Origin of the sequence: Companilactobacillus halodurans, from assembly GCF_009600985.1 — a bacterium.
Taxonomy (GTDB): domain Bacteria; phylum Bacillota; class Bacilli; order Lactobacillales; family Lactobacillaceae; genus Companilactobacillus; species Companilactobacillus halodurans.
This window is the reverse complement of record NZ_VDFP01000004.1, coordinates 1-57,671: the sequence shown is the minus strand read 5'-3', so window position 1 is coordinate 57,671 and position 57,671 is coordinate 1. Positions and strand designations below refer to the sequence as shown.

Annotated in this window: 59 protein-coding genes and 1 pseudogene (1 of these 60 running past the window's edge); 49 read left to right on the top strand and 11 right to left on the bottom strand. The window is 35.0% G+C overall.

Features of this window, described 5'->3' with window-relative positions; translation table 11 throughout:
- Both FHL06_RS03225 and FHL06_RS03220 read left to right on the top strand, forming a co-directional pair.
- Nucleotides 1-38, top strand: partial view of an iron-sulfur cluster biosynthesis family protein gene (locus FHL06_RS03225; protein WP_153384805.1) — the 3' portion only. 322 nt of this gene lie to the left of the window's left edge; 38 of the gene's 360 nt are visible here — the last part of the coding sequence; the start codon falls outside the window, past its left edge; its stop codon occupies nucleotides 36-38.
- A gap of 251 nt (nucleotides 39-289) precedes the next feature.
- Nucleotides 290-1,993, top strand: coding sequence for a glycosyltransferase family protein (locus FHL06_RS03220; protein WP_153384804.1), 1,704 nt, complete (start codon nucleotides 290-292; stop codon nucleotides 1,991-1,993).
- A gap of 59 nt (nucleotides 1,994-2,052) precedes the next feature.
- Here FHL06_RS03220 and FHL06_RS03215 read toward each other — a convergent pair whose 3' ends face one another.
- Nucleotides 2,053-3,438, bottom strand: coding sequence for a hemolysin family protein (locus FHL06_RS03215; RefSeq protein ID WP_153384803.1), 1,386 nt, complete (start codon nucleotides 3,436-3,438; stop codon nucleotides 2,053-2,055).
- A gap of 225 nt (nucleotides 3,439-3,663) precedes the next feature.
- Between FHL06_RS03215 and FHL06_RS03210 the strand changes: the two genes are divergently transcribed.
- The 10 genes from FHL06_RS03210 (at nucleotide 3,664) to FHL06_RS03165 (ending at nucleotide 9,936) form a co-directional block, all read left to right on the top strand.
- Nucleotides 3,664-4,227, top strand: a complete 564-nt coding sequence (locus FHL06_RS03210; RefSeq protein WP_153384802.1) for a MerR family transcriptional regulator — start codon at nucleotides 3,664-3,666, stop codon at nucleotides 4,225-4,227.
- Nucleotides 4,228-4,349: 122 nt separating this feature from the next.
- Nucleotides 4,350-5,252 carry a phosphogluconate dehydrogenase (NAD(+)-dependent, decarboxylating) gene (gene gnd, locus FHL06_RS03205; RefSeq protein ID WP_153384801.1) on the top strand — a complete coding sequence of 301 codons (903 nt, stop codon included), beginning with the start codon at nucleotides 4,350-4,352 and terminating at the stop codon, nucleotides 5,250-5,252.
- 56 nt (nucleotides 5,253-5,308) lie between these two features.
- Nucleotides 5,309-5,731 (top strand): fluoride efflux transporter CrcB, encoded by a 423-nt coding sequence (crcB, locus tag FHL06_RS03200; protein ID WP_153384800.1) that lies wholly within the window; start codon nucleotides 5,309-5,311, stop codon nucleotides 5,729-5,731.
- The gene (locus FHL06_RS03195) at nucleotides 5,728-6,072 is read left to right on the top strand and encodes a fluoride efflux transporter FluC (protein ID WP_153384799.1); all 345 of its coding nucleotides are present in this window, start codon (nucleotides 5,728-5,730) and stop codon (nucleotides 6,070-6,072) included. Before crcB ends, FHL06_RS03195 begins: the two co-directional genes overlap by 4 nt.
- Before the next feature lie 12 nt (nucleotides 6,073-6,084).
- On the top strand, nucleotides 6,085-6,507 hold the full coding sequence (locus tag FHL06_RS03190; RefSeq protein ID WP_153384798.1) for a DUF805 domain-containing protein: 423 nt from the start codon (nucleotides 6,085-6,087) through the stop codon (nucleotides 6,505-6,507).
- Between the two features lie 76 nt (nucleotides 6,508-6,583).
- A complete protein-coding gene (locus FHL06_RS03185) occupies nucleotides 6,584-7,150 on the top strand; it encodes an SOS response-associated peptidase (RefSeq protein ID WP_153384797.1) in 567 nt (188 codons plus the stop codon).
- Nucleotides 7,151-7,160: 10 nt separating this feature from the next.
- Nucleotides 7,161-7,988 (top strand): putative RNA methyltransferase, encoded by an 828-nt coding sequence (locus FHL06_RS03180; protein WP_153384796.1) that lies wholly within the window; start codon nucleotides 7,161-7,163, stop codon nucleotides 7,986-7,988.
- 76 nt (nucleotides 7,989-8,064) lie between these two features.
- Nucleotides 8,065-8,568 (top strand): SRPBCC family protein, encoded by a 504-nt coding sequence (locus tag FHL06_RS03175; protein ID WP_153384795.1) that lies wholly within the window; start codon nucleotides 8,065-8,067, stop codon nucleotides 8,566-8,568.
- A 10-nt stretch (nucleotides 8,569-8,578) separates the two neighbouring features.
- A complete protein-coding gene (locus tag FHL06_RS03170; RefSeq protein WP_162000225.1) occupies nucleotides 8,579-9,412 on the top strand; it encodes an SDR family NAD(P)-dependent oxidoreductase in 834 nt (277 codons plus the stop codon).
- Nucleotides 9,413-9,429: 17 nt separating this feature from the next.
- Nucleotides 9,430-9,936, top strand: a complete 507-nt coding sequence (locus tag FHL06_RS03165; RefSeq protein WP_153384794.1) for a MerR family transcriptional regulator — start codon at nucleotides 9,430-9,432, stop codon at nucleotides 9,934-9,936.
- A 107-nt stretch (nucleotides 9,937-10,043) separates the two neighbouring features.
- On the opposite strand, the gene FHL06_RS03160 is transcribed toward FHL06_RS03165, so the two are convergent.
- Complete coding sequence (locus tag FHL06_RS03160) at nucleotides 10,044-10,595, bottom strand: TetR/AcrR family transcriptional regulator (protein ID WP_153384793.1); 552 nt, start codon at nucleotides 10,593-10,595, stop codon at nucleotides 10,044-10,046.
- Between the two features lie 135 nt (nucleotides 10,596-10,730).
- Between FHL06_RS03160 and FHL06_RS03155 the strand changes: the two genes are divergently transcribed.
- The 3 genes from FHL06_RS03155 to FHL06_RS03145 are packed head-to-tail and all read left to right on the top strand — an operon-like array spanning nucleotide 10,731 to nucleotide 14,723.
- Nucleotides 10,731-13,103, top strand: a complete 2,373-nt coding sequence (locus tag FHL06_RS03155; RefSeq protein WP_153384792.1) for an ATP-dependent DNA helicase — start codon at nucleotides 10,731-10,733, stop codon at nucleotides 13,101-13,103.
- A complete protein-coding gene (locus tag FHL06_RS03150; RefSeq protein ID WP_153384791.1) occupies nucleotides 13,093-13,809 on the top strand; it encodes a hypothetical protein in 717 nt (238 codons plus the stop codon). The genes FHL06_RS03155 and FHL06_RS03150 overlap by 11 nt, the downstream gene beginning before the upstream one ends.
- Nucleotides 13,806-14,723, top strand: a complete 918-nt coding sequence (locus FHL06_RS03145) for a sce7725 family protein (protein ID WP_153384790.1) — start codon at nucleotides 13,806-13,808, stop codon at nucleotides 14,721-14,723. The genes FHL06_RS03150 and FHL06_RS03145 overlap by 4 nt, the downstream gene beginning before the upstream one ends.
- 180 nt (nucleotides 14,724-14,903) lie before the next feature.
- Here the strand turns inward: FHL06_RS03145 and FHL06_RS03140 are convergent, their stop codons facing one another.
- The gene (locus FHL06_RS03140; RefSeq protein ID WP_153384789.1) at nucleotides 14,904-15,767 is read right to left on the bottom strand and encodes an NAD(P)-dependent oxidoreductase; all 864 of its coding nucleotides are present in this window, start codon (nucleotides 15,765-15,767) and stop codon (nucleotides 14,904-14,906) included.
- A gap of 148 nt (nucleotides 15,768-15,915) precedes the next feature.
- On the opposite strand from FHL06_RS03140, the gene FHL06_RS03135 reads away from it, so the two are divergent.
- The 16 genes from FHL06_RS03135 to FHL06_RS03065 all read left to right on the top strand — a co-directional run bounded on the left by FHL06_RS03135 (nucleotide 15,916) and on the right by FHL06_RS03065 (nucleotide 32,256).
- Complete coding sequence (locus tag FHL06_RS03135) at nucleotides 15,916-16,767, top strand: YitT family protein (RefSeq protein WP_153384788.1); 852 nt, start codon at nucleotides 15,916-15,918, stop codon at nucleotides 16,765-16,767.
- A gap of 100 nt (nucleotides 16,768-16,867) precedes the next feature.
- Entirely contained in the window at nucleotides 16,868-17,449 is a 582-nt protein-coding gene (locus FHL06_RS03130; protein ID WP_153384787.1) for an NAD(P)H-dependent oxidoreductase, read from the top strand.
- Nucleotides 17,450-17,878: 429 nt separating this feature from the next.
- Nucleotides 17,879-19,603, top strand: coding sequence for an LTA synthase family protein (locus FHL06_RS03125; protein ID WP_192917942.1), 1,725 nt, complete (start codon nucleotides 17,879-17,881; stop codon nucleotides 19,601-19,603).
- Nucleotides 19,604-19,740: 137 nt separating this feature from the next.
- A complete protein-coding gene (locus FHL06_RS03120) occupies nucleotides 19,741-20,850 on the top strand; it encodes a DMT family transporter (protein WP_153384785.1) in 1,110 nt (369 codons plus the stop codon).
- A gap of 112 nt (nucleotides 20,851-20,962) precedes the next feature.
- Complete coding sequence (locus FHL06_RS03115; protein ID WP_153384784.1) at nucleotides 20,963-21,877, top strand: aldo/keto reductase; 915 nt, start codon at nucleotides 20,963-20,965, stop codon at nucleotides 21,875-21,877.
- Between the two features lie 34 nt (nucleotides 21,878-21,911).
- Entirely contained in the window at nucleotides 21,912-22,505 is a 594-nt protein-coding gene (locus FHL06_RS03110) for an NAD-dependent epimerase/dehydratase family protein (protein ID WP_153384783.1), read from the top strand.
- Between the two features lie 207 nt (nucleotides 22,506-22,712).
- Nucleotides 22,713-23,777, top strand: coding sequence for an extracellular solute-binding protein (locus tag FHL06_RS03105; RefSeq protein WP_238333951.1), 1,065 nt, complete (start codon nucleotides 22,713-22,715; stop codon nucleotides 23,775-23,777).
- 36 nt (nucleotides 23,778-23,813) lie between these two features.
- Nucleotides 23,814-23,990: a hypothetical protein gene (locus FHL06_RS14645; RefSeq protein ID WP_238333950.1), complete on the top strand. Its 177-nt coding sequence runs from the start codon at nucleotides 23,814-23,816 to the stop codon at nucleotides 23,988-23,990.
- Nucleotides 23,974-24,858: a carbohydrate ABC transporter permease gene (locus tag FHL06_RS03100; protein ID WP_153384782.1), complete on the top strand. Its 885-nt coding sequence runs from the start codon at nucleotides 23,974-23,976 to the stop codon at nucleotides 24,856-24,858. The genes FHL06_RS14645 and FHL06_RS03100 overlap by 17 nt, the downstream gene beginning before the upstream one ends.
- On the top strand, nucleotides 24,851-25,669 hold the full coding sequence (locus FHL06_RS03095) for a carbohydrate ABC transporter permease (RefSeq protein WP_153384781.1): 819 nt from the start codon (nucleotides 24,851-24,853) through the stop codon (nucleotides 25,667-25,669). Before FHL06_RS03100 ends, FHL06_RS03095 begins: the two co-directional genes overlap by 8 nt.
- Nucleotides 25,670-25,677: 8 nt before the next feature.
- Nucleotides 25,678-26,769 (top strand): ABC transporter ATP-binding protein, encoded by a 1,092-nt coding sequence (locus tag FHL06_RS03090; protein ID WP_153384780.1) that lies wholly within the window; start codon nucleotides 25,678-25,680, stop codon nucleotides 26,767-26,769.
- The gene (locus tag FHL06_RS03085; RefSeq protein WP_153384779.1) at nucleotides 26,762-27,601 is read left to right on the top strand and encodes a metallophosphoesterase family protein; all 840 of its coding nucleotides are present in this window, start codon (nucleotides 26,762-26,764) and stop codon (nucleotides 27,599-27,601) included. Before FHL06_RS03090 ends, FHL06_RS03085 begins: the two co-directional genes overlap by 8 nt.
- A 136-nt stretch (nucleotides 27,602-27,737) precedes the next feature.
- Entirely contained in the window at nucleotides 27,738-28,775 is a 1,038-nt protein-coding gene (locus FHL06_RS03080; protein ID WP_153384778.1) for a zinc-dependent alcohol dehydrogenase, read from the top strand.
- Between the two features lie 345 nt (nucleotides 28,776-29,120).
- Complete coding sequence (locus tag FHL06_RS03075) at nucleotides 29,121-30,749, top strand: APC family permease (RefSeq protein ID WP_192917941.1); 1,629 nt, start codon at nucleotides 29,121-29,123, stop codon at nucleotides 30,747-30,749.
- A 115-nt stretch (nucleotides 30,750-30,864) separates the two neighbouring features.
- Nucleotides 30,865-31,404: a DUF1836 domain-containing protein gene (locus FHL06_RS03070; protein WP_153384777.1), complete on the top strand. Its 540-nt coding sequence runs from the start codon at nucleotides 30,865-30,867 to the stop codon at nucleotides 31,402-31,404.
- A 3-nt stretch (nucleotides 31,405-31,407) separates the two neighbouring features.
- The gene (locus FHL06_RS03065) at nucleotides 31,408-32,256 is read left to right on the top strand and encodes a DegV family protein (RefSeq protein WP_153384776.1); all 849 of its coding nucleotides are present in this window, start codon (nucleotides 31,408-31,410) and stop codon (nucleotides 32,254-32,256) included.
- A gap of 358 nt (nucleotides 32,257-32,614) precedes the next feature.
- Here FHL06_RS03065 and FHL06_RS03060 read toward each other — a convergent pair whose 3' ends face one another.
- A complete protein-coding gene (locus tag FHL06_RS03060) occupies nucleotides 32,615-34,939 on the bottom strand; it encodes an ABC transporter ATP-binding protein/permease (protein ID WP_153384775.1) in 2,325 nt (774 codons plus the stop codon).
- Between the two features lie 187 nt (nucleotides 34,940-35,126).
- Between FHL06_RS03060 and FHL06_RS03055 the strand changes: the two genes are divergently transcribed.
- The 3 genes from FHL06_RS03055 (at nucleotide 35,127) to FHL06_RS03045 (ending at nucleotide 37,915) form a co-directional block, all read left to right on the top strand.
- Nucleotides 35,127-35,678 carry a TetR/AcrR family transcriptional regulator gene (locus FHL06_RS03055; protein ID WP_153384774.1) on the top strand — a complete coding sequence of 184 codons (552 nt, stop codon included), beginning with the start codon at nucleotides 35,127-35,129 and terminating at the stop codon, nucleotides 35,676-35,678.
- A gap of 305 nt (nucleotides 35,679-35,983) precedes the next feature.
- A complete protein-coding gene (gene codA / locus FHL06_RS03050; RefSeq protein WP_153384773.1) occupies nucleotides 35,984-37,216 on the top strand; it encodes a cytosine deaminase in 1,233 nt (410 codons plus the stop codon).
- Between the two features lie 15 nt (nucleotides 37,217-37,231).
- Nucleotides 37,232-37,915, top strand: a complete 684-nt coding sequence (locus FHL06_RS03045) for a GTP pyrophosphokinase (protein ID WP_153384772.1) — start codon at nucleotides 37,232-37,234, stop codon at nucleotides 37,913-37,915.
- A gap of 69 nt (nucleotides 37,916-37,984) precedes the next feature.
- Here FHL06_RS03045 and FHL06_RS03040 read toward each other — a convergent pair whose 3' ends face one another.
- On the bottom strand, nucleotides 37,985-38,530 hold the full coding sequence (locus FHL06_RS03040) for a GNAT family N-acetyltransferase (protein ID WP_153384771.1): 546 nt from the start codon (nucleotides 38,528-38,530) through the stop codon (nucleotides 37,985-37,987).
- Between the two features lie 241 nt (nucleotides 38,531-38,771).
- Between FHL06_RS03040 and FHL06_RS03035 the strand changes: the two genes are divergently transcribed.
- The gene (locus tag FHL06_RS03035) at nucleotides 38,772-40,421 is read left to right on the top strand and encodes an alpha,alpha-phosphotrehalase (protein ID WP_153384869.1); all 1,650 of its coding nucleotides are present in this window, start codon (nucleotides 38,772-38,774) and stop codon (nucleotides 40,419-40,421) included.
- A 71-nt stretch (nucleotides 40,422-40,492) separates the two neighbouring features.
- Complete coding sequence (locus tag FHL06_RS03030) at nucleotides 40,493-41,224, top strand: GntR family transcriptional regulator (protein WP_153384770.1); 732 nt, start codon at nucleotides 40,493-40,495, stop codon at nucleotides 41,222-41,224.
- A gap of 61 nt (nucleotides 41,225-41,285) precedes the next feature.
- Here FHL06_RS03030 and FHL06_RS03025 read toward each other — a convergent pair whose 3' ends face one another.
- The 4 genes from FHL06_RS03025 to FHL06_RS03010 form a co-directional block, all read right to left on the bottom strand.
- A complete protein-coding gene (locus FHL06_RS03025; RefSeq protein WP_153384769.1) occupies nucleotides 41,286-42,008 on the bottom strand; it encodes a GntR family transcriptional regulator in 723 nt (240 codons plus the stop codon).
- A gap of 63 nt (nucleotides 42,009-42,071) precedes the next feature.
- Complete coding sequence (locus FHL06_RS03020) at nucleotides 42,072-42,896, bottom strand: SGNH/GDSL hydrolase family protein (protein WP_153384768.1); 825 nt, start codon at nucleotides 42,894-42,896, stop codon at nucleotides 42,072-42,074.
- 41 nt (nucleotides 42,897-42,937) lie between these two features.
- Nucleotides 42,938-43,141, bottom strand: coding sequence for a hypothetical protein (locus FHL06_RS03015; protein WP_153384767.1), 204 nt, complete (start codon nucleotides 43,139-43,141; stop codon nucleotides 42,938-42,940).
- Between the two features lie 158 nt (nucleotides 43,142-43,299).
- Nucleotides 43,300-44,148, bottom strand: coding sequence for a WxL domain-containing protein (locus FHL06_RS03010; protein WP_153384766.1), 849 nt, complete (start codon nucleotides 44,146-44,148; stop codon nucleotides 43,300-43,302).
- A gap of 317 nt (nucleotides 44,149-44,465) precedes the next feature.
- Between FHL06_RS03010 and rpsN the strand changes: the two genes are divergently transcribed.
- The 13 genes and pseudogenes from rpsN (at nucleotide 44,466) to FHL06_RS02945 (ending at nucleotide 56,947) form a co-directional block, all read left to right on the top strand.
- Nucleotides 44,466-44,735, top strand: a complete 270-nt coding sequence (rpsN, locus tag FHL06_RS03005; protein WP_153384765.1) for a 30S ribosomal protein S14 — start codon at nucleotides 44,466-44,468, stop codon at nucleotides 44,733-44,735.
- A gap of 590 nt (nucleotides 44,736-45,325) precedes the next feature.
- A complete protein-coding gene (locus tag FHL06_RS03000) occupies nucleotides 45,326-45,475 on the top strand; it encodes a teichoic acid D-Ala incorporation-associated protein DltX (protein WP_153384764.1) in 150 nt (49 codons plus the stop codon).
- A 24-nt stretch (nucleotides 45,476-45,499) separates the two neighbouring features.
- Nucleotides 45,500-47,017, top strand: coding sequence for a D-alanine--poly(phosphoribitol) ligase subunit DltA (dltA, locus tag FHL06_RS02995; RefSeq protein ID WP_153384763.1), 1,518 nt, complete (start codon nucleotides 45,500-45,502; stop codon nucleotides 47,015-47,017).
- Nucleotides 47,010-48,221 (top strand): annotated as a pseudogene (gene dltB / locus FHL06_RS02990) (D-alanyl-lipoteichoic acid biosynthesis protein DltB). Before dltA ends, dltB begins: the two are co-directional and overlap by 8 nt.
- A gap of 11 nt (nucleotides 48,222-48,232) precedes the next feature.
- Entirely contained in the window at nucleotides 48,233-48,472 is a 240-nt protein-coding gene (gene dltC / locus FHL06_RS02985; RefSeq protein WP_153384762.1) for a D-alanine--poly(phosphoribitol) ligase subunit DltC, read from the top strand.
- A gap of 3 nt (nucleotides 48,473-48,475) precedes the next feature.
- The gene (gene dltD, locus FHL06_RS02980; protein WP_153384761.1) at nucleotides 48,476-49,723 is read left to right on the top strand and encodes a D-alanyl-lipoteichoic acid biosynthesis protein DltD; all 1,248 of its coding nucleotides are present in this window, start codon (nucleotides 48,476-48,478) and stop codon (nucleotides 49,721-49,723) included.
- 197 nt (nucleotides 49,724-49,920) lie between these two features.
- The gene (locus tag FHL06_RS02975) at nucleotides 49,921-50,328 is read left to right on the top strand and encodes a MerR family transcriptional regulator (RefSeq protein ID WP_153384868.1); all 408 of its coding nucleotides are present in this window, start codon (nucleotides 49,921-49,923) and stop codon (nucleotides 50,326-50,328) included.
- Nucleotides 50,329-50,815: 487 nt separating this feature from the next.
- A complete protein-coding gene (locus FHL06_RS02970) occupies nucleotides 50,816-52,030 on the top strand; it encodes a quaternary amine ABC transporter ATP-binding protein (RefSeq protein ID WP_153384760.1) in 1,215 nt (404 codons plus the stop codon).
- Between the two features lie 10 nt (nucleotides 52,031-52,040).
- Nucleotides 52,041-52,889 (top strand): ABC transporter permease, encoded by an 849-nt coding sequence (locus FHL06_RS02965; RefSeq protein WP_153384867.1) that lies wholly within the window; start codon nucleotides 52,041-52,043, stop codon nucleotides 52,887-52,889.
- A gap of 10 nt (nucleotides 52,890-52,899) precedes the next feature.
- Nucleotides 52,900-53,811, top strand: coding sequence for a glycine betaine ABC transporter substrate-binding protein (locus tag FHL06_RS02960; protein ID WP_153384759.1), 912 nt, complete (start codon nucleotides 52,900-52,902; stop codon nucleotides 53,809-53,811).
- Nucleotides 53,812-54,037: 226 nt separating this feature from the next.
- Entirely contained in the window at nucleotides 54,038-54,901 is an 864-nt protein-coding gene (locus FHL06_RS02955) for a helix-turn-helix domain-containing protein (protein WP_162000292.1), read from the top strand.
- A gap of 85 nt (nucleotides 54,902-54,986) precedes the next feature.
- Nucleotides 54,987-56,108 (top strand): AI-2E family transporter, encoded by a 1,122-nt coding sequence (locus FHL06_RS02950; protein ID WP_153384758.1) that lies wholly within the window; start codon nucleotides 54,987-54,989, stop codon nucleotides 56,106-56,108.
- A 44-nt stretch (nucleotides 56,109-56,152) separates the two neighbouring features.
- Nucleotides 56,153-56,947 (top strand): hypothetical protein, encoded by a 795-nt coding sequence (locus FHL06_RS02945; protein WP_153384757.1) that lies wholly within the window; start codon nucleotides 56,153-56,155, stop codon nucleotides 56,945-56,947.
- A gap of 36 nt (nucleotides 56,948-56,983) precedes the next feature.
- Here FHL06_RS02945 and FHL06_RS02940 read toward each other — a convergent pair whose 3' ends face one another.
- Nucleotides 56,984-57,424: a GNAT family N-acetyltransferase gene (locus FHL06_RS02940; RefSeq protein WP_153384756.1), complete on the bottom strand. Its 441-nt coding sequence runs from the start codon at nucleotides 57,422-57,424 to the stop codon at nucleotides 56,984-56,986.
- 150 nt (nucleotides 57,425-57,574) lie between these two features.
- Nucleotides 57,575-57,671 (bottom strand): IS3 family transposase (locus tag FHL06_RS15090; RefSeq protein ID WP_153384755.1); only part of this gene is annotated, 97 nt, incomplete at its 5' end.

The window sequence follows — 57,671 nt, the reverse complement described above, 5'->3', positions numbered from 1 at the left end:
GCGTTAACATCATCGACTATGACCAAGTGAAAGCTTAATTAGTAAAAAAATTGTAATAAATAAGATGTCTCTTAATCGTCAATAAATTGATGGTTAAGGGGCATCTTTTTTTGATTAAGGAAATTTTTCTCGATTTATCATTGATTATTCTAGAGTATATATTTATATGATATTAATTATTGAAATCAGTGCAATCTTCTTAAAAAAGTTAAATTTATAGAGTATTCTGTTTCTGTGAATAGGCGGTGCAGCATGTGCTGTTACAAACATTTCATGGAAAGGTTATATTATGGAATTAAGTATTTTTAAAAATAGAAAAAGTAAAAAACTTGCGATAATAATTTTCACTATCGTGCTTTTTTTGGTGGTCAGCTTCTTAGCAATCTATCAGACACAATTTTATGATGGTAAAATTTGGGCTTACCTTGGAACTAGTGATGATCGTTTCCACATGATGCGAATCGAAGGATTGTATCATTCCATTCAACGTCATCAGTTTTTTCCTATCGTTAATATGACGTTTATGAAAGGCTTTGGTTATATCGTCAATGTCTTTTATTCTGATTTTCTGCTCTATCCAGCGGCATTTTTACGCTTGTTGGGATTAACTAGTGCCCAAACTTTGATGGTTTATTATGTTTTATTGAATTTTTTGACATTTGGTGTATCGTTTCTTTGTTTTTACAAGATTCAAAAGAAATATTGGAACAGTTTAGTTTTTAGTTTCGTTTACACTTTGTCTGCTTATCGTTTGCATGATTTAGCATTTCGGCACGATATAGGTGAATTGGGAGCTTTCGTCTTCTTGCCAATCGCTGTGTTAGGTATTTATGAAATTTTTTATGGGGATAATAAAAAATGGCTCTATTTGACGGCAGGGATGACGACAATTATTTATTCTCACGCTATTTCGCCAATTTTAGTTGCTATCTTAATTGTGATAGTTGCTTGTTGTCAGATTCCAGAATTAAAAGTTCATCCTAGACGCTTGTTGTCGCTCTTATGGGCAACGTTATGCTCAATGCTTTTAAGTGCTTCATATTTTTTGCCGATGATTGAACAATTGCTTCATACGCATTTCATGTTGACGCAGTCAAAGGTTGCTTTGCCAGCGGGAGCTCTATCAATGTCAAATGCAATTACTTGGAGTCTGAATGGCGACATTGGGCAACCAAATATTGGTATCGTCTTATTGTTGGCCGCTTTGGTAGTTTTAGTTTCGACAACCAAAATCAAAAATAAGGCAGTTAAGCATTTTTCAATTATCGGTGCTGTCATGTTTTTATGCAGTACCAAGATCTTTCCTTGGATTATCGTTAATTACACGCCTTTAAAAGTGATTCAATATCCTTGGCGTTTAGATATGCTTATTTCAATTCTTTTGGCAATCTTTATTGCTGCTGATCCTTTAGGGATTTTTAAAGGCAAATTTGCTAAAGGAATCCTAGTTTGTGCGGTATTTATGATTACAGTTGCCTCTGGGTATAATTTGGTCAATGGTAATTCGACACAATTAGTCTCACAGGCAAAATACAACCAAATGGAGCCTTTTAGCATTGGTGCTGGAAAGGAATACTTACCAACTGGAACTAACGTCAGTGAACTCGAAAAGACGGCTCATAAACCACAAAGTCAGTCTGGAAAAGTTAAAATTACTAACTTTAAACAATATGGCACACGCTTGAGCTTCGACTTCAAGAACGCTAAAAATGCCAAAGTCGATTTGCCAATCATCGGCTATTATGGATTCCAATCTACCCAGTCCAAGGGAAACGTGTCGGACTTAAAGATGGATAATAAGAATAATAATTTGGCCCAAGTGACAGTCAATGGAAAAGGTAAAGTGGTAGTTGACTACTTTGAAACTGTCACGCAACGGATTAGTCGCAGAATTTCATTCTTAGCTTTGCTAATAATTGCAGCTACGCTCTTTATCAAGAAATTAAATCTTGTCGACTTCAGTAAAATCGAAGGATTAAAGAAAAGTAAGTAAATCAAAAAAGGCGAATCAAAACACAATTTATGTGTCTTGATTCGCCTTTTGTAATTGAGTTAGTCTTTTAAATCATCTACATCAGTTAGTGATGCGAGATTATCTTGTTTAGTAATTGAAACTTTATCAACTGTAACTTTGAACCAGTTAACGAAACCGTGGTCGAATTCGGCAACTTCAAAGTGGAAGTTGTTCATATCGAATTTTGATCCCTTTTGTAGGTTAGGGTATTTCTCGATTAGATAGCCACCGACAGTAATAATATCGGACTTTTGAAACTCGGTGATGTCGATTTTGAAGTAACGTTCGAAATCATATAAGGTAGTTTTACCAGAGACGTTGTATGAGCCGTCATCGTTTTTAACGATATATTCATCAGAAACATCATCGATTTCATCTTTAACTGTTCCGAACAATTCTTCATAGATATCTTTATCAGTGACGATACCACTAGTACCACCATATTCATCGACAACTACGACGATTGGCGTTTGCTTCTTAATCATTTTTGAAAGGATGTCTTGAATAGGCATTGTCTCAGGAACAGTGTTGACAGATCTTAGAACGCGGCTGATGCCAATGTCTCCATCAACTTGGTTTTGACGAACAATATCATAAGCGTAAACATAGCCGAGAATTTTATCTTTATCATTTTCAGCTACGACAGGGAATCTTGAAAATCCTTGTTGCAAGTAATCTTTGATAACATCTTTGACTTTGTCAGTGATGTCGACGACGTAAAGACTTGTTCGATCAACCATGATGTCTTTAGCAGTTTTATCATTTAATTCAAAGGCTCGTTGCATGAAGATAACATCATCAGGCTCCATATCGCCACCCTTGATAGATGATTTAGAAAGTCGAAGGATTTCTGATTGTGAGAAAACCTCATTTTCTGAATCAGCTGGTTTCATTCCCAGCAATCTCACAATTCCAGAAGCAGAAACATTTAGTAACCAAACGAATGGATAAACGGCCACGTGGAAGAATCGTAGTGGCGAAACAACTAGCATAAGCATCTTCATCGGCATATCGATAGAAATGTTCTTTGGAACGATTTCTGTCAAAACAACTTCTAAATATGTTAGTAACAAAACACCAACGATTGAACTGATGGCATGCAGGCCACCGCTATTAGCTGCAATATGAGCAAATCCCATAACTTCAACTAGTAGATATTCAATTGTACTTTCACCGATCCAACCTAAAATGATACCAGCGATACTAGTACCAACTTGTGTTGTCGATAAGTACTCGTTAAGGTTATTGACCATCATTAGAGCACGTTTTAGTTTTTTTGTATTACCGGTTCCCTTTTGAATTGCATCTTCGAGTTGACTGGGTCTTGTTTGCACCAAGGCAAATTCGGCTGCAACAAAGAAGAAAGCAAAGATAAAGGTTATCAGTATGATAATAAAGTTTGTTGTGATTGAAGAACTTGACAATATATTATTTCCCCTTTTTTTCTTGTAAGACGAATTATACACCAATGGAAAAACAGCTGTATTATGAAAAAGTAAATAATTTATTTTTACACCTTTAGTATATCTAACTTAACGGTTAAAATATAGCTAGGACAGTTTTAATTTGGGGCGCTACGATTTTGTAGTTGAACTTCACAATTATTATTTTTATAATGAAGAGAATGAAACAACCATGGGGGAATCCTTTTGAGTAAAGTAAAAACGAACAATTTATTAACTCCTGCACAAGCTGCTAAAGATTTAGGAATCAGTGTAGCCACGTTACGCAAGTACTCTTTGATAGTCGAAAGAACTACTGAGAATAGCAAATATTTCGAACGCAACAGTCAAAATAATCGCCTATATACTCAAAAAAACATTGAAGACTTCAAAGAAATGGTCAAATTAAGTCATGGACCTAAAATGACTTTGGAAACATCTGCCGCCCAGATTTATCCAGTTGCGGATGTAAAGAAACCTACTGAAACAAATTCTGACGAAAAAAAACTTGAAGAATTGCAAACAGCGGTCGCCAAATTAGAATCAGAAAATAAGAAGCGTGAATTGACAATTAAGGAGCTCCAACAAGAATTAACTGATGCTCAAAAGTCAAAAGAACAATTGCAAGTTGAATTAGATACCCTAAAGCAACAAGCTAAAGAAAAAGTTGAAAATACTGATTCTTCTAAAAATGAAACTATCAAAGAACGTATCAATGAAAAAGTCAGTGATGATAAAAAGGGTCACTGGTGGAATAGATTTATGGGCTAGTCAGCCAATTAACCTTATGATATCAACCTTTCAAGCAATCGGGTCGTACCAAAATGTTCATTTTGGGGCGGCTTTTTTATGTATAATTAATCCTTGGTGATAACAACTTAGGAGGATTAATTTTGAAATTAGCAATGATTGGACTCGGCAAGATGGGAATCAACTTGACCGAGAATTTGATTCGTAATGGTAATAAGGTCGTAGCATTTGATTTAAGCGATGGAGCTAGAAATGATGCTTCAACTTTGGGGGCAAGCGTTAAAGACAATTTGTCAGATGCAATTAAGACTTTAGATGCTCCACGAATCGTTTGGGTAATGCTACCCGCTGGAGAAGCTACTAATTCAACAATTGACACATTAAGCGAGATGCTTGATCCAGATGATATCGTCATTGACGGTGGGAATTCATATTATCAAGATTCATTGCGACACAATGAAATTCTCAAAGCTCAAAAAATCAAGTTCTTTGATGTAGGAACTTCTGGAGGAATGAGTGGAGCTAATCGTGATGGCAATTTCATGATTGGTGGCGACGATGAAAAAACTTTTGAATATATCGAACCTATTTTCAAAGGAATTGCTCAAACTGATGGATACTTGTATACTGGAAGAGCTGGTAGCGGCCACTATCTCAAGATGGTCCATAATGGTATCGAATATGGAATGATGCAAGCTATTGCTGAAGGTTTCGATGTTTTAGAGCATAGTCAATTTGATTATGACAATGAAGCTGTTGCAAAAGTTTGGGAACATGGATCAGTTATCCGGGGCTGGTTAATGGAGTTAACTCAATCAGCATTTTCAAAAGATCCTAAGTTGGACGAAATTAAGGGTGTGATGCACTCTTCAGGCGAGGGCAAATGGACTTTAGAAGAAGCTCTCAAATTACAAGTTCCTACACCAGTTATTGCAGCATCATTGATGATGCGTTATCGATCTCTTGAAGATGATACATTCACAGGTAAAGTTGTTGCAGCTTTACGAAATGAATTTGGTGGCCACGACGTTGAAAGCAAAAAATAAATGATGAAAACTTGTCTATGACAAGTTTTTTTTATCCAGAAAGGAATCAATGAAGGATGAGAAAACGAGGAGAAGTATTCCTACTTCTATTCATTGGTGCATTTATTGGAAGCGACTTGCGCTACCTTGAGAGTCTTATTTTTAAAACAAGCAATGGTTTTCCTTTGGGGACTCTAGTTGCTAATTTGAGTGGGGCTCTTATTTTGCCATTTTTGATCCATTATTTGCAGGATAGATATAATTTATCGACCAGAGTTATTTTGACTCTCAGTACTGGAGTTTTGGGTTCTTATACAACATTTTCAACTTTTACTGCGGATACATATCGCTTGTATAACGCTGGTCAGTGGTGGCTTTTAATAATTTATTTGACCATTACGATTGTTGGGGGCTTTTTGTTGGCTCTTTTAGGAAATTATTGGGCAGCCACCCAAGCTTTTTATGATTATGCTAAAAGGAAACGAGGTAGACACAGATGACTAATTTTTTGTTAGTTGGCTTTGGGGCTACCGTAGGGGCCTTTTTGCGCAATGAATTAACATTGCAGCAGTCGAGAATCAAACTAGATTTTCCAATCGTAACGTTATTGATCAATATCTTTGGAGCCATCTTTTTAGGAATCTTGACTGCACAAATCCATAATGGTGCGATATTATTACTACTAGGTACTGGTTTTTGTGGTGGTTTTACTACTTACGGAACTTTTAATATGGAACTAAGTCAATTATGGTTTCAACATCGATTAGGTCGATGCTTTTTATATTTTATTTTGACTTATATCTTTGGTATCTTAGGATTTGTAGTCGGTATTCACATTTAGGAGAAATTTGATATGCAAATGAAAGAACGAATTTGGAATGAGAGTTTTCATCCCGGAATCTTTTCATCAACAAAGCTTTACTTCAAAGATTTATTTGTTGGTGCAAAAAGAATGAGTCGTAAAGATTTTTGGTGGGGATTGTTAGGAATGACAATCTTTGCTTATGTTTTAGTGGCATTATTAGCCTTTGGCATTACCAAAATGCCAATCGACGATTATTACTGGAGTACTCTTTTAGGAGTGGCTCTAGCAATGGTTTTGGCATATTACTGGATATCGGTATTTACAGCTATGTTAAGAAGATTGCATGATCGAAAACTCCATGGTTGGTGGATTCTTTTAGGAGTTGTTCCAATTGTTGGAGAAATTGCAATTATCGTTTTACTTTGTTTGCCACAACGTGACTTAGGCAATAGTTGGCCTAAGCAAATATAGATTAAAATTAAATCCTGACTGATTCGTAGTGATCGGTTGGGATTTTATTATTAATTATTTTCATGGAGGAAAAATCATGTGCGGTCGTTATTTATTTCAACCAGATAAGAATCCTGAAATTAAACGAATCTATCAATTGGCAGTTGATAATGGCTTTCAACCCAAAACAGGTGAAATTTTTCCCACTGACCAGACGGCTTTGATTGTTGCAGGAAAAAGGCAGGTTCAAGTCGTTACGATGAAATGGGGCTTTCCGGGGTTCAAACCAGGTCAATCGATTATCAATGCTCGATTTGAAACAGCTTCACAAAAACAAATGTTTGCCGATTCTTTTCAAAAAAGGCGCTGCGTTTATCCAACGACAGGTTTTTTTGAATGGAATAAACAGAAACAAAAGTATAAATTTAATTTTAGTAATGACCCCCAAACCCTCTTTATTGGTGGCTGCTATAATTATTTTGATGATGTTCCACAAAGCGTTTTATTTACCACTGAGCCTAATGAGTCGATGATTCAAATTCACGACCGTATGCCTTTGATATTAGCTAAAAATCAAATTAATGCATGGATTTATGATGATAAATTTGCTAACAGCTTTATGGATCAGACCATGCCAAAATTAATCTCGCAAGAAGAAAAATAGGTGCTCTAATATGAATAGTAAGATTCAAAAATTTAGCAACAGCGATAAATTTTTTCAATGTCCAGTATGTGGAAAAAAGTTAGAATTGAAAAATAATAGCCTCTATTGTGAGAACAATCATTGTTTTGATATCTCTAAAAAAGGTTTCGTCGATTTTGTATTGAATAATCATCAATCAAAAAATTATGATTTGGCATCCTTTGAAAATCGCCATTTAATTCTGGAACACGGGATGTACGACCATATTGCCGATAAGTTAGTGACTTTGATCGACAATTTAAAATTACGTACAATTTTGGATGTCGGCTGTGGCGAAGGTTATTATTCGAAAAAAATTGCTCAATTACCTGATAAAGATGTGCTAGCCTTTGATATTTCTAAAGACTCAATTCAATTGGCCGCAAAAGGACCCGATAGTTTTGTTAAATGGTTCGTGGGCGATTTAGCTCATTTGCCAATTCAAAATCAATCGATCGCTGGCATTATCGATATATTTTCACCAGCTAACTATGGGGAATTCAATCGAATTTTACAAAAAGACGGCTATGTCTTAAAAGTCATTCCTAATGAATATCACGTCCAAGAATTGCGAGAACAAGCTAAAGACCAATTGCAACAAGCCAACTATTCCAATGAAAAAGTTTTGAATTATTTTGAAGAACATTATCAATTAGTTGATAAAATCGATGCGACAAAAACTTATCCGGTTAATAATGAAGAAAAAAATGCGTTTATCAAAATGACGCCATTATTATTTAATGTGGATAACAGACTAATTGATTGGGAATCTGTGGACAAAATCACTGTTGGCTCTACAATTTTAGTGGGTCAAAAATAATTTCAAAAAATGCTTGTCCTAGAGCCGGCTCCAGGATATACCATATGATTATTCTTTAACGAATGGAGATAATGATATGAAATCAATTAACTGGTCGACAAGATTTTTACCAGGCAAAACTGATAACTTTGTTTCTAACGAAGTTATTGCTGACAAGATTGAAATAAACGATGTTTGGAACAATTTGTTTGATACATCTAAATGGGAGACTTATTATAATAATGCTACTAACATTAAATTAGATGACCAAACTGATTCAAAATTGCATTTTGGAGAGCACTTTCGATTTGATACCTTTGGTTTCCCAATTGATGCCCAAGTAATGGAACTAGTTGCCCCAGATGATGGCAAAACAGCTCGATTGTCATGGCATGGTTGGCAAAATGGCGATGCTAAGACTCAATTTGACGTCTACCATGCTTTTTTGATTGAAAAGTTGGCTGATGGAAGAATCAGACTCTTGACTCAAGAATCTCAAATTGGTGAACCAGCCAAAGATTTGGCAAAGCAAAGTCCAAATCCAATGTTGAATGGTCATCAAAATTGGTTAGATGGCTTAGTGAAAGCTTCAAGAAAGTAGGTAATTATCAGTGAGTAAAACATGGTTTATAACAGGAACATCAAGTGGTTTTGGAAAAGAATTGGCTAAAATAGTTGCACAACAGGATGATATTAATTTGGTTGCTAGTGCAAGAAAAATGCCAGATTTAGATTATTTAGATGAATATGATGAAAGCAAAATATTAAAAGTTATTTTAGATGTTACAGATAAAACAGCTATTAATAAGGCTGTTGACCAAATTAAAGATAAGTTTGGTCAAATCGATGTTTTAGTTAATAATGCTGGTTTAGGTTACTTTTCAACCATTGAAGAAAGCGATATGGATGAAGTTAAATACATGTTCGATGTCAATGTCTTTGGGTTAGCTAACGTGACTAAAGCAGTTTTGCCAATCATGCGTGCTCAGAAATCAGGTGTGATCGTTAACTTATCATCAGCACTTGCATTAACGACTATTCCAACAACTGGCTTTTACAGTGCTACTAAGTATGCCGTTGAAGGTTATGCTGATACTTTGCGCCAAGAAGTTAAAGACTTAGGCATTCAAGTCATGAACGTTGAACCAAGTGGTGCCAGAACTAATTGGTCTGGTAGATCTTCTGAAAAGACTGCAACTAAGATTAAGGATTATCAACAATTCAGCGATTCAATTACATCAGTGTCTGATTCAGTTACAGATGCACCTGGAGATCCAAAGTTGATTGCTAAAGTTATCTTTGACCAAGTCAGTCAAAATGAAGTTGTTCCTAAGCACTTGCCATTAGGTGAATTTGCCTATGAAGGTGGCTTGAGCAATTTATCGGGTATCATTGATGAGATGAAGAGTCGTAAGGATATTTCATTATCTACTGATGATAAATAATCATTTAGGAGATAGTAATGAGTTATAGTATTGGACAAGTTTCAAAAAAATTAGGCGTTACAATCGATACGATTCGTTATTACGATAAATCTGGGATTCTGCCATTTGTTAAACGAAATGATATTGGTCGGCGTGAATTTACTGATAATGACATTCATTTGATGAGAACAATTATTTGTTTAAAAAATGCTGGCGTTTCGGTGGCAGATATTTCTAAGTTTATTGATTTACGGTTATTAGGCGATAGTACTTTAGAGACTCGCTATCAATTATTGAAAGACCATGAAGTTGATTTGCAACGTCAAATTAATGATTTGGAAGATACGATGAGTTATTTGAAGTTCAAAGAATGGTATTACAAAACAGCAGTTGATGCTGGTACTGAGGAAATCCATTTTGTTCCTGGGACTAATGAGGTTGATCCAAAACTTGATCGATCTTACGCAGCTGAATTAAAGAAGCAAAATAAACTTGAAGCCTTAGATCGTTTTGAAAATGTGAAAGATTATCGTAATCGCCAATAAAACGGCGTTATGAAAAAAGAAAAGCTCTCTTAGTTGGAATAATCCAATTAAGAGAGCTTTTCTTGCCTAAAAAGTTTAATAACGATAATAATTTAGAATCAAAAGAACTATTGTGCATATCTTTGTAAAGCTTTTTGAAAATCACCTTGAACTAAAACACCGATTTGATCAACGATTTCTCTGGGATCGGCATTCATGTCATTTCTTATCCATTCATAAATGACAGCGATGAAGGATAGAGTATAAAAATGAGCAATAAAATCTTTGTATTTTTGTTTAACAACTAAGTTTTCTGCTAAATTTTCGACAATTTGAATAATATGATTGTAAATGACTTTATAAATATATTTCCCCATTAAATCACGATAAATAGATTTATAAACATTTTCCACAATAATTTGATTATCTCTTAATTTAATCATAATGTCGTAAAAAGCATCTTGCCAGTGTTCATAATCAGATGAACGTTGAAGAATTCTTTTTGCATTAGAACAGGCACTGTATTCAACAAGTTCGTAAATATCTGAAAAATAATTGTAAAAAGTCTGACGTGTTAAATCGCATTCTGAAACGATATCTTTTACTGTTACTTTGTCAATTTGCTTTTGTAATAAAACCTTGTTTAACGAATCAATAAGTACCTGTTTAGTTTTATGCATACGGTCATTTTCCCCCAAAATGTCATAAGTGAATATAATTATATAATTTTTTGTGTAAAAGCACAGATAAAATTTTCAAAGACAAACTCGAACACATGTTTTACAATGTTACTTAGTAATTTATGGAGGTAAGTCATGTCGGCCAAAATTGGAATTCGTCAGTTAGTTGAATTTGTGTTACGCAGCGGCGATTTGAACGAAACTAAGAATAGTCAAAATACCGCTTTAAATGGAGCACGGATTCATCGAAAGCTTCAGAAGTCACGTTCTAAAAATAGCGATTACGAAAGTGAAGTCTACTTAAAAACTGACGTTTCCATGAACGATACTGATTACATAATTTCTGGTCGAGCAGATGGAATAGAAGCAACCAAAGATAAATTGACGATTGAAGAAATTAAAACCTCCGACCAAGCGTTTGATGATTTAAGCGACAATACCTTGGAACTTTATTGGGGACAGGTCAAAGTTTATGGATACATCCTTTTACAAGAACATCCAGAATTTGACCATGTTACTTTGCGATTAACTTATTTTCAAGTTCGTAATCAAGAAATTACTAGCCAGGATCAAATTTTTGAGCGTACAGATTTAACAAAATTTTTCCAAAGTTTGATTGACGAATATGAATATTGGTTAGTTCTTCGAGCTAAATTACGCAAAACTAGAAACGATTCTATCAAAGAATTAAAGTTTCCTTTTCCAAAATTTAGAACTGGTCAACATGAACTAGCAGCAGCTGTTTATAAGACAATTTATTTAAAAAAGCGATTATTTGTTGAAGCACCGACTGGAACCGGAAAGACGATTTCAACTTTGTTTCCAGCCATCAAGGCAATGGGTGAAGAACGCGTTCAGCGATTATTTTATTTAACAGCTAAACAAAGTACGCGCCAAGTTGCTGAAGAATCAATTAAGTTGATGGCAAGTAAAGGTTTAAAACTAAAGAGCATTACTTTAACAGCTAAAGACAAGATTCGCTTTCCTGAAGAAGATGTGCCACCGGAAGAAAATCCTTATATGATTGGTTATTATGACCGCTTGAAACCGGCTTTAGCAGATATGTTAACTAATGTTGACGCCATTACGCGTGAGGTAATAGAAAAGTATGCACGTAAGCATACCGTTGATCCTTTTGAATTTTCGCTGGATGCCTCGCTTTTTTGCGATGTGATTATTTGCGATTACAATTATCTCTTTGATCCACTAGTTTATTTACAACGATTCTTCATTGAAAAAGATACCGACAATTTCTTTTTGATCGATGAAGTTCACAATTTGGTCAGTCGTTCGCGTGATATGTATTCTGCCGAAGTTTCCGATGAAAAAATTGCAGGATTACTAAAAATGGCGCGAAAAATCAAAACTAAAGCCAGTGCTGATTTTCAAACGGAATTAAAAAAGGTCCGCAAAATCTTCAATCAAATGAAGAAAAGCCTCAAAGAAACTGATTTAACTGAGCAAATATCTAGTGAACCACCTGATAAATTGGTCAACGCAATGGGAAAGTTCGACGACTTTTTTGGCGAGTGGGCTAATGAACAAAAGCCTTCTGATTTCTTGGATGCAGCTAAAGATTACTTCTTCACCTGCTTGACCTTTGTCAAAATAGGAGCGTTATATGATGATACCTATAAAACTCGAGTCGTCCTAGAAGATAAAAAAATTATCGTCAAACAACTATGTTTAGATCCCAGTCACTTTATTGACGAATCGTTGAATCTTGGATTAGGAGCAGTCTTGTTTTCAGCCACCTTGTCACCAATGGACTACTATCAAAGTGTTTTGGGAGGAATTGATAATAGCTTAGCATATCAATTGCCATCACCCTTTCCAGTCAACAACCAAAATATTTTGATAACGCAATACATCCAAACGACTTATAAACAACGTCCATTCAGTCAAGATAGTATCGTCGAAAGTTTATTTGCTTTGATTTCCAGCAAAACGGGTAATTATCTTTTCTTTTTCCCATCTTATGGGTATTTAGAACAGATTAAAATGGCGTTTCAAAATAAGTATCCTGATGTTAAAACGATGGCTCAAACTAATGCCATGGACAATGATGCTCGAAGCGACTTTTTAGCACAATTTAAAAAAGACCCGAAAGAAACGTTAGTTGCTTTTTGCGTTTTAGGAGGGATATTTTCTGAAGGCATTGATTTAGAAGGAAATAGATTGATTGGAGTCGCCATAGTTAGCGTTGGTTTACCAGGATTAAGTGCTGAAAATAATTTGATTCGCGATTATTATAATGAAGCAAATGGACATGGTTTTGAGTATGCTTACCAAATGCCCGGGATGAACAACGTTTTACAAGCTGCCGGCAGATTAATACGGAGCAGTCATGATCAAGGGATTATTTTATTATTGGATCAAAGATTTGCTAGTTTTCGCTATACGAAACTTTTTCCACCGCATTGGCGAAATTATCAAAGAATCAATTCTTTGAACCAATTAACACAGACGGTGGATAACTTTTGGAAAGGAAGAAATTATGAAGACTAAGTTGACCAAAGATTTAGAAGCAACTTTGTATCAGTATTGCTATGAACAAGGGTCTTATGTTGTTGAAGAAGTTTCGATGCCTGATAAAAAAGGAATTGTCGATACTTTGAGCTATCAGCAATTGCCAAATGGCGAAATTGATTGGCGTTGTTATGAATTGAAGGTCACTAAAACTGACTTTCATTCAAAAGCTAAATTGTCTTTTATCGGCAATTATAACTACTTCGTGTTACCGCAAAAACTGTATCAAGAAGTTTCAGAAGAGATTCCCACCCATATTGGCGTTTTAATCTATCGAGCTTTTGACAAAAAGGCAATTGAGAATTCGCCGCAGACTTTGCGCGCTCCCGGATTTTTAACCGTGGCTAAGAAAGCCCAATTTCAAGAATTACAAGTGGATGAAACTAAGTTGACTAGTCACTTTATAGCTTCGTTATTTCGAGAGGTCGATAAAGCAAAAAAAGTCGAAAAAGGGTTGCAGCTGTATTCTGATGACCGATTGTTCAAGGAATTAAAGAAGCGAATGAAGGGCGGCTATGATGTTTATAGTCCTGATAACAATTTATATGACCGCTTCGTTAACGATTTAAAGGATGAGTCAATTCAAGCGTTGCAAGATGAATTAGATGCCCGAAATGCTGAATATCAAGAGTTGAAATTAAAGTTGCAACAACAATATCACCCCAATCTGGAGGATAAATTATGACATACTATCCTTATTTACGTGGTCGAATGTACGATTTGTTAGCTTTAAAAGAGCTCTGTGAAAACAGACAATTGAGCTTTAAAATAGTGCCCATTATCGAACCAGTACGTGATTCTAAAGAACTGTTGCAGACGGTACAGACTTTTATCAAGTATCAACAGCCATTTGGAATCGTGGCTAATCCTCAAGTCAGTGTTTATGGATTGAACGATACGAAACTTTATCCACTGCCTGATATGAGAAAGCTGTCTTTTTTTCATCCCAGTGCCATTTTGGCAGCCGATTTTAGCAGTGACTTTTTAAAAACGGTGGATAACCAAGAATCGTTACTGATTGTCAGAGATTATCAAATGCTTTTAGCCTATCAAAAAACAAAAGTTTTACACACTGTTGATAAAGTTCTTATTCCCGACGTAGCTAGGATTCATAGATTAGTACCTAAAAAAGCCGTCAAATTAAGTGACCCGCTAACTTTTGTTCGACATGTGGAAGACTATCAATTATTGAATGATGAATTTTTTGAGCCTGCTGATTGGTATCGTCAAGTTGATGATTACCATGGATTTGGCGACTATTCGATGGTCGGCCATGTTTATTTTGATAAAGGGATGCCGGCACGAGCAATTTCTTTACATCTGATTTATGTGACTGAAGATGGAACGTTAAGGATTCATCATTTTGTTTCTGACAGCAATGAAAAAATGAGCGGTCAAAAGCAAAAGTTTTTTGAAGCATTAAATAAAATGGTTATTTGGTGCGATAAAAATATTAATGGACTTAATTTGACCCCAGCTTTAACAACCTTGTTAGAATATAGGTGCCAAGACAAATTCCCTGGTTTAGGAATAATCAAGAAATTATCATTGATGCACCATTTCCAATTGATGGGGCGATTATTAGAATTGAAACAATAAAAAAGAAAGCAGAACATAACATGGTCAGCTTTCGAGAATTAACAAATAGCTCTTGGTAATTGTATTTTGATTACCAAGAGCTATTTGTTTTAAGCGTAAAAAGCTTTGTTATGTTCTGCGTTTATGTTGCAATTTAGAAAAATAGTTATATCTCAAATTATTTACTAAGTATTATTTTGCTTACCACCATAACTTAATTAAGGCTTGTGTACCATCATCACCGAGCTTTTTGTCGTCGACTAAAGTTTCATAAAGTTTTTTAGCTTGTTTAGTTGCTGGTAGGTCAAGCTTTAATTTTTCACTTTCATCAAGTGCGATGCGAAGATCTTTTAAGAAGTGTTTAGAATAGAATCCAGGTTTAAAGTCATTATTCAAAATCCGGGGTCCATAATTTTCCAAGCTCCAATTATCTCCGCCACCGCCTTCAACGGTTTCAAGAACGGCTTGAAGATCTAAGCCGGCAGCTTTGGCATAGACAAACATTTCTGTTAGGCCAGTCATAGTACCGGCAATCATGATTTGGTTAGCCATTTTAGCGTGTTGACCGGCACCAAAACTTCCGAAGTAGTGATTAGTTTTACCAATTATCTTAAAAATTGGTTGAATAGTTTCAAAAGCTTCTTTAGAACCGCCGACCATAATTGTTAGTTGACCATTTCTAGCCCCAACATCGCCACCAGAAACTGGTGCATCAAGAGCTTGGACGTTCATTTGGCTTGCTTTTTCACCAATTTTTTTAGCTAAAGTTGGCGTACTAGTAGTCATATCGACAATGATTTTGCCGCTAGTTAATCCGGCGAAGATACCATTGTCCTTGAAGTAGACATCTTCGACATCTTGAGGAAATCCGACCATTGAAAAGATAATGTCAGCTTTTGAAGCAACATCTTTAGGGTCAGAGAACCAATTAGCACCTTTATCAATCAAAGGTTGAGCCTTAGATTTTGTTCTTGTATAAATATCGACACTATAACCTGCTTTTAAAAGGTTGTTGATAATGCCACTTCCCATGACTCCGGTACCGATAAAACCAATTTTTTGCATAATATGACCTCCAATTATTATTTCAATTATATTATACGAAAAATTAACGTGACAATAATTTGTTTGCTATAATTCAACTATTGTTGAAAATTTATAGATATTTTATAAAAATGCATCAATAATTTTGTATAGAAAGGGAGGGGATTTCATGAAATTTGTTAAGGACTATTATAAAAGTATTCTAGCCGCCATTTTTTACGGAGTGACCTCAGCTTTAGGAATTCAATTGCTCTTGCAGCCTGCTAAACTTTATACCAGTGGAGTTACAGGTGCGGCGCAGTTGATTGTCAACTTGCTGAATCAATTTTCCGATATTAGTACGCCGGTTTATTTATGGTACGCTTTGCTTAACTTGCCACTGATAGTTTTAGCCTGGTTTAGATTGGGAAAGAAATTTACGATTCTATCAATTATTTCTGTCGTTTCTGCATCGATTTTTATTTTGATTATCCCACTTTATCCGTTGACTAAAGATCCAGTACTATCATCAGTTTTTGGAGGAATCCTTTCCGGAGCAGGGATTGGTCTTTGCTTTAGATATGGCTTTTCAACTGGTGGTACCGATATTATTGCTCTGATTATTCAAAGAAATACCGGCCGTAGCGTTGGGCAAGTTAGTTTTGCTATCAATGCAGTAATCATCGTGATTGCGGGATTTGCCTTTGGCTGGGAATTGGCACTTTACACAATCATCTCGATTTATATCACTAACACAGTGGTCGATAAGATTTATATTCAGCAACAAAAGATTACGGTTACGGTTTATTCGCATAAAATTGATGAGATTTCAAAAGAACTTCTGAAGACCTTAAATCGTGGCTTAACTCTGGATTATCACTTGCAAGGTGCATATTCGGGAGAAGAAATCGGCTCGATTACGATGGTTCTAACGAAATATCAGCTGTTCTTTGCTAAAAAGATTATTTTGAATATTGATCCAATGTCATTTATCAATATTCAACCTACGATGTCGATTGCCGGTAAGTTTAGCGACAGTTAAGACAATTCATTTTTGAAAATTATTGTCCTTATTTCTTGGGTCAAAAAAACTTCGGCAAAATAATATACTAAGGATAACGAGTCGTAAGGAGATTTTGAATATGAAAACCATTATTTACACTCATCCTTATCCTGGAAGTTTTAACCATGAAATTTTGAACCGTTTATCTTGGTATTTTTCAAGAAATGATGAGGAATATGAAATAATCGATCCGTATTTTGATAATTTTAATCCTAATTTGTCAGAAGCAGATTTACTGTCTTATAGTCAGGGCAAAACTGAGGATGTTCTGGTAAAAAATTATCAGCGCCGAATTGCTGCTTCTGATGAATTAATTTTTATTTTTCCTATTTGGTGGCAGACGATGCCAGCCATGTTAAAGGGATTTTTAGATAAGACGATGCTAAGCGGCTTTGCTTATGATGAAAGTAATGGTTGGAAAGGCTTATTGACCAATATCAAGAAAGTAACCGTTATAACGACATCGACTGTTACTAAAGAATATCTTGAAAAAGAATGTGGAGACCCAATTCAAGGTGTTTTCATTGATCGGACCTTGGATGACTTAGGAATCAATCCCCAAAACGTCAATTGGGTTCATTTTGGCCGTGTGAACGTAACGACTGATGAAGCTCGACAAGAATTTTTGGAAAAAGTTCCTCAATACTATTTGAATAAATAAATTTATAACGCCTATCAAAGTATAATAAATTTGATAGGCGTTATAATATTCTCTTGGTAGCAAAATATACAACTGGATATAAAAGCGTTTTAGCGTATCATAGACTGTATGATTTAAAACAAACTACTGTTTATTTTCATATTGAGTAAAATTAATTAAATCCGGTTATTTTGAGGAAATCAATGATGCCGCTTTTACAAAAAGGATTATTTTTATCATGAATCTTAGAAATATAATCTGAATTGTTGCTTAATTTATACTGGGGGTTTATTAATGCATACGAAACAATCAAGAATCGTGCACTTTTTGCAATTCATTTTTATAGTTTTATCGGCTTTTGCTGTTGGTTATTTACTTTAATTTTCACAGATGAATTCAATTATCAATACTAATATGATTCTCTTTAAAACTAACGTGAAGCCGTACTTATTGACCGTTCTTATTTTGTTTTTACTTTATTTAGGCTTTTATGGAATCTTTAATCGGTTCTTTTACGCGACAGCAGGCTTTTATGTCCTGTTCGGTATTTATGTCATCGTAAACTGGCTAAAGGTGAAGTATCGTTCTGAACCAGTTTTGCCAACTGATTTACTGATGCTTACTAATACTAAGCAATTGCTATCGATGGTCACTTGGAAGATAGTTATTTTAGTAGTTGTAGCTTTAGTAGTTGGCATAGCTATTTGTATCTTTTTAGAAAAGCTCTTTTCTCATGAACTTATGCGATTTAATCCAGTTATCAGAATTATCTTTATTATTTTAGCCATTTTTAGCATTGCTGGATTTTATAATGTTAATCGAGAAGGCTCATGGAGCAACCGTTTCATGACTAGTCTAGGCTATTCTAATTTCACGCCTAATATCAGTATGACAGCGCAAAGCAATGGTCCGTTGTTGACATTCTTGGGCAACATGCATGTCGACATCATGGACAAGCCTTCAGATTATAGTCCGCAAACGATGAAAAAAATAGTCAACAAGTATCAAAATGTGGCTGACAAAATCAATAAAAAACGTCCTAATAATAATTTGGACAAACAGACCTTGATTTACGTCTTGAGCGAAAGTTTCTCTAACCCAAGTCGAGTGCCAAACATCAAGCTCAATGAAGATCCAACTCCAAATATCAATAAAATCAAATCTGAAAACACTTCAGTCTTGATGCTGAGTTCTGGATATGGCGGTGGAACTGCCAATATGGAATATATGACTTTCACCGGCTTAGCGTTCAATCAATTTTCTAAGTCATTGCAATCACCCTATACACAATTGGTGGTTAAACAAAAGCATCCATTGAATATCGTCAACGACTTTGAAAATTCAGCTGCTATCCATCCTTACTATTCTAATTTCTATGATCGAGATAAGGTTTATGACAAGTTTGGACTGCAATCATTTAGAACGTTAGATTCTAAAGGAAAATTAGCACTCAAATATAAGGATACTAGTGGCAGCAGCGAATTCGTCAATGATGAGTCATCTTATAAGGATACTCTATGGCAGGTCAACCAAGTTAAAGGTGGCCAATTCATCAGTTTGGTTACGATGCAAAATCATATGCCATATAATATGAGTTATCCTGATAACCAATTCAAAGCCACTGGAACGGCTACTAGTCTACTTTTACAAGCAGGAACCTATTCAAAAGGTTTGAATATAACTGATGGTGCCACAAAGACTTTCTTGGATAAATTGGATGCCATTAAGAAACCAATCACTGTGGTTTGGTATGGTGACCACTTACCCGGAATCTACGATAAGAATTCGATGGAGAAGTATAATGTCGTTCAACATGAGACGGATTACTTCATCTATAGTAATAAATATGCCCTTGAGCATAACTATGGAACTAAGAAATTAAATGGATCGACTAAGATTACTGATCCTAATGGCTTTATTCCTTTAGCTTTGAAGCAGATGAAACAACAAGTTACGCCTTACTACGCTCTTTTAACAAAGGTTCAAGAAGATATTCCGGCCATGGCTAAAAACAGCGTTGGTAAGAGTGAGAACTTGTATGTAAATTCAAAGGGTAAGCAAGTCACTTATTCAGAATTATCTAAGAAACAAAAACAATTATTACACGATTATAAATTGGTTCAATATGATTTAACCGCTGGAAAAGGTTATACTAGAGCCAATATAAACAAATAAAAAAGTCGAAATGTCAAGAGTTAATTCAAGACATTTTGACTTTTTTTGTAATTGGAAACATTTTCAATGTTTTCAACCCCCAAAACAGGAGTACACTGAACATATTCACTTGCAAAAAATGGGGATGAAATTAAGGTTTGAATTTAAAAAAGCTTCTTTACATACTAATACCAACTTTTCTCTTTAGTTCAATGGAAATTGCTCTGAAGATAGCTGGGGGACAGTTTAATCCAATTGAATTGAATTTTATTCGATTCTTGATTGGTGGACTAGCATTATTACCATTTACGATTATTCATATGAAGAAGAATAATGTAAAAATCACAGGATCCGGCTGGGGTCGTATCGCTTTGACAGGATTCGTCATCGTCGTTTTGAGCATGACGTTGTATCAATTGTCGATAGGGATGGCTAAAGCATCAGTCATTGCTATTATGTTAAGTGCTAACCCAATCTTTGGCTTAATTATTGGTTTCGTATTCTTGAGGGAAAAACTTTCCAGAACCAATGTTTTAGCTTTGATTTTGACTTTGGTGGGATTGTTGATTATTATCAATCCATTTAACTTAAATGGTGCCATGGGTATCATGTTAGGTTTATTGTCATCAATCATCTTTGGTGTTTATGGCGTTATGTCACGTGTCTACGGTGGGAAAATCGGCTTGAATGGTCTTTCCATGACATGTCTAGCATTCTTGTTTGGTGCTGGTGAATTAGGTGTCTTGATGGGAATTAGTCACATCTCAGCTGTAAGTAGCGCTATTCCAAGCAACTATTCAGAGTTTAGCAATATTCCTTTCTTCCAAGGAATCACATTACAAACTTTTCCATTGATTTTATACATTTCAATCTTGGTTACTGGTGTAGCCTTTGGCTTGTATTTCTTATCAATGGAAAAAGTTGGTATCCTACAAGCTTCATTGATTTTCCTAGTTAAACCAGCTCTAGCACCTGTTCTATCACTTTTGATCTTAGGCGAAGCAATGACCGGAAATACTATCTTTGGTATCGTAGTTATTCTGTTAGGATCATTAGTTACATTGATGGGCGAGAAGATGGCTTACAAAGTTATGGCAATTTTCAGACGCAACAATCCAGAAGCACATCAAGAAGTTGACGAATTGGAAGTTGTTAAAGATAAACTGGAAAACAGTGAATTAGCTAAAGGCCGTAAAGCTGCAGAAGAAGCAGTTCGGACTAAATTAGAAGAAAAATCTGAAGAAAATGATGTAACTTCTGAGGATTAATTAGATAAATGATTACTAATAAGATTATGCATAATTTTGCATAATCTTATTTTTTTTGGCTTTTTTGAGCTATCATAAAGGTAACGTTTTCAAACAGGAGGTCTTTAATTTTATGGAAAACTTGGTCAAAATTGGTAGTACAAATGTAACAAGTAAAAAGATTGGTTTAGGGACTAACAAAGTCGGTGGACACAATCTCTTCGATAATTTAAAAGATGAGGACGGATATGCAGTCGTCAAAGAAGCTATCGATAAAGGAATTACCACGTTAGATACCGCCTATATGTATGGCGCTGGTCGTTCGGAAGAAATTATTGGCGATGTAATCAAAGATTACGACCGCAGCAAATTAGTGATTGCTACAAAGGCAGCTCAAGATCCTGATAATGATTTGAAAAATAATAATAGTCCAGAGTTTTTAAAAGATGCTGTTGATAAAGCTTTGAAACGCTTAAAGACAGATTATATCGATATCTTTTATATTCATTTCCCAGATGAAAAAACACCTAAAAATGAAGCTGTAGCTGCTTTAAATGAATTGAAGCAGGCAGGCAAAATCAGAGCAATTGGTGTTTCTAACTTTTCTTTAGATCAAATCAAAGAAGCTAACAAAGATTCGCTAGTTGATATCGTTGAGGATAATTACAGCTTGTTGCATCGGGATGCTGAAAAAGAATTGTTCCCATATTTGAAGAAGAATAATATCTCATTCGTACCATATTTCCCATTAGCTTCAGGTTTGTTGACCGGCAAGTATAGTGCGGCTGATTACAAGAAATTTACTCAATTCAGTCAAGCTCAATTTAAAGACGTCATTTCTGCTATTGATAAAGTCAGAAAGATTGCTGAAAAGTATGATGCAACAGTCGCCCAAGTTATTTTAGCTTGGTACATGAAGAATCCAGATATCTCAATCGTTATCCCTGGAGCAAGAAAGCCAGAGCAAGTCGACCAAAATGTGAAGTCACTCGATGTCGAATTGGGTAATACGGATTATCATGCTATTGACGAAGCATTTGATTTATAATGAAACAATTTTAATTGAAGGAGAAATATAAAGTATGTCAAAAAAAGTCGTAATTTTTGGTGCTAATGGATTTCTTGGCGGAGAATTTGCTGAACAATTTATTGAAAATGGCGATTCAGTTGTCAGCGTCTCTAGAACCGGTGAACCATTAGGAAATAAGTCTTGGTATAGCAAAGTTGATTGGAAAGTTGGCAATGCCTTATCTAAGGGTTTTTGGACACAATACTTGAAAGATGCTGATGTAGTGGTTGATACGATTGGCGAATATCAAGAAGATGCTAATGAGGATCTTACTTTTAGAAAGGTCAATTATCAAAGTGCTTTAAATATTGCCGATGCTGCTGAAGAAAATAAAGTTCCAATCTTTATTTATATTTCAGCGGATGATATTCCAGGTGCTAATGAGAAATATATCAGCACAAAACGTGATGCTGAAGAGAATTTGAACAAACGTAATTTTAGAACTATTATCCTCAGACCATCCAGAATGGTTACCGATGATGATGTTGTTGATAGCGATTCGCCTCACAGAAGTATTCCTGCCAGTATGGTTGCTTTAGCTGGATTGGATGCTGTTGATAATGCTAAAGAAAATGTCATTTTAGGTGTTAATGATATTGATAGTTAAAAATTATTTAATAAAGGAACTCTGATTGATTTTATATCAATCAGAGTTCTTTTGTTTTCATATTTATTCAAAAAGTGCAAGAATTTTTTGTCGACAATTTGTAAATTTTAAAGCAAAAAATTTACGAAATCTAAACAAAAAATATACCTTTTTTATACAACTGCTAGTTATGATTAATTCGATTTAAAAAGAACGGGGAGAAAAAATATGAAATCGAATTTATTTAAAAAGGTTCTTTTGACACTTGGAATATTGTCATTAGCTGTACTCTTTGCAGGGTGTGGAAAGAAAACTTCTGCATCAAGTGTAAAACACATAACTTATTGGCACGTTAATGCTCAGACTCAAGGTGGGGCAACCGTTGATGAGTTGGTGAAGAAGTTTAATGAAACCCACAAAAATATCAAAGTAACTGCAAAATATAATCCTGATATGTATAAAGGTTTGATGCAAAATCTTCAATCAGCACAAGCTTCAGGAAAAGTTCCTGATGTTACTCAAGTAGGTTGGGCTTATGATAATTACATTTCAAGTAACTTCAAATATATGACACCAACTGACGCTGCTAAGAAGTTTGACGGCAACAATAAATTTATTGATAGTAACTTTACTAAGAGAACATTATCTTTTGCAAAAGATAGCAAAGGCAAGTTAGTTGGTTTGCCATATTCTCTAAGTACGCCAGTACTCTTTATCAACAAAGATCTTTTGAGCAAATATAATATTCAAGAAAGTTCTTTGGATACATGGGAAGGTGTTAGAGAAGCTGCCAAAAAGATCCATGATGAATCTGGCAAGTATGGCCTTTATATCCAAGAACCTGGAGATACATGGGCTCAACAAGGAATTATGCTAAGCAATGGTGCTAAAATCCAAAAAAATGGTAAAGCGGATTTTGCTAGTACTGATGGAATTGCTGCTTATAAGTTCTATCAAGGCATGGTCAATGAAAAATTAGCTTTACATACACCTTGGGCTCAAGGTATGGATTCATTTGTTAAAGGTGATGTAGCAATGGCTTTCACAACTATTGCTCAAGCTTCACATATTAAAAAGAGTGCTAGTTTCAAAGCCTCAGCAATTTTAGCTCCACATTTCAAAGACCATAAAATGGTAGTTCCAGTCGGTGGTTCTATGCTTGCTATTACTGCCCAAGATTCTGGACAACAAAAAGCTGCTTGGGAATTTGAAAAATGGATGTATAAGGCCGAATCATCAGTTACATGGAGTAAAGGTACAGGTTACTTGCCTCCAACAAAAGCTGCACTTTAATCTGCTTCATTCAAAGATTACATCAAAGAAAATCCAATGCTTGAACCTGCTGTAAAAACTTTGGATAATGCTGTTCCATGGACATCATTCCCTAAGAAGGGATTACAAGCTGAACAAACAATGCTTGATGCAAGAGATAAAATCTTATCAGGAAATAATGTCGAATCCACTTTGAAAGCCGCACAGGATGAGATAAATGCTGAACAAAAATAAAAAATTATTACCATTTCTTTACCTATTACCAACAGGAATTCTACTGTTTGTCTTTATGGTAGTTCCTATTCTTTATACGTTTTATCTAAGTTTCTTTGATTGGAACATGATTGCCCCAACCAAGGAATTCGTTGGATTAAAAAATTACATTGAGGTCTTTACAGACCCAGTCAATCAAAAGGTAATCTTGAATACATTGATATATATTATCTTTTTGATTGTTTTGAATTTTGTGATTCCTTATTTCATTTCACTGGTAGTTAAATTTTTCATCAGTAAAATGCAAGGGGTTTATAAAGTTCTCTTCTTCATTCCAAGTTTGTTTTCACTAGTAGTTGGAGCAATGCTGTTCACTTGGATTCTTAATCCAGTTTCTGGCCCAGTCGCTTATATCTTAAAAGGTATCGGCGTCTCAATGCCTAACTGGTCTAACTCAGGGATCCTAGCAATTACAGTGATTTGTTTCATTACTAATTGGAAAGTTTTCGGATATAACTTCATTTTGCTATTAACAGGGTTAGGTTCGATTCCTGAGAATATCATTGATGCTGCCAAAGTTGATGGGATTCCTAAATGGAAATTGATTTGGAATGTGATTTTACCAATGAACCGTGGAATTGGAATTTATGTATTGATTCTAACAATCGTTCAAGGACTGCAATATGTATTTACGCCTATTAATGTAATTACCACAGGTGGACCTTACTACGGATCTTCAAATGTTATCTATCAAACTTATCTCAATGCATTTGTTTTATATAAAACTGGTACCTCATCAGCTTTAGCGATGACGACCTTTGTGATTTTTCTAATACTACTGTTTATTGAGATTCGTTTTGTAGAGAGGAAGACCAATAATTATGATTAAAAAGAAAATAAATCTTTGGCATATACTATTGTTCCTAATTGTTTTAGCAGCGATTTTACCAATCTTATTCATGTTGTCTAATTCTTTTAAAACTTTAAAAGATTCATATGCGACAATGTTAAGTTTGATTCCACTGCACCCAACCTTGAAGAATTTTTCAATGTTGAATCAACAAGTTAACTTGATAGGCTTGACTTGGAATACTTTCTTTATGGCTACTTTGGTAACAGTTGGAAAATTATTGACCGGACTTTTGACAGCTTATGCTTTTAGGAGCTATCAATTTAAAGGAAAGATGTTTATCTATTTACTATTTGTAGCCACGATCTTTGTTCCATTTACGATTGTGATGATACCCAACTATTTAGTAATTTCTAAATTGAATTTGTTAAATAACGTCGTAGGTGTTGCTTTACCACAATTATGCGATGCAACCGGAATAATGATTTTTCTTAAAACGATGGAAAAGATTCCAAATAGTTTGATTGATGCTGCTAAAGTTGACAGTATACCTAATCGAAAAATATTCTTTAACATCGTTATTCCAATTTTGAAGCCTAGTATCGTCAGTGTCGGTGCTATCTTCTTTATAAATTCCTGGAATGAATACGTTTGGCCAACTTTGATTTTGAAAGATAAATCAAGTTTCACTCTGCCTTTAGCCTTACAGAATTACATTTCAAGTGAAGGTGGTACCAATTTTCCATTGGCAATGGCTTTGTCAACAATCATGGTGATTTTGCCATTGGTCATCTATTTAATTTTCCAAAAATATATTCTTAATAGTATTAGCAATAGTGGTTTTGAATAGGAGACTTCATGATTAAAAGTAATGCAACGATTGAATTAAAAAATATTTCTAAAGAATTCAAAAATAGTAAGGTTATTGATGGAATGAATCTTTTCGTTAAGGCAGGGGAGTTTTTGGTTCTCTTAGGTCCATCAGGTTGTGGTAAATCAACTACTTTGAGAATGATTGCCGGTTTGGAAGAACCAACTTCTGGTGACGTACTCATTGATGGTGAAAATCTACAAAAATTGAGTAACGATGGACATGTGATTGCCATGGTTTTTCAAGACTATGCACTTTATCCGAATATGACCGTCTATCAAAACCTTGAATATGCGTTGAAAGTTCATAAAGTTCCTAAAGAAGAACGTCAAGCAAGAATCGAAAGTGTACTAGGAACTTTGAACTTAACAGAATACAAAGACCGTTTACCTTCGCAACTATCTGGTGGTCAAAAGCAACGTGTTGCCGTTGGTCGTGGGATGGTCAAGAAGAGCAAAATTTTTCTACTAGATGAACCTTTATCTAACATCGATGTTCAATTACGTGAAAAGGCTCGTGATGAGATTCAAAACCTGCATGTTATGAATCAACAGACAATTGTTTATGTGACTCATGATCAATTGGAAGCTATGGCCTTGGGCGATCGAATTGCTGTTATGGATCAGGGCATTATTCAAATGATCGATGAACCAGAGAATATTTATAATAATCCTACCAATTTATTTGTTGCTAAATTTATTGGTACACCACAGATCAATGTTGTTGAGGTCGTATTAAGGAATGGTGAGATGACATTAGATGGTGATGTTATCATGTCTAATCTTCAATTAAACTTGGAAGAAAAGAAATATTGTTTGGGGATTCGCCCAGAAAACTTGTCTTGTGCAAGAACTCGTCAAAGTAAGTTTGATTTGAAAGTTAAAATTGATGCTGTGATTGATTATGGACGCTTTGTTCAACTATCAGTTTTAACTTCAGATGGTACAACCTTAAAAGCTATCGTTAATAGTTTTGATTTTATTGTTGGCGAAGAAATTTATATTTCTTTAAGACAGCAAAAGAGCCTTTTATTTGATTGTGAAACTGAAAAAAATTTGTATTGGGGTAAACATGAGTAAATATAAAGTGATTCAAATAACAGATACCCATTTGACTCCAAGGGGTAAAGAAGCATCGAATAATCAGCAAATTGATCCCTATTTAAAGTTGAATAGTATCTTCACAGATATTTCAACAATGCCCGAAAAGCCTGATATGATTGCTATTACAGGTGACTTGATTCATGAAGGAACAGTGATTGATTATGTTGATTTAAGAGAATTGGTAGAAAAAGCCGAAGCTGAATTGAAGATACCTATTAATGTTGTGTTAGGTAATCATGACCGTTTAGAAGAATTCTTTGAAGGCTATGTTCAACAACCAAGTCGTGAGAAATACTATTATCTAAAAGAAACTCCTGAAATGAATTTCTATTTTTTAGATAGTAAATTTCATAATGATGAACCTGGATATTTGGGTGAAGAGCAGTTGGCTTGGTTGAAAAACAATTTAGCAAAATATTCTGATAAAAAATCATTTATCTTTTTACACCATCCCGTTGATGGTCCTGGTATTCACCACATGCGTTATAGCATTTTACAAGAAAGTGATGAACTCATGCAGGTTATAACAGACACGTCAGTTCAAGCAGTTTTTTCAGGGCATATTCACTTTGAAACTTCATTTGTTAAAGCGGGTATCTTAATGCATTCAACTGATTCAAGTGCTTATCACATCAATTGTGATAATAAGAATAAACATCTGATTTATGATGCTACTTACTATGACATTATCACGATTGAAGATGGCGGAATTGAAACTGAAACTAGATGTTTGTATGAAGGCCAAGATATTATCAATGATGTCGATGTTGATGATACAGGCTTTGTGAAAGATAGAACTACAAATTAGTTCTTATAAAATATTAGAATCCGGCCTAATTTTTGGCCGGATTTTTTATGCAAATTTGAATTTATAACCAAATTTAACAATCTTGTGAACAATGCTACAATGAAATCGGATACATAAAGAAAAGAGGCCTTTTTGTATGGATGGAAAAGTTGCTGTTTTGACAAAGACGAATCATATTGAGGTTAAGACATTACCTATTCCAGAAATTAATGATGATGAAATGCTAGTAAAAGTTGAGGGGTGCGGTATTTGTGGTACTGATGTCTTCGAATACAAGAGCGATCCCTTCAAATACATTCCAGTTAACTTAGGTCACGAAGGTACTGGCGAAATCGTTAAGATGGGGAAGAATGTTAAAACTGATTGGACTGGCAAGCCTCTAAAAGTTGGCGATAAAATTGTTTGCGGACCAGCTTTGAATGGCGATATTTACGGTCTAATGGGCGGTGAAGAACACTACTTTAATGGCTGGCTTTCAAATTATATGGTCATCAATCCTAACAGCGTCGTTTTCAATGTTAGTGATATGCCACTAGATTTGAGAATTTTAATTGAACCAGCTGCAGTCAGTTCACACGCCGTAGCTAAATCTAAAGAAATTTATACCTTCAAACACGGTTCAACAGTTGTCGTTCAAGGAGTTGGACCAATTGGCTTAATGGTCATTGCTCAAATGAAGACTTTGGGAGTTCGTCACATTATTGGCGTCGACGGTAACAAGAGTCGTCTTGAGTTAGCTAAGAAGATTGGTGCAACTGATGTTATTAACATTGAAGATGGAGATCCTGTTGAAGCCGTTAAGAAATTGACTGGCGGCAAGGGAGCTAATTTTGCTTTCCAATGCACTGGCTCAACTAAAGGAGCAAGTACGATTTGGAACTTCTTAACTGATCACGGTGGTATTTGTGAAGTTGGATTCTTCGTTGATAATGGCGAAGCAAGTTATAATCCACACTTCAATATTTGTATGCCAGAGACAAAGGTCACTGGTTCTTGGGCTTATGTTCCAGATGATTGGGTCGAAGCAACTGAATTCTTACGTGAAACTAAGAGTGAAGGCATGGATATGACTCAATTGATTACTGATTCTTATCCACTAGATCAAATGAATGAAGCTATGGCTAAGAATATTAGTGGTACTGGCGTTAAAATCGTTTATAAAAACAATGAATAATTGAATTATCAATAATGGAGTTACTTAGACTAAGTTTTTAGTTTAAATAACTCCATTTTTTACGCTAAATTTCACACGCAGGAATAAAAAAATTCCTCCAACTAAACTTTTTATATCTTATCCAATTTTTTTGTGGTAGAATATTTCGAGTTGCTAACTTTCCAAATTGTACACTAAAAGGTCAATCGTTACGGTTGCGGTCATGTCGGGGAAGTAAGCGCTTGAATTTATTTATATTTTTAAATCATTTTTTAATTAATTCGCCGAAAAGTATTGTATATTTGATGTAACCATTAGGTGTAATAAATTAAGAAAGTACGATTTATTTTCACTGAGGAAAACGCCATGACAGATTTGGGAACAGAAAAGAAATATATTAGCTGGCCGGTATTGGCCCTGATGGATTTTGTAACAGTGGTTGGATTCGATGATCTAACTTACAATTTCCAAAACCAAGGGATGGGTGTCATTACATCCTGGATAATTATGATCCTGTTGTATGTTGTTCCGTACTCGTTGATGGTTGGGCAGTTGGGCTCAACCTTTGATGACGATGGTGGAGGATTAACATCATGGGTCAGAGAAACAAGTGGAGAGTTCTTAGGCTACTTTGCTGCTTGGACATATTGGGCTGCATCCATTCCGTATGTTGTGGATACCGCTAATACAATTGCCGTTGCACTAGGTTGGGTCGTATATGGGAATTCCAAATTGCAAACGCAGATGTCGAATAGCCATTTCGCTTTATTTACGTTGCTGATTTTTGTGTTCTTTATTTTTATACAGTCGCGTTTCGAGCGCTCACTTGAAATATTAAGTACCATTGGTGGAATTGCCATGTTTGGGATGACCGTCTTATTTGTTATCATGACAGTCACAGCACTATCCATGGGTGGTCACATTGCCACGAAGCCACTGACATTGCATACGATTGTACCAACGTTTAATTTGCACTATTTAACAACCTTAGGCTTCCTGATTTTTGCCATCAACGGTGCCGAAAGAATAGCGCCATTTGTTACTAAGATGCGCAATCCTAATCGAGATTTCCCTAAGGCAATGATTATGTTGTCAGTGATGACCGGATTTTTGACAATCTTTGGATCATTTTCACTGGGGGTATTTTTCAATGCCTACCATTTGCCAGATGACTTGAAGATAAATGGTTCATATTATGCCTTTCAAGCATTAGGACAGAGATTTAACATTGGCAATACCTTGATGTACCTGTTTGCTTTCACAGAAATCTTCTATTTAGCAGCGTTACTGGCTGTTTTGTTGAACGCCATGACGAGAATGCTGATTTCTGATACTGGCAATAAGTACATGCCACAATTTTTGAGAAAGACTAATTCAGCGGGCTTGCCAATCAACGGCTATCTGCTGACGGTTGGTCTGAGCGCTTTTATCATGTTTTTGGGGATATTATTGCCGAACATGAAAGATATATTTAATTGGTTATTGAATTTAAATGGAATTATTTCGCCGGGAGTTACTTGTTGGATTTTTTGGTCCTTTATCAAGGTTAGAATGAATGATGATAAATACCATTCAGGATATGTTTATATTAAGAATAAGACGATGTCTCTAGCAGTTGGTTGGTGGTGTCTGATTTTGACTGGTGTTGCCACGATTGCTGCAATTGGGCCACAAGATGTGCCCTTTGGTTCGTCGATGTGGTGGTATGAATTAGTAATCAACTTTGTTGCGATTATCGTTTTAGTCGGACTAGGTTTTATACTTCCATATATTACTAAACGGGAGAGACGCAGTCAGACTGGCACAGCCTTTACTAGAGGTCAAAGTATCGGTATCTGGGTTGCCGTTTTAGGAACTTTATTAGGAGATTTATATCTAGGAGATACAAATTTCAGTAGTAATATTGGATACATCATATTGTTGACTGACGCCGGACTAGCGATGATAATAGCTTTAGGTTGGCGAGAGTACGATTCAAAAGAGAGTCTTGAATAATTGGTATTCAAGGCTTTTTTTGTTTCAAATTTACATCTAGTTTTAAAAACTAGTTTGAATAGTTAAAATAACTATGATAAATTATAATAGTAATTACTAAAGGAGAGCGCTTGTTATGGATGAATTGCAAAGCTGGCTAAATAAATTAGAAGAGTACCGTTTACCGAGATTTGAGGAACTGCCTGAATTGGAATTGTACCGTGATCAACTATTAACACTAGTTGATAAGTACGTTGGTCCAGTTTGGCTTGAGGACGGTCCAGTTGTTACAACTTCAATGGTCAATAACTATGTAAAAAATGGCTTATTGCCACATCCTGTTAAGAAGCGCTACACGCGTGAACATTTGGCTTATTTAATAGCCATTACTTTTTTGAAGCAAGTCGTTTCCTTCGACGATATTCAAAGAGGTTTAGAGATTCAAACTAGGTTAAGTGGAGGAATCGATAAGACATATGATTTCTTCTGCGATAAACAAGAAATTGCTTTAAAGATGTTGAATCACCGCGAAGAGAAACAAGCTATTTCAGAAAAGAATCAATCATCAGCTTATTTGATGATTGAAATGGTCACGTTAGCCTTTGCGACAAAATTAGTCACAAAGAAAGTAATTAGAATTGAAAGTAAGAATACTTTAGACGAAAAGAGTAAATAGAAAATGGAAAAGATTGCTGTATTGGTAGACTCTTGTTGTGATTTGCCAAAGGAATATCTTAAAAAAACTGGCGTTTTTGAATTGCCAATGCAAATTGCTTACCATGACAAGACTTATCTTGATCGAGTTGACATTTCGGCTGAAGAAGTTTATCGAAATTTACCAGTAGAAATTCCTAAGACATCTTTGCCTTCAGGAGATTCTATACAAAAAGCACTCGATGAAATTGCTCAAGCAGGTTATACGCACATCTTGTCAATTTCAGTCTCATCAGGATTAAGTGGGACTTTTAACTTTTTAAAAGTCTTCTTAGATGATGATGATCGTTTCACGACTAAATATTTTGATACTAAACAAGTTGCAATTGCTTCAGGTTTAATCGCTGTTGAAGCTAAGAAACAAGTCGATGATGGAAAATCATTTGATGAAATTGCAGCTCATGTTGAAAAAATGATTGATCACGCAATGGTTTATTTCTGTATTCCAACTTTGACATACTTGAGAGCCGGTGGAAGAATCAGTGCCGTTGCCTCAGCAGTTGGTGGAGTTCTAAAATTAGCACCAATCATAACTTGTAAACCAGATGGAACCTATACCATTGCTGCTAAAGCTCGTGGTATGAAAAAAGGTAAAAAGTTGATGCTAGGATATGCGCAAGACTTTCTTGATGAAGGCGACGAATATCTAATCGGAATCGGTCACGGAGACAATGAAGAAGGCGGACTCTCAATGTTAGATTTGTTGCACGAAAATGGCATCAAAGGAAAAAGAGAGTTCATCGAACAAGTAGGCCCAGCCCTTGGAGTTCACACGGGACCCGGATTGATTGGGATAGCTGTGGTCAAAATCTAGAGAGGGCGGAGCAAGGGCGTTCAGCTTCCGGAGCCTAAGACAATTTCACAGATTGGCTGCGGAGCAGACGATATGGGAAATAGCCTTAGGTGCAGAGAGTTGCCCCACTGTAACTCGTTTCGGAAGTTAACCACAATCCCAAGGTTTAAACGTATAAATCTAGGGAATTCAAACATAAAGAAATAAGCACTAAAAAAAGACCAAATCTTGGACTCCAAACATCCAAGTAAAAAAATCTATCATAAACATAAACAAAGAAATAACCCAAAATTCCTCAAAGAATTCAGGGTTATTTTTTTTCACCAAAAAAAAGGACCAACAAATTGAAAATTTGCTAGTCCTTATAATAATTTAAATACTATTCAGAACGAAGTGCAGTTGCAGCATCTTTCTTAGCTGCCATACGAGCAGGAATGTGACCACCAATAACGGTCAAGACCGTGCTGACGATAACTAGAATGATTGCATGGACTGGGTTCAATTGTGAAACGTTCGATAAATCAGTCATATTTTTCAGAATAATATTGATTGGGAAAGTTGCCAGCCAGGCGATGATAACACCTAGCAAACCGGACGTAACACCAAGAATCGTGGTTTCAGCATCGAAGACACGAGTGATATCTTTCTTTCTAGCACCCAGAGCCTTCAAAATACCAATTTCTTTAGTTCTCTCAAGAACGGAAGTATAAGTGATGATGGCAATCATAATCATACTTGTAACTAAGGAAATTCCGGCAAAGGCCACGAGTACGTAAGTGATAGCATCCATCAGGCCACCGGTCAAATTAGATACCTGACCAGCCAAGTCTGTATAAATTACCTTGTCGCTAGCTTTCTTACCTTTATTGTACTTATCAAGATACTTCAAAACTTTGTCTTTGTTTTTAAAGGTATTTGGATAAATTAGAATGCTTGCTGGAGTAGTAGAACCACCTAAGTAACTGACAAGAGATTCTTTAGTGGTATCGTCAGCAGAAGCGCCAGTTAGGACATTTGAATCGCTATTCTTTTGTGCTTTAACGATATCGGAATTCTTATTATTAGCAATGATATTTTGTGTCAATTTATCACTGTAAGCAATTCCTGATGAAAGAATGTTTTCAGATGATTTCGACTTAACTCGTAAAATACCTGAGATTTTAACGGTCGTATTATTGGAGTTATTGTAAAGAGAATCCATGTCAGTATTAGGAGCGTACATGCCAGCACCTAATTGACGATAGTAATCATTGTTGTTAACGATTTTGAATTCTTGACCAACGATTTTGTTGAAGTCAAGCTTTTGACCATCTTTAACTTTCATGCCGATGTTCTTTAAAGCATTGATATTAGTATCGTTATTACGATCTACGATTAAAACGACATCGTTAGCATTTTGAGGCATTGAACCAGAGATAACTTTGTAGTGCTTCTTCAAAAAGTTCTTGCCGTCATTTGAAGTCGATGGGTAGACGGAACCCCCGATACCAGTTGATGAAGACATGGCAGAGGTCATTGTACTTGTTGGACTGGAGCCACTGGTATTAGAGAATTGAGCTGTTTTGACTTTACCATTTATCTTAGTCAAAAGATTCATGCCAGTTGAGTAAGTATAAGTAACATCTTTACTCAATTCAGGGTCGAGTTTTTTGATGTAGTTCAAGTAATTCTTGTTTAATTTATTCGTGTGAGTCGATTTTTCCTGTTGGCTCAATTTAGCGGTAACTTGTTTGGAATTGGATTTCTTAACTTTATCAGTTGAAGGAGCAGTTTGTTTCGAGGCTACTTGAGAAATCGTTACTGGAAATTGCGCCAAAGTATTGCCCTGGGTTTTATCGATTTGTTTTTGGAAACCAGACGATAGAGCTAGAACAATTGCAATACTGATGATACCGATACTGGAAGCGAAAGCCGTTAAAGCGGTTCGCGCTTTTTTAGTCTTCAAGTTAGTGAAGGATAGTTTTAAGGCTGTCCAAAAAGTCATCTTAGTTTTCTTAAGCTCAAAATTATCCTTTGATTCATCTTCAGTGTATGGATTTGAATCGTTGAGAATCTTACCATCGGCAAAATTGATAATTCGATCGGCGTATTCATTAGCTAAAGTTGGGTTATGAGTAACCATAACAACGAGTCGTTCTTTGGATAATTCCTTGATTAGCTTCATGATTTGTTCACTAGTTTCAGTATCTAGGGCACCAGTTGGCTCATCACAAAGTAAGATGGAAGGATTATTAGCAATAGCACGGGCGATGGCAACACGTTGCAGTTGTCCACCAGATAGTTGGTTAGGCTTCTTGTTGATATGTGGACCTAAGCCAACTCTTTCCAAAGCTTCACGTGCTTTTTGCGTTTTCTCTTCATTAGGAACGCCACTTAGGGTCATTCCCAATTCGACGTTGTCGAGAATGCTTAAGTGACCGATAACGTTGTAACTTTGGAAGATGAAACCAACTGAATTGTTACGATAAGCGTCCCAGTCAGACTCCGAAAAGTCCTTAGTCGACTTGCCATCAATTACTAAGTCACCAGAATCGTAAATGTCTAAGCCACCAACTCCGTTTAGCAAGGTTGTTTTACCAGAACCACTAGGTCCTAGGATAGCAACGAATTCTTGCTCACGAAAGGAGACAGAAACGTCATCCAATGCTTTAGTAACGGAATCGCCAACGTAATAATATTTTTTAATATGTTTTAATTCCAGCATTTATTTAATCCTCTTATTTATTATTTATAGATATTTTAACAGACAGTTTGTTACACTGTCATTATTGCAACACTATGTTTAATATAATAATAATTTTGAGAATAACGTGCAATCGTCAATCTGAGACAAGCTGTTTTTAAAACAACACTTAAGATATTTTTGTTGCATAAGAAAATGAGGTTTACCTATGGTTGGAATCAAAAATAATCGCCGCACCAAATATACTAAAGAAATTATTCAAAAAACTGTTTTAGATCAGTTGCAAGAAAAACCGATTGATGCAATTACAGTGACTGATATTTGTAAAAAAGCTGATATCAATCGAACCACCTTCTATCGTTATTACGATGATATTTATGATTGCGTCGATACGATTGAAGATAAGTTTGTCGACACAATTGAGTTGCCAAAAGATTCAACGCCATTCAAATCTTTAGAGAAATTACTGGAAGCATTTTATAAAAATCATCAGATCAGCAACTTAGTTTTTGTTGAGGGTAGAACTAGATTGCTGGAAAAAATGCATCAAGTGATGTCGCCTGGAGACAAAGAAATGTCCAATTTTGATGAGTACCAAGGGACTTACATAATGCTTGGAATGCAAGGAATTATGAAACGTTGGGTAAAAAATGGTATGAAAGAAACCCCTTATCAATTGACAAAAATAATTGAAAAGGTCTTGTTTGCCGATGAATTGCGAGCTGCTAGAGATAATCTTAAAGAAAAACAATCTCAATAAATCAGACATTTGTGATTTCTATGATGTTTGATTTATTTTGAAGAGTTTTCGCCTGATGAAATATTGATTAGATGTAGAATAGACATAATGACGATTTTAGTTAGTAATTAATATAGAAGAAACTAGAATTGTCTTATTCCTTTATTAGCATGAAAAGGGAATACAACGTAAACTATCGGTTTGAACTCTTATCAAGCTAATAGGATTATTTTTGATAAATCTAGTCGTGAGTCAATAATAAGTAAATTTGGCAACGTCAACTAAGAAATTGTATACTATATCAAAATTCAGAGGAGCAAAGCGTAATGTTATTACAACAAGTCAAAATTCAAAATCAAGCGCCACAAGATATCAGAGTTGAAGATGGAAAATTTGTCGAAATAGCTGATCATATTGAGCCTAAGGAAAATGAAGAGGTCATTGTAGGTCACGATAGATTATTGTTGCCACCATTTGTTGATCCACATGTTCACTTAGATTCGACTTTAACTGCTGGTCAACCTGAGTGGAATGAAAATGGAACTTTGTTTGATGGAATTCGTATTTGGACAGAACGCAAAAAAGAACTGACATATCAAGATGTCAAAAAAAGAGCTACTTTAGCTTTGAAGATGCAAGCCAGTCATGGAATCCAATTCGTTCGGTCACATGTTGACGTGACTGACCCAAGTCTGAAAGCTCTAAAAGCTTTGATCGATGTGCGTGAAAATGTTAAAGATTGGATGACTTTACAACTAGTCGCATTTCCTCAAGAAGGTATCTTGTCTTATCCTAACGGCAAGGAATTGATGGAAAAAGCTGTTAAATTAGGTGTTGATGTTGTGGGAGCTATTCCACATTATGAATTCAATCGGGAATATTCAGTCGAATCATTGCGTTTTGCAATGGATCTTGCTCAAAAAAATGATTTGTTATTCGATGCTCACACTGATGAAATTGACGATCCTGCATCCAGAAGTCTTGAAACGATTGCTACAATTGCCTACGAGAGCGGTATGGGAGACAAAGTGACCGCTTCACATACAACTGCGATGGGTTCATATAACGATGCTTATATGTATAAATTGATGCGCTTATTGAAGATGTCAAAGATGAACTTTATTTCTAACCCATTGGTCAATATGTACTTGGGTGGACGCTTCGATACTTATCCAAAGCGTCGTGGTCTAACGCGTGTCAAAGAGTTGACGGAAAATGGCATTAATGTTGGTTTTGGTGAAGATGACATCAAAGATCCATGGTATCCAATGGGTAACGGCAATATGTTCGATGTTTTGACAGAAGGATTGCACGCTACGCAAATGATGGGTCACCAACAAATTATGGATTCGTACAAATTCATCACTCTCAATAGTGCCAAAATCATGCACGTTGAAAAAGAATATGGAATTGAAGTTGGCAAGCCTGCTAATTTTGTCTTGTTAAATGGGCACAATTTCTATGATGTTTTGAACAAGCGTTCAGAAATTTTACTTTCAGTCCATAATGGTAAGGTGATTGGCAAAACTAAACCCGCCGAAACTGAACTGTATATTTAGTTAAAGGATGGAGAAATGATACTAGAAAGACCCAATGCGATAAATCTAAAATCATTACAAACAGAACTAGGCGATATTGAAAATCGGCCTAACGTTGAAGAATTGTCAAAAATGATTAAAATGTATCAATTGTATCAAGCTGGAGAAAAAGAAATTAGCACCAAATTGGAAAATTTAGATTCAGAATTTCAAGTCAATTTCGATTACAATCCCATTCACCATATGGAATCACGAATGAAGCGTATTCCCAGTCTGCTGAAGAAAGCTCAAAGAAAGGGTTATGAGTTAACAACTGAAAGTATCAAGGCTAATATTTATGATATTGCTGGAATTAGAGTCATTACTAATTACATCGACGACATTTATAAAATTGAAAAGATGTTAACTAGTCAATCAGATATCACGCTTTTAAGACGCAAGGATTATCTGAAGCATCCTAAAGACAGTGGCTATCGTAGTTTACACATTGTCATTAAAGTTCCCGTTTTCCAATCGCATGGTCCGATTGATGTCCCCGTTGAAGTTCAGATTAGAACCGTTGGCATGGATATGTGGGCTAGCTTGGAGCATAAATTGCGCTACAAAACTGATGCTGACAGTAAATTGGTAGATAAATACGGTCAACAATTAAAAAACTATTCTGATGAATTAGAAAATATCGAACGTGGGATGCAAGATATTCACAAAAATTTAATTTAATATTTAATTTAATATAGAACAAAAATAGTCCGACTAACTCAAAATTGAATTAGTCGGACTATTTTTACCTTAAACGGCTCGTTGTTGCTTATTATCATTTAACCAATCTGCTTTAGTAAGTTCATAAGCCATGACTTTTATTTCAACTCCATCATCTGGTGAAACAAAAGTTTCAATTGAGCCCAAATCTCTCATACCCATCTTAAGCATAACTTTGCCCGAGTTAGGATTAAGATTTGCATAATGAGCCTCAATTTTATCGAGATTCAAGACTTCAAAACCATATTGCATCATGGCATTGCCAACCTCTGCTACATAACCGTGACCCCAAGCTTTTTTACTCAAAGCATAAGTTAAGATGCCGACGTTATTTTCGGGATGGAATTCATAAAATCCAATAACTTCATTAGTAGCTTTTTCTTCAATGGCAAATGAAGTCTGTTGTTCTTTTAAGAAATGTTCTTCAAATAGTTTTGTGAAGTTTTCAGATGTCTTAGTATCACGATATCTGACATACTTCATAATTTCTGGATCAAGGATAATTGTTTGTAATTGATCATGATCAGCAGTTTTGAATGGACGAATGATCAATCTGTCTGTAATAATTTGAAGCATGATTTTTATCTCCTATTTTTTGACTAGGCTCTGAATAATAATACAAATTTATAAATATGTAAATTAATTTGTTTTTTAAAATTGAAAATTATTTTTAAGGTGGATATCGCCATTAGGTAGCGTTAAAAGGCGCTTTCATGGATTTTTGACGATTTTAAATGATTGACAGGTGTATAAACATATTATAAGATTATCGCGTTATATGAGGTTTTATCATTATATTGAGGAGTACTAAATGGATATGAAGGAATGGCAAAAAGAAACTGTGTATCAGATTTATCCACGCAGTTTTCAAGATTCAAACGGAGATGGCGTTGGTGATATCAACGGCATTATTTCTCGACTAGATTATTTGAAAAAATTGGGTATTGGTTTGATTTGGTTAACGCCAATGTATCGTTCACCAGGAAATGACAATGGGTACGACATTGCTGACTACTATCAGATCGATCCAGTTTTTGGAACGATGGATGATTTTGAAAGACTGTTGAATGAAGCACATAAACGTGGAATAAAAATCATTATGGACATGGTTTTGAACCACACTTCAAATGAAAACCACTGGTTCCAAGAAGCTTTGAAGTCAAAGGATAATCCTTATCATGACTTCTATATTTGGCGTGATCCCGTTGATGGTCATGAACCAAATAATTGGGTTTCAAAATTCAGTGGCAGTGCCTGGAAGTACGTTCCAAGATTAAACCAGTATTACTTGCATCTTTATGATGTAACGATGCCTGATTTGAACTGGCGTAATGAAAAATTACGTAATAAAATCTTTAAAATGCTTAAATATTGGGCAAATAAAGGTATTGATGGCTTTAGACTTGATGTTATCAATAATATTTCGAAGGATAAGGATTTACCAAACGATACTTTCAAAACTCCTTTAGACGATGGTCGTAATTTTTATACCAATGGACCACACGTTCACGAATATATTCACGAAATGTACGAAAAGGTCTTTGGACCTAATCAATTCGTGACTGTCGGTGAATTATCTTCAACGCCTATTTCAGAAGCTGTTAAGTATACCAATCCTAAACGTCAAGAACTATCAATGGCCTTTACATTCCATCACGTCAAAGTAGATTATACTAACGGTAAGAAGTGGACTTTAGGTCATTATAAGTTAACTGATTTGACTAAAATCTTAAGTGATTGGCAAGTTAAGATGAATCATCAAGGCGGTTGGAATGCGCTATTTTGGAATAATCATGATCAACCTCGCGCGATTTCTCGATTTACCAATGATAGTAAATATCGTGATCAATCAGCTAAATTATTAGCGATGGTCGAATTTGGATTGCAAGGGACGCCTTATATTTATCAAGGTGATGAAATTGCGATGAAGAATGCTTACTTTACTGATATTAGTCAGTATAATGATCATGAATCGATCAATGCTTATGATGAATTGATTCAAAAGGGTGTTGATAAGAGTTTAGCAATTAAAATTTTGCAACAAAAATCTAGGGAAAATGCCCGTTTGCCAATGCAATGGAACTCCAAGCGTTACCATGGCTTTACTAGTGGTCAGCCTTGGTTAAAGCCTGAACATCATGATGACTATTCAGTCGAAAAGGTTCTTAAAATGAAGAACAATGTTTTCAATTTTTATCGAGCTTTGATTTTCCTTCGTAAGAATAAAACTTTGTTGACGAATGGTACTTATAAATTAATTAATTCAAATGATAATAGTGTTTATAGCTATGAAAGAGCTAACAAAAAGGGTAAAATTTTAGTAATGGCTAATTTCACTGACCAAGTACAGGAAAGAAAAATCGCAGCCGGTTTTGATTTGCTTTTAGGAAATTATGAAGGAATTAAACTAAATGATAGAACAGTCACGTTGCGGCCATATGAATCTCTAATGTTAGAGAGTAAGTAAAAAAACACCCTCTGGGTGTTTTTTATCATGGCAGAGGGGAAATTTTTATTAGTGTCAATTGAGGAGAAAAAATGCCAAAGAACTTATATTCAGATATATATCATATTTTAAAGGGCAAAATTGATAGCAACGTTTATCCACCCAAAACAATCTTACCTGGTGAAGAAGATTTATCGGAGCGATTTAGCGTCACTCGCAATACAATTCGTCGTGCTTTGAAAAAACTACAATCAGATGGTTTGGTTTACACTGTTAAGGGTCGTGGAGTCGTAGTTTTGGAACCAATCGTCGACAACCGAGTGATTTTCTCAGCTGCCAATCATTTTGGTTTCCAAGATTTAATGAGTTTTCCACAAAATAAGTTTATTAAAAAATTAACGACAGAGGTTTTGAGATTTGAAGAAGTAGAAATCGATGGTGAACTTTCTAAGCAAACCTCATTTAATGTCGGCGACATAGCATACTTTGTGGAAAGATTACGAATGGTCAATGGCAAGGCAATGGCAATCGATACCAGTTACTTTAGAAAAGACAACATTCCTAATTTAACTTTAGCTGATGCCAAAGGGTCTATCTATCAATATATTCGAGATGAAAAACTCTTTAAAATAGCCGCTGCTCGTTCGGTTGCAACAGTTGAAACTGTTAGTGAGAGAGAAAATGAACTTTTGGATCTCAAAAAAGCCAATTGCGTCGGTGCTTTAAAAAAGTACGTCTACACGGATTTGGGCAGTTTATTTGAATGTACGGAAACAAAATATGTTCCTGATCATTTCTCCTTAGTTGGATTTGAATCATATTAAAATACGTAAAATAAATGGACAAGGTAATCAATTTTGACTACCTTGTCCATTTTTTGTGAAATTAAAATTTAAGCAACTGATTAAAAATGAAATTATCAGGAATAAAATGCGATTCCGTATATTCAAATTGTTTGCCATCATCGTTAAAAGCAAAGCTGACCATATTGCCAACGCAATTATTGATGCCCAAATTGAGATTTTCGTAGTCAATCTGTTGAGCATGTTCGATTCTTAATTGACGTTTGACTACGGCAATCTTCATTTTTAATTCATGATGGATGTAGTCATAGATTGACTGTTTAGCAATTTCTGGTGTGATGCCGGGAACGAGTTGCGCGTTAAAATAATTTATATCTAAAACGGCATTCTTATTATTGATATGGCGAACTCGTTTAATTGCATAGACAGGGATGCCAATTGCAAAAGAAGTCTGATTACTGATTTTCTTATCGACAATGATTTGTTTAAAGTCAGCAATCAAAGTTGTTCGATGAACATCTTGAGATTTGTTCAAAGTTTGTAAGCCGTCGATTTCTTTGAGACTAAGATTAATCTCTTGAGATTGTGGAGTGTGCTCTAAAACAACTACGCCTTTACCTTTAACGCTATAAACTAGGCCCTCATCAGACAATTGTTTAATAGCTTTTCGCACGGCGTAGCGACTAACTTTGAATTCTTCAATCAATGACTCTTCAGTAGGCAAACGCATTTTAATATTGTATTTTCCATTTAGTACACGTTGCTTAAGTGCTTGATAAATATCCTTATTATTAGTTTCAGCCATTTTGAACGCTCCAATGTAATTATAAATATGTACTATTTAATAATATATTATATCTAAAATGATTTAAATCAATTTCTTCCTAATTAATTGTTCTTTTATGAAATCGGCAACAATTTTTCCACCTGCTTGGGAAAAATGAACGTGATCTCCGCAATCAAAGGTTGAGATTAACTGGCCATTCTTGCCAACGAAATTTGCTAGGTCAATTACATTCGGTAATTTTAATAAGGTTTCATTTGTCTCCAAACGCAGTTTCTCCTTTTCGAAACTCCAAGCGTAAACTCCGCCATTGATATTACCTTCTGCAGGAGTGATAGTCATGGGAATAAAAATTGTCTTATGTTGCTTAGCTCTTTTCTTTAATTCAATAATTGCAGAACTTAAGGCATTGGCTGTTGGCAATTCATTTACAGGCGTACCAGTGCCAGGATGCAAGAAATCGTTAATTCCTTCCATAAAGATAATAATATTGGGTTGATAATCGAGCATGTGGTCAAACCTAGTAAAACCGGCTTCGCCAAAGCTGTTCGACCATTTTGAAGTGCTGTGTCCAGGATGCAAGAGCCGATTTCCTGAGATACCGAAATTAGCCGTCATGATATTAAAATTAGATTCCAGTTCTAAAGCTAAAGGTGCTGAAAAGTTGCCTTGATTAGTCAAAGAATCACCAAAAAAGGCTAGTTTAGGATAAATTTTTTCTGTTTGAACTTGAATACTGGAAACGCCGAAAAAATATTTTGGTTCTAAAGGGTCTGTTTGTTTAGTCTTAATAAGATCATTAGAAATAGTTAATCCAAGTGAATGAATCGTTTTATTTGGAGAGGCAATAGTTATTTTGATGAACTGGTTAGAGTCTAAATTAAGATCTATCCAATCAGACCATCCCATAAGTCGTGGCTCAATCAGAAAATTTTTTCTACCACTATAGGTTACTGCTTTTTTTCTTCTGACGTTGCCACAGTTAAGGAAGATATTTTCAGCGGTATCTCGTCATAGAGATTGTTCAACTGCAGACGGATTTTCTTAGCTGCTAGGGGTTGGAAAATTTCGAGAGTCTGTTTTCCAGTTTGATTGATATTGTCTAAATTTGAATAGTTAGTAAAATTATGTTTCCAAGTCGTAGTAATTGTCATAATAGGCCTTCTCTTAAAACGAAACTTTATTACTATTATAATAACATGTTTAAACAATATCTAAAAAGTAAAAAGAAAAAAATAGATGCCAATTCTAAAAAGAATTAGTATCTATTGATTTTTCAATAAATGATTTTTCAATAAAATTTGGTAGAACATTATTTTTGTAGATTTGATTGTACGCTTGGCTTAGCCGTCAAAGTCCATGTAACAACAGCATTCATATGATTAGTAGATTCTTCAGAAGTCGATCCAGTTTGATTAGGAATAGTCAGACTTGCTGAAGATGGAGTATTGAATTTAGCTTTAATAACTCCTGCATTGTAAGAGTCACGTTGCAAGTCAATTAAAGTAGAATTTTTGTTGCTGGAACTATCATTACTAATTTGAATAGCATTGGTTTTTAAATATGTTGACGAGTTAGAAATGTTTTCATCGCTGTCGTTTAGCAAGGGAATGGAACTAAGATTCAAGATGGCATCAAGTTTCTTTGATGCATCTGCATTCGTCAGTTGTCCGATTGATGCGGTCAAAGTAAAACCAGGCATTTCAGAAGTAAAATTACGTGAATCAATCACTTCTAAAAGACTGCTGTCATTTCCATCTTGACCAGCAGTTACATCTCCATTAGTTGAGTCCGTGTTGAAATCAGTAGCATCGGCAGTATTATTTTGTAGTTTAGAAGTGGAACCTACTGTCATGGTGCCGAAGTTAAAATCAGGCACGGCAGCTAATGTTAAAATTCCGGATAAAACAGTAACGCTGACGTTTGAGGTGGCGGTTTGACTAGTACCGTCATCAGTTGTTGTTGTTGGAGTTGCTGATGCAGTAGCAACTGGAGTATCGGAAGCATCAGTGTCAGAGTAAGTAACGGCCAAATTACTGCTACTTTTAGTAGTATCTTTTACTTGAATGTCATCAGAAGCTTTGACTGTAGTTAAGGGTGTTATGGACAGACTAAGACTGATTAATGCTAATAAACGGATGAATTTATTAAGTAATTTCATTAGCTGTCCCCCTAACGTTTTTTTATTGTGCTCAGGCCTTTTCCATGCTTAAAGTTTAACAAATAAGGTCATACAGTTTGTATCGTAATTTATAAATGTTTTTTATCTAAATTGAAACAAACTATTTCTGTCAATAATCTAATTTTTTGAATTTTTTTAAAAGAATATTTTTGGTTTTTGATTTTATTAGTAAAAAAAGACGCTAAAATAAGGTTTTAAGTGAAATCGTTTGCCATGTCCTTAAATTACTGCTACGTTGGTAATTAGTAGAAAATATTACTAGTAACTGGCTTCAAAAAAGAGGTCAGATAGAATATATGGCAAGAAAAGCTAAAATTGAACGTGAAAAAAGATTACAAAGGACAGTAGATCGGTATGCAAAATTACGCCGGAAATTAAAGGCTAATCATGATTATGCGGGGCTTAGTCAATTACCACGTGATGCTTCACCAGTTAGACTGCATTCTCGTGATGAACTTGATGGGCGTCCACATGCATATTTGAGAAGATTTGGTCTATCGCGTTTGAATTTTAGAAAACTAGCTCATGAGGGTAAGATACCTGGTATTAAAAAGGCTAGTTGGTAATTAAATAATATAAAAATAGATTTCCGAAAGGAAATCTATTTTTTTGTGCTCTGATTTTTTTGTAAATATTAGGCAATGATATTAATTGTTTTTGTTATTGAAGCTAAAAATTTTGATAACAATATCGGCTTTAGAAAACGCTTTATCTTACGAAAATGTCACATGATACTAACGCTTTAGTAATTGTGAGATATAGATATTTACTTTTAGATTGTCGAGCTCAATAATGAAAATCGGAAATTAAAGAGCAAGATAAATTTCTTGATAAAATTTCCAATAATAAAGGATAAAAATAAGTTGCGATTACGGTGCGTATATTTTGTAAAGAAAAGAACGGTCAATTATAATTAATTTGTTTAAACATATAATCATTAAAACCTAACAGCTACTTGGATTTGGTCAAAAAAGACAAATATTTTTTACTTAAAAGGCAGATTAGTCTACATTGTTTTTTTATTATAATGTTTATACAGGTTATATAGAAATAAAAATATCTAGTTATTTTGGCTTATTTTTTAGTTTGACACCGTTTATTTTGAATGGTTATATAGTCCCGCATTAGTAAAAACTCTTTCAGTGAGGTATAGATTATGAAAAATAGTTTCCTTGCTTTTTTTAAGAAGCCAGCAGTGCTTTTCATTATTAAAACAATTATATTTTTCGCTATTTTCTTAGTACTTTTGTATATCTATGGATACAACGGTGTTGGAAGCGCCAAGTTTATTTATAACGATTTCTAATGGAAACAGGAAGAAGGGAACAATATGAATACAATCATTGAAAAAATTACAGCTACCACATTACAAGACCCAGAAAAAGTTTGTTACCAAAATGGTCAGGAGACTCATACATATCAAGAGTTATCGCAAAAATCTGACCGAATTGCAAGCTTTTTACAAGAAAAATTCTTACCTGCAAAGAGTCCATTAATTATTTTTGGTGGTCAACAATTTGAAATGTTAGTCATGTTCTTAGGAGCCATTAAGGCAGGACACCCTTACATTCCAGTTGATGATGGGTCCGATCCATCGCGTGTGATTCAAATTAATAGCGTTGCTAAACCAGCCTTGATTTTAAATTGGAGCAATATGGCAGATTTTGGAGTCGATACACCTCAAGTAAGTAAAGAAGAATTAAAGAGGGTTTTAAACTCAGACAACAATATTTATGACAGTAGTTTGAGCATTGGACCAGACGATAATTTCTATATAATCTTCACCTCTGGAACAACTGGTACTCCTAAGGGAGTTCAGATCAGCACTAATAATATCTTGGATTTTGTGCAATGGGCAACTAAGGAATTCGATTACTCAAAAGGAATGAAAATGTTGTTGCAAGCCCCATTCTCATTTGATTTATCAGTTTTTGATATCTATCCGGGATTAATCAATGGCGTGACACTAGATGTTGTGGATAAAGATACCACTAAGGATTTTGGTAAATTGCAAACAGCAATCGTTGAATCGGACTTCAACACTTGGGTTTCAACGCCATCATTTTTTGAAATGTGCTTATTGTTTAGAGGTTTTGATGAAGAACACATGCCCCAATTGAACAAATTTATTTTCTGTGGCGAAGAATTAACTCATGCAACTGCTAAGAAATTACTCAAAAAATTTCCTAACGCAAAGCTTTATAACACTTATGGACCAACTGAAAATACGGTTGCTATCACTTCAATTCAAATTGATAAAGATGCTTTAGAAAAATTTGATCGTCTGCCCATTGGTTACTTGAAAGCTAATATGGATTCAAGAATCAATGGAACTGAAGATGAATTAGGTCGTATGACTGGCGAACTGTTAGTCAGCGGTCCTGATGTTTCTAAAGGCTATTTGAATAATCCTGTGCAGACTAATAAGGCCTTTGAAGAAATTGATGGCAAAGTTTTCTATCACACAGGCGATATGGTCAGTGAAGATGCTGACGGATTGTTGTTCTATCATGGTAGAACTGATTTTCAAATCAAAATGCACGGTTATCGAATCGAGCTTGAAGAAGTAGATTCAATGCTTGGCAACCTCGAACAAGTAAAACAGTCATGTACAGTTCCGCTTTATAACAACAAGAAACAAGTCAGCAAAATGATTGCTTGTATCGTCTTAGAAGATGAGTTTAATAACGATGATTCTCAAAAGATAAGTTCTGATATCAAGAATGCTTTAAAGGAAACGACAATGGAATATATGATTCCTAATGTGTTGCGATTCGTAGAAGAATTACCAATTAGCAAGAATGGGAAAATCGATAGAAAGACTTTGATAGGCGAAATTAATGAATAACATCACACCTTATAGCAGCCCGCATTATTTTATCTATTTGCTGCTACTCTTGTTGCCAATCATGATAGGTCTTTGGTTTGGCAAACGTTTAAAAGTCTATGACTTCTTCGCAACAGTCGTTATCTTGATAATTACATTCTTTGGCGGCAATATGTCGCAAGGAATCTCACTTATCTTCTATATCCTTTACGAAATGGCAATTGTTTTCACATATCGCTCGTATCGTAAAAAGTACAACAATTTTTGGATTTTTACCTTGTTCGTGGTTTTAGCAATCGTTCCACTGGTCTTTGTCAAATTAGATCCATTAATCAATAATGCTACGATTTCACTCTTTGCTTTTATGGGTATCAGTTATTTGACCTTCAAATCAGTTGAAATCGTTATGGAAACGCGTGATGGGGCAATTAAAGAGATAACTCCGTTTGAATTTGTCAGATTTCTCTTGTTCTTCCCAACCATTACTTCTTGACCAATCGATCGGTTCAGACGTTTTCAAAAAGATATTTTGAAGGTTCCTAGTCGAGAAGAATATGTTGAATTATTGCACAGTGGCGTTAACAAGTTAATGCAAGGCTTGCTTTACAAATTCATTATTGGATATTTCTTTGGGACTTTGCTTTTACCAAAGATTGAGATTTTGACATTGTCTTATCGCAATCAAACTCCTTTAGGGATTTCTTGGGCCTTAGTAGCCTACATGTACGTCTATAGTATGTATTTGTTCTTTGACTTTGCTGGGTATTCACTCTTTGCGGTTTCCATCAGTAATTTTATGGGGATTAAAACGCCTATGAACTTTAGAGCTCCCTTTAAATCTAAGAACATCAAAGATTTTTGGAATAGATGGCATATTACCTTATCATTTTGGTTCCGAGATTTTATCTATATGCGTTTGATGTTCACGATGATTAAACACAAGTGGATTAAGAGCCGAGTTAATATTGCTAACTTTGGATACTTGATGTTGTTTTTAATCATGGGCTTTTGGCACGGTGAGACTTGGTTCTACATCGTTTACGGCTTGTTCCACGCTGGGGCTATGATTACGAACGATGCTTGGTTGAGATTTAAAAAGAAACACCGGAAGAGTATTCCTAGCAACAAATTTACACAAGCATTTGCAATATTTTTAACATTTAACATTGTATGTTTCAGTTTTATGATTTTTTCAGGAATTTTAGACAAATTATGGTTTAGTTAGGAGAATTTATTATGGACGAAATTAAAAACAAAATTGTAGGTATTTTACAAGATGTAACAGGTTTGGACGACGCTGGTCAAGACATGGATCAAGATTTATTCAAAGATGGCGTTTTAGACTCAATGGCAACTGTTGAAGTTTTAGTTACATTACAAGATGATTTTGGTATTCAAGTACCAGTTTCTGAATTCGACCGTTCACAATGGTCAACAATTAATAAAATTGCCCAACGTGTACAAGAATTGGAATAGATTATGAAAAAAAAGTTATGGATGATTTTTGGACCTGTTATAGTTGCTATTGCTGCTTTATTGATCCTTCTCTGGACGCCCATCAACTTTAAAACCGTTACACCAAAAAAGGTTGATCAAGCTGCAACTTCCCTTGATACTCGGGTCTTAAAAGGCGAGAGCGTTAAGAATGCCGCTGAGAAGGAAAACTACATTCCTATCATTGGTTCGTCGGAACTTTCTAGAATGGATCCGTTCCATCCATCTTCCATGGCGCAAAAATATCATTGGAAGAATAAGCCATTTTTGCAAGGTAATCCGGGAACTGCTTCATTGACACAGGCAATGAATGTTGGTGGGATGACTAATCTAAAGGGAAATAAAGCTGTTTTCATTATTTCTCCACAATGGTTTACCAAATCCGGTGTACCGTCTGATGCTTTCAAATATTTCTTATCGCCGTTGCAGTTGACAGGTTTTATCTTGAACTCCAATCACGGCGATAAAAAGATGAACAAGTACGTAGCCAGCAGAATTATCGATTTAGGTGTTAGTAAAGGCCCAATCGAAGATGATGCCTTAGAACGTATTTCTGAAGGTAAGCAGATAACAGATTTTCAACGTTTCTATATTAGAGACATTGCCCGTTCAAGTTTGCAGAGCCAAGATGATTTATTTGGATCATTGTCCATGAATGACCACCAAGGACAAATCAATAAAGCGTCAGCTCAATTGCCTGATACTTACGACTACAAACATTTGAACAAACTGGCTGTTAAATTAGCTAAGAAACACTCGCACGATAACGATTTACAAATAGGTGATTCATTTTATAGACGTAAGTTAAAGAAGAGAATCATTATTTATAAAAATGCTCACCGTCATGTAACATATACTCATTCACCAGAATATAATGATTTTCAGGCGCTACTCTATATGTTCGCTCAAAATAAAGTTGAAGTAATGTTTGTTATTCAACCGATTAATCCACACTGGGTTAAATATACAGGCATGCCTATGAGCTCAATTACTAATTTTGATAAGAAAATCAAATATCAATTGAAATCGCAAGGATTCAACAATATCGTAGATTTATCTAATGTTAAGAATCCTAACTACATTGCTGAAGATACTATTCACATGGGCTGGAGAGGTTGGTTAATGCTCGATCATCATTTGAAGGGCTATTATAAGACCAAAAAAGCCAATCCAGAAAACACTGAATATAAGATGAATAGTTACTTCTTAACAAAAACTTGGGCAAATAAGTAGAAAATAAGGCATTAGCTCGTTTTAAATTTACAAAAATTAAAAGACTATCAAATTTTTCCAATTTGGAATTTGATAGTCTTTTTTGATATTCGCAAATTATATATTTTTGTATTTCAATTAAATAAGTTATAAAATCATCTCATCACCTGAATTTAACTTTAGGTTTAAGAGAATTCGGAGGAAAATTTATGGAAGAAATGATGGTAACTTATTCAATTAGCGAAGCAGCCGAAAAGTTCCACTTATCAGTGCCAACAATCCGTTATTACGATAAAGAGGGACTCATTCCTAATTTAAAAAAGAACAGTTCTGGTGTTCGTCGTTTTACAAAAGCTAATCTTGACTCATTGAATATGGTTGAGTGTTTGAAAAATGCCGGGATGCCAATTAAGGATATTAAGCAATTTACAGCTTGGGTGCTTGAGGGCGATTCGACTTTGGATAAACGCTTGGAAATGTTTCATGAGTTGCGTAAGTCAGTTTTAAGTCAAATGGATCAATTACAAGAAACTTTAGATGTTGTTAATTTTAAATGTGAATACTATGGTCAAGCTAGAATTGATGGAACTGAAAAATTCGTCAAGAAAAATATGAAAAGAGATTAAATATTTACTGCTTTTTTGAGTAACTTCCTATATTAGTGAAATTACTCTATTTTTTTTGGCGGCTCAACTTTTAAATAAAATTTAAATTAATAAAGGTTATAATTTTAAAAATGGTTTATAACCTGCTATTATAAAAAATATAGTACAGGAATAAATATTACTAAATTTTCTTTATGTATTCATAACCAAGAAAACGGTTACAAAGATAAACGGTGAGAATATTTTTTTGAAAATAAAAATATTTGTTTTTGACCATCAGCTAAAAACCTTGATGCTAAGGGATTCTTAAGCTGCTTTTTAAAAATAAAAATGGAATTGTTTTCCAACTATACTGCTTAAAATTAATCCAATTATTTGCCTATACAAATTATATTTGTTAGGGTAATAAGGGTCGTTGTTATTTATGAAGTTAAATAACAGCTTTTTTATTCCTAAATAATGAACATAGGAAAGTATGTTTATTTCAATTCCAAGAATGGGGGATTTAATGAGTACTAATAAGGGTACTGCAAAAGTAGAAGTCAAGAACTTAACAAAAATCTTTGGTAAGCACATTAACAAAGCTAAAGAGTTAAGCCGTCAAGGCAAAAGTAAAGCAGAAATTCTCAAGGAAACAGGCGCCACTATTGGTGTTGATCGAGCAAACTTTAAGATTAATGATGGTGAGATATTCGTTATCATGGGTCTTTCTGGTAGTGGTAAATCAACATTAGTAAGAATGGTCAATCGTCTTATTGAGCCCACTGAGGGTGAAGTATTGATTGATGGCGAAAGTGTCATGAAGATGGATAAAAAGAAACTTCGTGATGTTCGTCGTAAGAAAATGAGTATGGTTTTCCAAAACTTCGGTTTGTTACCAAATAGAACCGTTTTGGATAATGCATCATATGGTTTGGAAATTCAGGGAGTAGATAAAGAAACTCGTGATAAAAAAGCCAATGAAGCACTTGAAACTGTTGGTATTACTGGATATAACGATGAGTATCCTGATCAATTATCTGGTGGTATGCAACAACGTGTCGGATTGGCTCGTGCTTTAGCGAACGATCCCGAAATACTATTGATGGATGAGGCTTTCTCAGCTCTAGATCCATTGAACAGAACTGATATGCAAGATCAACTCTTGGATATTCAGGACAGATTACATAAGACAATTATTTTTATCAGTCACGATTTGAATGAAGCTTTGAAGCTTGGTGATCGAATCATGATTATGAAGGATGCCCGTGTTGTTCAAACTGGTACTCCTGAAGATATTTTGACTCATCCAGCCAACGAATATGTTGAAGAATTCATTGAAAACGTTGATAGAAGTAAGGTCTTGACAGCTGGTAACGTTATGATTCGTCCAATGACAATCAATATCGAAAAAGCTGGTCCACTTTTGACTTTGAAGATGATGAGAGCTAATGAAGTTTCAACAGCTTATATCATTAACAACGAACGTAAATTGATTGGTGTCGTTGATGCCAACGATGTTATCAAGCTAGTTCGTGAAAAGAAAGGGGATATGAAACCTATTATTCAAGATAAGGTTCCAACAACTTCTGAAGATACACCAATCTCTGACTTAATGGATGATATTTCACAAACAGGTATTCCATTTGCTGTCGTTAATGACAAGAAGCAATTGAAAGGTATTATTGTCCGTGGTGCTGTTCTTGGTGCCTTAGCAGGAAATGAGGTGAGCGATTTTGAATAGTCTTTTATTATTGGCCAGCATTCCCAAGCTTCCGTTAGCTGATTGGATCGATGGTTTCGTCGATTGGTTAGTTAAGTTTACAGGCTTTTTCAATGCAATTACTAACTTTATTGGAGGAATCAACAATGCCTTTCAATGGGTCTTCGATTTAATTCCAATCTGGTTATTTATTGTTATAATTTTGGCATTAACTTTGTTTGTCAATCGAGACAAACAAAATTGGGGCTTAATAGTATTTGAGTTTCTAGGTCTACTATTGATTTGGAACTTAAATTACTGGCGTGACATGACTCAAACTTTAACCTTGGTTTTAACAGCTAGTTTGATTGCCATTGTTATTGGTATTCCATTAGGTATTTTGATGGCTAAGAGCCATATTGCCGAGATTATCTTGAAACCTATCCTTGACTTTATGCAGACAATGCCAGCCTTCGTTTATTTGATTCCTGCTGTTGCCTTGTTCGGTATTGGTATGGTTCCTGGTATCGTAGCTTCAGTTATCTTTGCTATGCCACCAACAGTTCGTATGACTAATATGGGTATTCGTGAAGTACCAAATGAATTGATTGAAGCTGCGGATTCCTTTGGATCCACTGAATGGCAAAAATTATTTAAGGTTGAATTGCCAATTGCCAAGACAAGTTTAATGGCTGGTGTCAACCAAAGTATGATGCTTTCACTATCTATGGTTGTTATTGCTTCTATGATCGGTGCCATGGGACTTGGTACTGAAGTTTACTTCGCCGTTGGTAGAAACGATGCTGGTAACGGATTTGCTGCCGGTTTGTCAATCGTTATCTTGGCTATTATTCTTGATAGATTGACACAATCATTGACAAGAAACCGCAGAAAGAACTAGGAGGGATTTTTTGAAAAAACAAAAGTTTATCAAACTTTTCTTATTAGCAATACTAATTATCCCAATTATTTCCGCATGCAGTTCTGAAACAGCTCCATATAACAGTAAGGAAAAATTGGGGCCTCAAGTGAATTACACAATCACTGGTATCGATGCTGGTGCTGGTGAAATGAGTACTACTCAAACAGCTATCAAGAAGTATCATTTGGGTGGAAGCAATAAATGGCAACTACAACCAAGTTCAACTTCTGCGATGACTAGTACTTTAGATAAAGCTTATAAAAATAAACAAGCCATTGTGATTACCGGTTGGCAACCACACTGGATGTTTAAAAAATATAAGTTGAAATTTTTAAAAGATCCTAAGAATGTTTATGGAAAAGCTGAACATATCAGTACGATTGTTCGTAAGGGCTTGAAGAAAGATTCTCCAGGAGCCTATAAGATTTTGGATCAATTCCACTGGACACCATCACAAATGTCTGATGTTATGTTGGAAGTAAATGCTGGTAAATCTCCAAAGACTGCTGCTAAGCAGTGGATCAAGAAAAATAAGAAGACTGTTGATAGGTGGACTAAGGGTGTAAATAAAGCCACTGGTAAAAAATCAATCAAGTTAACTTATGTTGCTTGGGATTCTGAAATTGCTTCAACTAACGTTATTGCTCAAGTCTTGCGAGACAAAGGCTATAATGTTACGATTCAGTCAATGGAAATGCAACCTGTTTGGGCTTCAGTTGCTACTAAAGCTGCTGATGCTACCGTGAGTGCTTGGTTACCTAAGACTTCGGCTAAATTCTACGCTGATTACAAGAATCAAGTTGAAGATCTTGGAGCAAATCTTGAAGGCGCAAAGGTTGGTCTAGCAGTTCCAACTTATATGACTAAGATTAATTCCTACAATGATTTAAAAAATAAATAAGCTTCTTAAAAATTGGAAGAAATTCCAATTTTTTTTGTCATAAAAAGACTTGATTATTCACTATAGGAATAATTATTTATGAATACTATTCTATATATCATATGGTAAGATATTTAAATGAGATACGATTCGTCTAACAAGTCTAAACAGAAATGACAAGGCTGAGATGTGGGTATATAATTAAAATAATTATTGATATAAAATAATTATATATAGGGGCGATGGCGTGGATATACAGACGTTTATTGATAAAAGAAAAGAGTTAGGTCTCTCTCAAAAGGAATTGAGTAACGGTATCTGTACTCAAGCAACTTTGAGTAAATTTGAGAATAACGGTAAAATACCCTCACTAAAAATCCTGATTCAATTATGTAACCGACTAGGATTATCTTTGGATAGTATTATCGGCGTTAAAGATAATAAGTGTCAAAAAGTCGTGAAACAAATGAACAAGGCAGAATTTAACTTGATTATTCAAGAGTATAAAGATGCTTGGAAGATCATACAGTCAATTGATGTCGATGATTTGATTCATGACAAAGAAGGTTTGATGCAGTATTACTATTTAAAGGGTTATTTAAACGTTTTGGATGATGGAGATTTATTTGATGCGGTCTTTGATTTTAATAGAATCATCTCCGAATTAGATACGCAAGAAGAAACAATATTCACCTTCTTGTCATATGTTGGCATGGGCATGGTTTATGCTAAGCAAGGCGATGATCAAAAGAGTGAATACTATTTCAGCAAGGTCTTCAATAATATTTATACAATGTCGATTGACGATGTAACGAAGATATGGCGTTATATTAATATTATTTTCTACTGTGCAATTTACTATTCCGAACGAACAGACTTAGAAACAGCTAATACCTTGTTAAATTATGGGGTAAAAGTTTGTGCACAAAATCATGTGACATATTATATTGCAAGAATTTATGCACAATTAGCAATGAATGAGAGTCGAGTTAACGGATATAATAAAAAAGTTAAGAATTATATGAATAAGGCATTGGTATTCTCAGAGTTTAATCAAAACGAAAAAGAAGTCGAATTGATCAAACGTTGGGTTGTTGGCAACAAGGCTTAAAAAATATGATTCTACGAGGACGTCACACATTTGGTGGCGTCCTTTTTTATGTTATATTGGGTAGATAATAGAAGAGGGAGACAATATGGAAATAAATCGTCGAAATATTATAAAATATGGAATCATTGCTGTTTTATTATTATTTCTTTTAATTTATCCAAGCCAGATTTATCAAATCTTCTTAAATCTGCTCGGCGTGATTATGCCGTTAATTTTAGGAGCTGTTTTGGCATATGCTCTGAATATTTTATGTGCCAAGATTGAAAAGCATTTGTTCTCAAAAACAAAGATGAAGTGGTTGCAAAAGTCGCGACGTGGTATAGCAATTCTGTTATCTCTGATTATCGTTATTTTAGTAATGACAGGGGTATTCAGTCTTGTCTTGCCACAATTTATTAGTGCTTTGACTAGCTTTTTCAAGTCGATTCCAACATTCTTTACTGATTTGTCGAATGCGATTCAAAAAATCAATCATGATTCAGTCTTAGTCGATCAAATCAAATCAACCAATATCGATTGGACCTCAGTTCAATCGAAGGTAATGAAATACTTATCGTCAGGTTTTAGTGGCGTTTTTGGTTCAACTTTTAAGATTGTTACGGGCATTAGTAAGGGAATTGTCAATTTTATTTTAGCCATAACTTTTGCCATTTATATTTTGAGTAACAAAGAAAAATTGGCTTCACAAATCGATCGTGTAAGTCGAGCTTTTATGAAAGAATCACACTTAAAAAAGACCCATTATGTTCTCAGTACAACTAATAAAATGTTTACTAGCTTTATCGTTGGTCAAGTTACTGAAGCCATTATCTTAGGTACTTTATGTACTTTAGGAATGCTTTTGTTTAGATTTCCTTATGCATTATCTGTGGGAGCATTCGTCGCTATAACCGCTTTAATTCCTATTTTAGGAGCTTGGATGGGTGGTGCAGTAGGATTCTTACTCATTGCTGTCAATTCGCCCTTAGAAGCGGTTTTATTCGTTGTTTTCATTTTGGTACTGCAACAAATTGAAAGTAATTTGATTTATCCAAAAGTTGTTGGAACTTCATTAGGATTGCCGGGAATCTGGGTCTTAGCTTCCATTACCGTTGGTGGCGGACTTGGTGGCATCGTTGGTATGCTACTAGGAGTACCAGTAGCTGCCACAATTTATAAATTGCTTAAGAATGAAACAAATCGTCGTTTAACAAATCAAAATAAGTGATTTCCAATGTTATAATTAGAAAAATTATGCAAGGAGAAATCGTTTTGTGGAATAGTTACTTTGGTTTTGTAATAACCTTTATTGTGATTTTTACAGTTGTCCCTTATGTAACATCTTTGCTAGTTTCTTGGTTGGGACATTATTCAAAAGTCGTTTTAGTTAATAATTTGGGCAATAACAGTCAGCTAGTCGTCGGAGGACTTGGGGTCGTGATTCACGAACTGGGCCATGCAATTTTTGCTTATTTATTTGGTCATCAGGTCACGCACGTCCAATTATTGAATCTCAATTATAAACGTTCCGGGTCGTTGGGGTCTGTCGACCATCGTTATAATGACCGTAACGTCTATCAAATGTTGGGTAATTTCTTTATTGGTCTGGCACCGTATTATATGTGCTCATTAGTCTTGTACTTTTTGCAAAAATTTCTATTGCAGGCCCAATTTAGTATGACGTCACTCGCTCAAAGCTTGAGTATCAATACTCAATTGTCAGTTTCGATGATCTTTGATTCGGTCTTGGATAATTTAAAATCGAGCTTTTCTAATGCTTCTTTTGGAATGCTTATCGTTTATATTATTTTAACGATTATGATTGCTAGTACAGTCTATGACCTAAGCCGTAACGACTTTATAACGGTGAATAAAGGGATTTTGCCTTGGGTAGTTTTTCTGATATTATTGGGCTCATTTTTATATGTCTTTAATATTAGAACTGCTGTTATCAGTGGCTCTGTATATTTCGTTGCTTTTTCAATTTTGTTTATGATTCATGCATTGTTGAGTATTATTTTAGCTATCGTGATAATAAAAATCTTAGGACTATTTAACGTCCTTTAAAAAAAGCCACCAATTCAAATCTGAATTGGTGGCTTTTTATGCAGATATTGCTGCATGCGTCATTTTGATATGGGGAGTGTGTTGAAATATAAAAGTATCTCCCTGGGCTTCAAAAGAGAAGTTCTCATAGAAACCTTGAACTTGGGCTTGAGCCTCTATTTCAATTTCTCTATTAGGAAATTCATCGTGAATTACTTTTAAAACATGTTTCATCAGTTCATTGCCTAATCCTTGTCCACGAAAGCTTGGTTCAGTCACTACGCGTCCAAAGCTAACTTTATTATCTTGGCTGAAAACTCGAGCGTAAGCAGCAATTTTTCCGTCGACCATGTCAAAAATATGAATGGAATGCAAATCTTGGTCGTCGACTTCTTGATAGATTCTTTTTTGATCAACTACGAAAATCTTGGTACGAAGATACAAAATTTCAAAAAGTTCCTTAGTTGTTAGTTCTGAAAATTTTTTGATTTCCCACATACGCTGGCCCGCTTTCTAATGAATAATTTCATTTATTAATTTTTGTAAATTAAAATTATTATAAGACAATTATAAATGGAAATCACTTTTTTTTAGAAAAAATAAAGCATGATACTCCAATGAAGTGAACCCCATTAATTGGAGTTTATTTTAGGCAATCAGTTGGTCGGAAAGATTCCGGTATTCTACCGGTGTCTTTCCGGCCAATTTTGTCCTTATCCTTTTGTTGTTATAGTAATATACATAT

What these genes read in the sequence shown, in the direction of transcription:
- dltC (WP_153384762.1), top strand. Translation starts at nt 48,233, where the DNA reads ATGGACGAAATTAAAAACAAAATTGTAGGTATTTTACAAGATGTAACA.
- FHL06_RS03130 (WP_153384787.1), top strand. Translation starts at nt 16,868, where the DNA reads ATGAAAACCATTATTTACACTCATCCTTATCCTGGAAGTTTTAACCAT.
- FHL06_RS03115 (WP_153384784.1), top strand. Translation starts at nt 20,963, where the DNA reads ATGGAAAACTTGGTCAAAATTGGTAGTACAAATGTAACAAGTAAAAAG.
- FHL06_RS03145 (WP_153384790.1), top strand. Translation starts at nt 13,806, where the DNA reads ATGACATACTATCCTTATTTACGTGGTCGAATGTACGATTTGTTAGCT.
- codA (WP_153384773.1), top strand. Translation starts at nt 35,984, where the DNA reads ATGTTATTACAACAAGTCAAAATTCAAAATCAAGCGCCACAAGATATC.
- FHL06_RS03065 (WP_153384776.1), top strand. Translation starts at nt 31,408, where the DNA reads ATGGAAAAGATTGCTGTATTGGTAGACTCTTGTTGTGATTTGCCAAAG.
- FHL06_RS03035 (WP_153384869.1), top strand. Translation starts at nt 38,772, where the DNA reads ATGAAGGAATGGCAAAAAGAAACTGTGTATCAGATTTATCCACGCAGT.
- FHL06_RS03165 (WP_153384794.1), top strand. Translation starts at nt 9,430, where the DNA reads ATGAGTTATAGTATTGGACAAGTTTCAAAAAAATTAGGCGTTACAATC.
- FHL06_RS03185 (WP_153384797.1), top strand. Translation starts at nt 6,584, where the DNA reads ATGTGCGGTCGTTATTTATTTCAACCAGATAAGAATCCTGAAATTAAA.
- FHL06_RS03110 (WP_153384783.1), top strand. Translation starts at nt 21,912, where the DNA reads ATGTCAAAAAAAGTCGTAATTTTTGGTGCTAATGGATTTCTTGGCGGA.
- FHL06_RS02950 (WP_153384758.1), top strand. Translation starts at nt 54,987, where the DNA reads ATGGAAATAAATCGTCGAAATATTATAAAATATGGAATCATTGCTGTT.
- FHL06_RS03040 (WP_153384771.1), bottom strand. Translation starts at nt 38,530, where the DNA reads ATGCTTCAAATTATTACAGACAGATTGATCATTCGTCCATTCAAAACT.
- FHL06_RS03060 (WP_153384775.1), bottom strand. Translation starts at nt 34,939, where the DNA reads ATGCTGGAATTAAAACATATTAAAAAATATTATTACGTTGGCGATTCC.
- FHL06_RS03010 (WP_153384766.1), bottom strand. Translation starts at nt 44,148, where the DNA reads ATGAAATTACTTAATAAATTCATCCGTTTATTAGCATTAATCAGTCTT.
- FHL06_RS03140 (WP_153384789.1), bottom strand. Translation starts at nt 15,767, where the DNA reads ATGCAAAAAATTGGTTTTATCGGTACCGGAGTCATGGGAAGTGGCATT.
- FHL06_RS03020 (WP_153384768.1), bottom strand. Translation starts at nt 42,896, where the DNA reads ATGGGATGGTCTGATTGGATAGATCTTAATTTAGACTCTAACCAGTTC.
- FHL06_RS03090 (WP_153384780.1), top strand. Translation starts at nt 25,678, where the DNA reads ATGATTAAAAGTAATGCAACGATTGAATTAAAAAATATTTCTAAAGAA.
- FHL06_RS03135 (WP_153384788.1), top strand. Translation starts at nt 15,916, where the DNA reads ATGAAATTTGTTAAGGACTATTATAAAAGTATTCTAGCCGCCATTTTT.
- FHL06_RS03000 (WP_153384764.1), top strand. Translation starts at nt 45,326, where the DNA reads ATGAAAAATAGTTTCCTTGCTTTTTTTAAGAAGCCAGCAGTGCTTTTC.
- FHL06_RS03025 (WP_153384769.1), bottom strand. Translation starts at nt 42,008, where the DNA reads ATGGCTGAAACTAATAATAAGGATATTTATCAAGCACTTAAGCAACGT.
- FHL06_RS03070 (WP_153384777.1), top strand. Translation starts at nt 30,865, where the DNA reads ATGGATGAATTGCAAAGCTGGCTAAATAAATTAGAAGAGTACCGTTTA.
- FHL06_RS03220 (WP_153384804.1), top strand. Translation starts at nt 290, where the DNA reads ATGGAATTAAGTATTTTTAAAAATAGAAAAAGTAAAAAACTTGCGATA.
- FHL06_RS02975 (WP_153384868.1), top strand. Translation starts at nt 49,921, where the DNA reads ATGATGGTAACTTATTCAATTAGCGAAGCAGCCGAAAAGTTCCACTTA.
- dltD (WP_153384761.1), top strand. Translation starts at nt 48,476, where the DNA reads ATGAAAAAAAAGTTATGGATGATTTTTGGACCTGTTATAGTTGCTATT.
- FHL06_RS03195 (WP_153384799.1), top strand. Translation starts at nt 5,728, where the DNA reads ATGACTAATTTTTTGTTAGTTGGCTTTGGGGCTACCGTAGGGGCCTTT.
- FHL06_RS03190 (WP_153384798.1), top strand. Translation starts at nt 6,085, where the DNA reads ATGCAAATGAAAGAACGAATTTGGAATGAGAGTTTTCATCCCGGAATC.
- FHL06_RS03180 (WP_153384796.1), top strand. Translation starts at nt 7,161, where the DNA reads ATGAATAGTAAGATTCAAAAATTTAGCAACAGCGATAAATTTTTTCAA.
- FHL06_RS03015 (WP_153384767.1), bottom strand. Translation starts at nt 43,141, where the DNA reads ATGACAATTACTACGACTTGGAAACATAATTTTACTAACTATTCAAAT.
- rpsN (WP_153384765.1), top strand. Translation starts at nt 44,466, where the DNA reads ATGGCAAGAAAAGCTAAAATTGAACGTGAAAAAAGATTACAAAGGACA.
- FHL06_RS03045 (WP_153384772.1), top strand. Translation starts at nt 37,232, where the DNA reads ATGATACTAGAAAGACCCAATGCGATAAATCTAAAATCATTACAAACA.
- FHL06_RS03160 (WP_153384793.1), bottom strand. Translation starts at nt 10,595, where the DNA reads ATGCATAAAACTAAACAGGTACTTATTGATTCGTTAAACAAGGTTTTA.
- FHL06_RS03055 (WP_153384774.1), top strand. Translation starts at nt 35,127, where the DNA reads ATGGTTGGAATCAAAAATAATCGCCGCACCAAATATACTAAAGAAATT.
- FHL06_RS03175 (WP_153384795.1), top strand. Translation starts at nt 8,065, where the DNA reads ATGAAATCAATTAACTGGTCGACAAGATTTTTACCAGGCAAAACTGAT.
- FHL06_RS03155 (WP_153384792.1), top strand. Translation starts at nt 10,731, where the DNA reads ATGTCGGCCAAAATTGGAATTCGTCAGTTAGTTGAATTTGTGTTACGC.
- FHL06_RS03075 (WP_192917941.1), top strand. Translation starts at nt 29,121, where the DNA reads ATGACAGATTTGGGAACAGAAAAGAAATATATTAGCTGGCCGGTATTG.
- FHL06_RS14645 (WP_238333950.1), top strand. Translation starts at nt 23,814, where the DNA reads ATGCTTGAACCTGCTGTAAAAACTTTGGATAATGCTGTTCCATGGACA.
- FHL06_RS03085 (WP_153384779.1), top strand. Translation starts at nt 26,762, where the DNA reads ATGAGTAAATATAAAGTGATTCAAATAACAGATACCCATTTGACTCCA.
- FHL06_RS03150 (WP_153384791.1), top strand. Translation starts at nt 13,093, where the DNA reads ATGAAGACTAAGTTGACCAAAGATTTAGAAGCAACTTTGTATCAGTAT.
- FHL06_RS03100 (WP_153384782.1), top strand. Translation starts at nt 23,974, where the DNA reads ATGCTGAACAAAAATAAAAAATTATTACCATTTCTTTACCTATTACCA.
- dltA (WP_153384763.1), top strand. Translation starts at nt 45,500, where the DNA reads ATGAATACAATCATTGAAAAAATTACAGCTACCACATTACAAGACCCA.
- crcB (WP_153384800.1), top strand. Translation starts at nt 5,309, where the DNA reads ATGAGAAAACGAGGAGAAGTATTCCTACTTCTATTCATTGGTGCATTT.
- FHL06_RS03095 (WP_153384781.1), top strand. Translation starts at nt 24,851, where the DNA reads ATGATTAAAAAGAAAATAAATCTTTGGCATATACTATTGTTCCTAATT.
- FHL06_RS03105 (WP_238333951.1), top strand. Translation starts at nt 22,713, where the DNA reads ATGAAATCGAATTTATTTAAAAAGGTTCTTTTGACACTTGGAATATTG.
- FHL06_RS03080 (WP_153384778.1), top strand. Translation starts at nt 27,738, where the DNA reads ATGGATGGAAAAGTTGCTGTTTTGACAAAGACGAATCATATTGAGGTT.
- FHL06_RS02940 (WP_153384756.1), bottom strand. Translation starts at nt 57,424, where the DNA reads ATGTGGGAAATCAAAAAATTTTCAGAACTAACAACTAAGGAACTTTTT.
- FHL06_RS03030 (WP_153384770.1), top strand. Translation starts at nt 40,493, where the DNA reads ATGCCAAAGAACTTATATTCAGATATATATCATATTTTAAAGGGCAAA.
- FHL06_RS02970 (WP_153384760.1), top strand. Translation starts at nt 50,816, where the DNA reads ATGAGTACTAATAAGGGTACTGCAAAAGTAGAAGTCAAGAACTTAACA.